This is a genomic window from Natrinema soli, assembly GCF_028618695.1.
In genome coordinates, this window is sequence record NZ_JAQIVI010000132.1 from 1 (window position 1) to 57,671 (window position 57,671).

General features: G+C 58.2%; 44 protein-coding genes and 12 pseudogenes (1 of these 56 running past the window's edge). 27 read left to right on the forward strand and 29 right to left on the reverse strand.

Annotation, left to right across the window (positions count from 1 at the left end; genetic code table 11):
• Window positions 1–166 precede the first annotated feature (166 nt).
• Together PGX04_RS08660 and PGX04_RS08665 are read right to left on the reverse strand one after the other, a co-directional pair.
• Window positions 167–1,021: an IclR family transcriptional regulator gene (locus PGX04_RS08660; RefSeq protein ID WP_273738134.1), complete on the reverse strand. Its 855-nt coding sequence runs from the start codon at window positions 1,019–1,021 to the stop codon at window positions 167–169.
• Window positions 1,022–2,153: 1,132 nt separating this feature from the next.
• Window positions 2,154–3,656, reverse strand: coding sequence for an aldehyde dehydrogenase family protein (locus PGX04_RS08665; protein ID WP_273738135.1), 1,503 nt, complete (start codon window positions 3,654–3,656; stop codon window positions 2,154–2,156).
• A gap of 225 nt (window positions 3,657–3,881) precedes the next feature.
• Between PGX04_RS08665 and PGX04_RS08670 the strand changes: the two genes are divergently transcribed.
• The 5 genes and pseudogenes from PGX04_RS08670 to PGX04_RS08690 form a co-directional block, all read left to right on the forward strand.
• Window positions 3,882–4,682, forward strand: coding sequence for an IclR family transcriptional regulator (locus PGX04_RS08670; protein ID WP_273738136.1), 801 nt, complete (start codon window positions 3,882–3,884; stop codon window positions 4,680–4,682).
• Window positions 4,683–4,952: 270 nt separating this feature from the next.
• Window positions 4,953–6,056: an amidohydrolase family protein gene (locus tag PGX04_RS08675; protein WP_273738137.1), complete on the forward strand. Its 1,104-nt coding sequence runs from the start codon at window positions 4,953–4,955 to the stop codon at window positions 6,054–6,056.
• Window positions 6,053–6,427, forward strand: a complete 375-nt coding sequence (locus PGX04_RS08680; RefSeq protein WP_273738138.1) for a Rieske (2Fe-2S) protein — start codon at window positions 6,053–6,055, stop codon at window positions 6,425–6,427. Before PGX04_RS08675 ends, PGX04_RS08680 begins: the two co-directional genes overlap by 4 nt.
• A gap of 144 nt (window positions 6,428–6,571) precedes the next feature.
• Window positions 6,572–8,032 (forward strand): YjiH family protein, encoded by a 1,461-nt coding sequence (locus PGX04_RS08685; RefSeq protein WP_273738139.1) that lies wholly within the window; start codon window positions 6,572–6,574, stop codon window positions 8,030–8,032.
• Window positions 8,033–8,226: 194 nt separating this feature from the next.
• Window positions 8,227–8,512: pseudogene (locus PGX04_RS08690) on the forward strand (transposase); the annotation flags it as partial.
• Here PGX04_RS08690 and PGX04_RS08695 read toward each other — a convergent pair.
• Window positions 8,484–9,093 (reverse strand): annotated as a pseudogene (locus tag PGX04_RS08695) (hypothetical protein). The pseudogenes PGX04_RS08690 and PGX04_RS08695 overlap by 29 nt on opposite strands.
• Before the next feature lie 488 nt (window positions 9,094–9,581).
• Between PGX04_RS08695 and PGX04_RS08700 the strand changes: the two are divergent.
• From PGX04_RS08700 to PGX04_RS08715, 5 genes and pseudogenes are all read left to right on the forward strand, one after another.
• Window positions 9,582–10,490, forward strand: coding sequence for a VOC family protein (locus tag PGX04_RS08700; RefSeq protein ID WP_273738140.1), 909 nt, complete (start codon window positions 9,582–9,584; stop codon window positions 10,488–10,490).
• Between the two features lie 997 nt (window positions 10,491–11,487).
• Window positions 11,488–11,670, forward strand: a pseudogene (locus PGX04_RS34555) (helix-turn-helix domain-containing protein); the annotation flags it as partial.
• A gap of 39 nt (window positions 11,671–11,709) precedes the next feature.
• Complete coding sequence (locus tag PGX04_RS08705; protein ID WP_273738141.1) at window positions 11,710–12,258, forward strand: IclR family transcriptional regulator domain-containing protein; 549 nt, start codon at window positions 11,710–11,712, stop codon at window positions 12,256–12,258.
• Between the two features lie 97 nt (window positions 12,259–12,355).
• Window positions 12,356–14,059: a flavin-containing monooxygenase gene (locus PGX04_RS08710; protein ID WP_273738142.1), complete on the forward strand. Its 1,704-nt coding sequence runs from the start codon at window positions 12,356–12,358 to the stop codon at window positions 14,057–14,059.
• A gap of 681 nt (window positions 14,060–14,740) precedes the next feature.
• Window positions 14,741–15,709: an alpha/beta hydrolase gene (locus PGX04_RS08715; RefSeq protein WP_273738143.1), complete on the forward strand. Its 969-nt coding sequence runs from the start codon at window positions 14,741–14,743 to the stop codon at window positions 15,707–15,709.
• Window positions 15,710–15,948: 239 nt separating this feature from the next.
• Here PGX04_RS08715 and PGX04_RS08720 read toward each other — a convergent pair.
• The 3 genes and pseudogenes from PGX04_RS08720 to PGX04_RS08730 form a co-directional block, all read right to left on the reverse strand.
• Window positions 15,949–16,280, reverse strand: a pseudogene (locus PGX04_RS08720) (transposase domain-containing protein); the annotation flags it as partial.
• Window positions 16,281–16,308: 28 nt separating this feature from the next.
• On the reverse strand, window positions 16,309–17,307 hold the full coding sequence (locus PGX04_RS08725; protein ID WP_273738144.1) for a succinylglutamate desuccinylase/aspartoacylase family protein: 999 nt from the start codon (window positions 17,305–17,307) through the stop codon (window positions 16,309–16,311).
• Window positions 17,308–17,513: 206 nt separating this feature from the next.
• Window positions 17,514–17,585: pseudogene (locus tag PGX04_RS08730) on the reverse strand (IS6 family transposase); the annotation flags it as partial.
• Between the two features lie 828 nt (window positions 17,586–18,413).
• Between PGX04_RS08730 and PGX04_RS08735 the strand changes: the two are divergent.
• A complete protein-coding gene (locus PGX04_RS08735) occupies window positions 18,414–19,619 on the forward strand; it encodes a CaiB/BaiF CoA transferase family protein (protein ID WP_273738145.1) in 1,206 nt (401 codons plus the stop codon).
• 82 nt (window positions 19,620–19,701) lie between these two features.
• On the opposite strand, the gene PGX04_RS08740 is transcribed toward PGX04_RS08735, so the two are convergent.
• Both PGX04_RS08740 and PGX04_RS08745 read right to left on the reverse strand, forming a co-directional pair.
• Window positions 19,702–20,895 (reverse strand): CaiB/BaiF CoA transferase family protein, encoded by a 1,194-nt coding sequence (locus tag PGX04_RS08740; protein ID WP_273738146.1) that lies wholly within the window; start codon window positions 20,893–20,895, stop codon window positions 19,702–19,704.
• Window positions 20,896–21,120: 225 nt separating this feature from the next.
• A pseudogene (locus PGX04_RS08745) lies at window positions 21,121–22,281 on the reverse strand (3-hydroxyacyl-CoA dehydrogenase); the annotation flags it as partial.
• A gap of 147 nt (window positions 22,282–22,428) precedes the next feature.
• On the opposite strand from PGX04_RS08745, the gene PGX04_RS08750 reads away from it, so the two are divergent.
• The gene (locus PGX04_RS08750) at window positions 22,429–23,094 is read left to right on the forward strand and encodes an enoyl-CoA hydratase/isomerase family protein (RefSeq protein ID WP_273738147.1); all 666 of its coding nucleotides are present in this window, start codon (window positions 22,429–22,431) and stop codon (window positions 23,092–23,094) included.
• A complete protein-coding gene (locus PGX04_RS08755; RefSeq protein WP_273738148.1) occupies window positions 23,091–24,809 on the forward strand; it encodes an AMP-binding protein in 1,719 nt (572 codons plus the stop codon). The genes PGX04_RS08750 and PGX04_RS08755 overlap by 4 nt, the downstream gene beginning before the upstream one ends.
• A gap of 6 nt (window positions 24,810–24,815) precedes the next feature.
• Here PGX04_RS08755 and PGX04_RS08760 read toward each other — a convergent pair whose 3' ends face one another.
• The 6 genes from PGX04_RS08760 to PGX04_RS08785 form a co-directional block, all read right to left on the reverse strand.
• Window positions 24,816–24,986 (reverse strand): hypothetical protein, encoded by a 171-nt coding sequence (locus PGX04_RS08760; protein ID WP_273738149.1) that lies wholly within the window; start codon window positions 24,984–24,986, stop codon window positions 24,816–24,818.
• A gap of 125 nt (window positions 24,987–25,111) precedes the next feature.
• Complete coding sequence (locus PGX04_RS08765; protein ID WP_273738150.1) at window positions 25,112–25,528, reverse strand: Zn-ribbon domain-containing OB-fold protein; 417 nt, start codon at window positions 25,526–25,528, stop codon at window positions 25,112–25,114.
• Complete coding sequence (locus tag PGX04_RS08770) at window positions 25,525–26,691, reverse strand: thiolase domain-containing protein (RefSeq protein WP_273738151.1); 1,167 nt, start codon at window positions 26,689–26,691, stop codon at window positions 25,525–25,527. Before PGX04_RS08770 ends, PGX04_RS08765 begins: the two co-directional genes overlap by 4 nt.
• A 176-nt stretch (window positions 26,692–26,867) precedes the next feature.
• Window positions 26,868–27,893 carry a TAXI family TRAP transporter solute-binding subunit gene (locus PGX04_RS08775; RefSeq protein ID WP_273738152.1) on the reverse strand — a complete coding sequence of 342 codons (1,026 nt, stop codon included), beginning with the start codon at window positions 27,891–27,893 and terminating at the stop codon, window positions 26,868–26,870.
• A 216-nt stretch (window positions 27,894–28,109) separates the two neighbouring features.
• Window positions 28,110–28,880 carry an SDR family NAD(P)-dependent oxidoreductase gene (locus tag PGX04_RS08780; protein WP_273738153.1) on the reverse strand — a complete coding sequence of 257 codons (771 nt, stop codon included), beginning with the start codon at window positions 28,878–28,880 and terminating at the stop codon, window positions 28,110–28,112.
• A gap of 148 nt (window positions 28,881–29,028) precedes the next feature.
• Window positions 29,029–31,065 carry a TRAP transporter permease gene (locus PGX04_RS08785; protein WP_273738154.1) on the reverse strand — a complete coding sequence of 679 codons (2,037 nt, stop codon included), beginning with the start codon at window positions 31,063–31,065 and terminating at the stop codon, window positions 29,029–29,031.
• 242 nt (window positions 31,066–31,307) lie between these two features.
• Here PGX04_RS08785 and PGX04_RS08790 point away from each other — a divergent pair, with 242 nt between their 5' ends.
• Window positions 31,308–32,105 carry an enoyl-CoA hydratase/isomerase family protein gene (locus PGX04_RS08790; protein ID WP_273738155.1) on the forward strand — a complete coding sequence of 266 codons (798 nt, stop codon included), beginning with the start codon at window positions 31,308–31,310 and terminating at the stop codon, window positions 32,103–32,105.
• Window positions 32,106–32,672: 567 nt separating this feature from the next.
• Window positions 32,673–32,846 (forward strand): hypothetical protein, encoded by a 174-nt coding sequence (locus PGX04_RS08795; protein WP_273738156.1) that lies wholly within the window; start codon window positions 32,673–32,675, stop codon window positions 32,844–32,846.
• Window positions 32,847–33,405: 559 nt separating this feature from the next.
• Here the strand turns inward: PGX04_RS08795 and PGX04_RS08800 are convergent.
• Window positions 33,406–34,479, reverse strand: a complete 1,074-nt coding sequence (locus tag PGX04_RS08800) for a phosphotransferase family protein (protein ID WP_273738157.1) — start codon at window positions 34,477–34,479, stop codon at window positions 33,406–33,408.
• A gap of 136 nt (window positions 34,480–34,615) precedes the next feature.
• On the opposite strand from PGX04_RS08800, the gene PGX04_RS08805 reads away from it, so the two are divergent.
• A complete protein-coding gene (locus tag PGX04_RS08805; RefSeq protein ID WP_417582480.1) occupies window positions 34,616–34,825 on the forward strand; it encodes a hypothetical protein in 210 nt (69 codons plus the stop codon).
• Window positions 34,826–35,573: 748 nt separating this feature from the next.
• Window positions 35,574–36,119, forward strand: coding sequence for a Rossmann-fold NAD(P)-binding domain-containing protein (locus PGX04_RS34560; RefSeq protein ID WP_377042440.1), 546 nt, complete (start codon window positions 35,574–35,576; stop codon window positions 36,117–36,119).
• Here PGX04_RS34560 and PGX04_RS34100 read toward each other — a convergent pair.
• The 4 genes and pseudogenes from PGX04_RS34100 to PGX04_RS34570 form a co-directional block, all read right to left on the reverse strand.
• Complete coding sequence (locus PGX04_RS34100; RefSeq protein ID WP_337959454.1) at window positions 36,037–36,477, reverse strand: MaoC family dehydratase; 441 nt, start codon at window positions 36,475–36,477, stop codon at window positions 36,037–36,039. The two genes, PGX04_RS34560 and PGX04_RS34100, sit on opposite strands and share 83 nt — an antisense overlap.
• A gap of 155 nt (window positions 36,478–36,632) precedes the next feature.
• Window positions 36,633–36,974 (reverse strand): FAS1-like dehydratase domain-containing protein, encoded by a 342-nt coding sequence (locus tag PGX04_RS34105; RefSeq protein ID WP_337959455.1) that lies wholly within the window; start codon window positions 36,972–36,974, stop codon window positions 36,633–36,635.
• A gap of 214 nt (window positions 36,975–37,188) precedes the next feature.
• Window positions 37,189–37,392 (reverse strand): annotated as a pseudogene (locus PGX04_RS34565) (SDR family oxidoreductase); the annotation flags it as partial.
• Window positions 37,393–37,405: 13 nt separating this feature from the next.
• Window positions 37,406–37,630 (reverse strand): annotated as a pseudogene (locus PGX04_RS34570) (KR domain-containing protein); the annotation flags it as partial.
• 417 nt (window positions 37,631–38,047) lie between these two features.
• Between PGX04_RS34570 and PGX04_RS08820 the strand changes: the two are divergent.
• Window positions 38,048–38,683 (forward strand): IS6 family transposase, encoded by a 636-nt coding sequence (locus tag PGX04_RS08820; RefSeq protein WP_273738159.1) that lies wholly within the window; start codon window positions 38,048–38,050, stop codon window positions 38,681–38,683.
• Window positions 38,684–38,739: 56 nt separating this feature from the next.
• Complete coding sequence (locus PGX04_RS08825; protein WP_273738160.1) at window positions 38,740–39,507, forward strand: IclR family transcriptional regulator; 768 nt, start codon at window positions 38,740–38,742, stop codon at window positions 39,505–39,507.
• A 296-nt stretch (window positions 39,508–39,803) separates the two neighbouring features.
• Here the strand turns inward: PGX04_RS08825 and PGX04_RS08830 are convergent.
• Together PGX04_RS08830 and PGX04_RS08835 are read right to left on the reverse strand one after the other, a co-directional pair.
• Window positions 39,804–40,763, reverse strand: a pseudogene (locus tag PGX04_RS08830) (IS630 family transposase); the annotation flags it as partial.
• Between the two features lie 249 nt (window positions 40,764–41,012).
• Window positions 41,013–41,396, reverse strand: a pseudogene (locus tag PGX04_RS08835) (transposase domain-containing protein); the annotation flags it as partial.
• A 179-nt stretch (window positions 41,397–41,575) separates the two neighbouring features.
• Between PGX04_RS08835 and PGX04_RS08840 the strand changes: the two are divergent.
• A pseudogene (locus tag PGX04_RS08840) lies at window positions 41,576–41,923 on the forward strand (transposase domain-containing protein); the annotation flags it as partial.
• A gap of 266 nt (window positions 41,924–42,189) precedes the next feature.
• Here PGX04_RS08840 and PGX04_RS08845 read toward each other — a convergent pair.
• Window positions 42,190–42,354, reverse strand: a complete 165-nt coding sequence (locus PGX04_RS08845; RefSeq protein ID WP_377042442.1) for a 30S ribosomal protein S17e — start codon at window positions 42,352–42,354, stop codon at window positions 42,190–42,192.
• Window positions 42,355–42,992: 638 nt separating this feature from the next.
• Here PGX04_RS08845 and PGX04_RS08850 point away from each other — a divergent pair.
• On the forward strand, window positions 42,993–43,175 hold the full coding sequence (locus PGX04_RS08850) for a 30S ribosomal protein S17e (protein WP_273738162.1): 183 nt from the start codon (window positions 42,993–42,995) through the stop codon (window positions 43,173–43,175).
• A 455-nt stretch (window positions 43,176–43,630) separates the two neighbouring features.
• Window positions 43,631–44,959: a 5'-deoxyadenosine deaminase gene (locus PGX04_RS08855; protein ID WP_273738163.1), complete on the forward strand. Its 1,329-nt coding sequence runs from the start codon at window positions 43,631–43,633 to the stop codon at window positions 44,957–44,959.
• Between the two features lie 145 nt (window positions 44,960–45,104).
• Here PGX04_RS08855 and PGX04_RS08860 read toward each other — a convergent pair whose 3' ends face one another.
• A complete protein-coding gene (locus PGX04_RS08860) occupies window positions 45,105–45,935 on the reverse strand; it encodes a phosphonate ABC transporter ATP-binding protein (RefSeq protein WP_273738164.1) in 831 nt (276 codons plus the stop codon).
• Complete coding sequence (gene phnD / locus PGX04_RS08865) at window positions 45,922–46,812, reverse strand: phosphate/phosphite/phosphonate ABC transporter substrate-binding protein (protein ID WP_273738165.1); 891 nt, start codon at window positions 46,810–46,812, stop codon at window positions 45,922–45,924. Before phnD ends, PGX04_RS08860 begins: the two co-directional genes overlap by 14 nt.
• 143 nt (window positions 46,813–46,955) lie before the next feature.
• Here phnD and PGX04_RS08870 point away from each other — a divergent pair, with 143 nt between their 5' ends.
• Window positions 46,956–47,192 (forward strand): sulfurtransferase TusA family protein, encoded by a 237-nt coding sequence (locus PGX04_RS08870; protein ID WP_273738166.1) that lies wholly within the window; start codon window positions 46,956–46,958, stop codon window positions 47,190–47,192.
• A 73-nt stretch (window positions 47,193–47,265) separates the two neighbouring features.
• Here the strand turns inward: PGX04_RS08870 and PGX04_RS08875 are convergent, their stop codons facing one another.
• Window positions 47,266–47,646, reverse strand: a complete 381-nt coding sequence (locus PGX04_RS08875) for a Rid family detoxifying hydrolase (protein WP_273738167.1) — start codon at window positions 47,644–47,646, stop codon at window positions 47,266–47,268.
• A gap of 25 nt (window positions 47,647–47,671) precedes the next feature.
• Window positions 47,672–48,320 (reverse strand): annotated as a pseudogene (cofC, locus tag PGX04_RS34575) (2-phospho-L-lactate guanylyltransferase).
• Window positions 48,321–48,524: 204 nt separating this feature from the next.
• Between cofC and PGX04_RS08885 the strand changes: the two are divergent.
• Both PGX04_RS08885 and PGX04_RS08890 read left to right on the forward strand, forming a co-directional pair.
• Window positions 48,525–49,916, forward strand: coding sequence for an NCS2 family permease (locus tag PGX04_RS08885; RefSeq protein WP_273738169.1), 1,392 nt, complete (start codon window positions 48,525–48,527; stop codon window positions 49,914–49,916).
• 134 nt (window positions 49,917–50,050) lie between these two features.
• Complete coding sequence (locus tag PGX04_RS08890; protein WP_273738170.1) at window positions 50,051–51,250, forward strand: MFS transporter; 1,200 nt, start codon at window positions 50,051–50,053, stop codon at window positions 51,248–51,250.
• A gap of 44 nt (window positions 51,251–51,294) precedes the next feature.
• On the opposite strand, the gene PGX04_RS08895 is transcribed toward PGX04_RS08890, so the two are convergent.
• A complete protein-coding gene (locus PGX04_RS08895) occupies window positions 51,295–52,515 on the reverse strand; it encodes a molybdopterin molybdotransferase MoeA (protein WP_273738171.1) in 1,221 nt (406 codons plus the stop codon).
• Between the two features lie 289 nt (window positions 52,516–52,804).
• Here PGX04_RS08895 and PGX04_RS08900 point away from each other — a divergent pair, with 289 nt between their 5' ends.
• Together PGX04_RS08900 and ade are read left to right on the forward strand one after the other, a co-directional pair.
• Window positions 52,805–54,190 carry a uracil-xanthine permease family protein gene (locus PGX04_RS08900; protein WP_273738172.1) on the forward strand — a complete coding sequence of 462 codons (1,386 nt, stop codon included), beginning with the start codon at window positions 52,805–52,807 and terminating at the stop codon, window positions 54,188–54,190.
• A gap of 234 nt (window positions 54,191–54,424) precedes the next feature.
• Window positions 54,425–56,191, forward strand: coding sequence for an adenine deaminase (gene ade, locus PGX04_RS08905; RefSeq protein ID WP_377042399.1), 1,767 nt, complete (start codon window positions 54,425–54,427; stop codon window positions 56,189–56,191).
• An 11-nt stretch (window positions 56,192–56,202) separates the two neighbouring features.
• On the opposite strand, the gene PGX04_RS08910 is transcribed toward ade, so the two are convergent.
• Together PGX04_RS08910 and PGX04_RS08915 are read right to left on the reverse strand one after the other, a co-directional pair.
• On the reverse strand, window positions 56,203–56,997 hold the full coding sequence (locus tag PGX04_RS08910; protein WP_273738174.1) for a GNAT family N-acetyltransferase: 795 nt from the start codon (window positions 56,995–56,997) through the stop codon (window positions 56,203–56,205).
• Window positions 56,998–57,245: 248 nt separating this feature from the next.
• Window positions 57,246–57,671: the 3' portion of a nucleotidyltransferase family protein gene (locus tag PGX04_RS08915; RefSeq protein ID WP_273738175.1), read on the reverse strand. Its footprint extends 219 nt past the window's final position; 426 of the gene's 645 nt are visible here — the last part of the coding sequence; its start codon lies off the right edge, out of view; the stop codon is at window positions 57,246–57,248.

Consider the following 57,671-nt stretch of genomic DNA (forward strand, 5'->3'; position numbering starts at 1 on the left):
ACGTGACCGAACGCGACGTCGCCTTCGAGGACGTCGACGTCGAGAAAAGCCAACTCAACGAGTAACGCCTGTCGTCCGGTCGTTATGTTTCTAGTCAGTACGTTCCAGTATCTCGTTCTGCTCGCAGTCAGATCGTATCCCTGAATCCAGTGACGGAAACCGTCTTCTACCCATACACGAGACGGAGTTCGATATCGTTGACTGCCTCGAGTAACGGTTCTGTGAGATCCGTCTCGATACGAGCTTCCGTAAGGCGGTTTGCGGCACCGGCTATCGTCACGCCGGCGACTGGTCGTCCATCGTTGATAACCGGTGTCGAGATCGCGTGAAGTCCCTGCAGATCCTCCTGAAAATTCATCGCGTATCCTCTGTCCCTGATCACCTCAAGTTCGTCGAACAGCGTTTCACGGTCGGTAATCGAGTTCTCTGTTTGCGCTGGGAGCCCGTGATGGTCGATGATATCTACGACTTCGTTTTCGGGAAGGTGTGCAAGGATCGCTTTCCCAGCGGAGTTCGCGTGAAGATTGACGCGCGTACCGATCGTTGAATCGAACGTGAACGAGTTGTTGTGTGCGACACCGTACACGAACACCCCCATTCCATTCTCGTGAACAATGAGCCACACAGCCTCGTCGATATCAAACGCTAACTTGTCGATTCGCTCCTTTGCAGCGTGATAGACGTCATACTGGTTTCGAACGTGAATTCCCGTACTGAAAAACTGGAGTCCGAGACGATACTGCCCGCCTTCATTAACGACGTAATCGTTGTGCTCGAGGCTTACAAGATGTTTATGTACCGTACTCTTTGCCAGATCGAGGCGGTCTCCAAGTTCCGTTACCCCTGCACCGTTGGTCTGTTTGAGTGATTCGATGATAGTGAACAGCGTTTCGTCCGATTTGATAGAGCGTCCATCATTGGGGGGAGTTTTCATACAATTTCTACAGTGGAGTTCATTATAAGTGCTTTCCACGCTATCTCGAAGCACCGTATGGAAATAAACTGGCTGTCGTTCCCTCACATGAAACGCAGTCTGGCTATTTCGATTCGCCAATAGAACTGGGGATAGACAACCGTAGGGATGAAAATGCGCAGTATCATACATACTTACCACATAATGTCGAATATATCGTATTATCGCTCAAATTCTACTCAAGGGTTAAAAATACTAGACTCGCGTGACAACTATTATCGCGACGGCCCGTGTTTCATATCATCGAACGGAACTCAATGTGCTATACAACCCAATTACCGGCGAAAGAATTTGCTCAGATGAACGACTCGCGTCTGGAACGGTATACCGAAGTGGGATGTCGGGGTGGTCCGAGAGGTTTACTGTGATATTGGTTGGAATTCGTGCAGCGACGAATTTGACGGGTAGATCGTCGCTTACGTTCCGTTCGACGCGTGCGACGAATGGTGGGACAGACACGAGGTCACCGAGGCCCAAATCGACAGTCTTCTCGTATCGATCACCGTAGCAAATTCGAGTCTCTCCGCTCAAGATGTAGTCAGCGGTCACCGTTTTACGTGGTGATGGGGTTCGGAGTTCTCTCCCGGTTCGCCAGTGACTCGTCCCAGCCAGCTCTCGTCTGACCCGGTTGTTTCGGAACCACTGCCTGCTACGCGGGGTACCCCATCGGTCTGTGCGATATCGCCAGTAGTCTCGTCAGCGTGGATTGCTGTTAGTTCGTCAGATAGTAATCGTCGTATTGTACTTCCGTTGCTTACACTGGGCTGGTTGAAGCATAGGTGATCATCAAATCCGTCCTTTTTCCGAGTTCAGCCCGAATTGCGGTCCTTCGGACAGCTCGGTTCGACACGTTCTGGACCTGTTGGTAGGTCTCTTGGAACCGACGTAAGCTGTACTCGAACTGCACATATTTGACTGAGTCATACTCGGAGTCGACGGTTACTGTTATCTGTCTCGTCCAACGTCGTTCCATGATCGCGGCCCTATTGATGTGAGAGAACTCGTGAACAACCCTTCAAATGAATCACCCACCGAGTTACCAGAACCAGGTGAGGATAGACGGACAAGAGGCGCTTGTAGAGTACTTCGCGAGTTCACGTGGCGAACAGGATCTCGAGCACGAAATAGAACGGGCAGTTGGGTCAAGGAACCAGGTCGCCTTCATCGGCCACCAAACCCGTTAGAACGGGTACTCTCGTGACTCGTGCTGGAGCGAGATCCACTTCTTCTCGGTGACTGCCTCGAGAAAGTCCTCGCTGTTGTAGCCGCCGACGCCGGACGCGCCAGTGCCGCCGAAGGGCACGTGAGCCTCGTCGTTGATCGGCTGGTCGTTGACGTGGACCATCCCGGTGTCCAGACGTTCCGCGATGGTCTTCCCAGTGCCGACGTCGCCGGCGTGAACCGAGCCCGAGAGTCCGTATTCGGTCTCGTTGGCCAACTCGACGGCCTCGTCGATGTCGGAGAACGGGATGACAGGCGCGATCGGTCCAAAGTGTTCGAAGCAGGCCGCGGACATGTCGTTAGTAACGTCGGACAGTACCGTTGGTGCAACGACCAGCGACTCCTCGACACCGTCGATCGGAACGGTCTCGCCGCCGGTTTCGAGGATGGCACCCGCATCGATCGTCTCCTCGACGTACTCGAGCATCTCCTTGAGCTGAGAGTCGTCGATGATAGGCCCGACGACAGTCTCGGCGTCGTGAGCGGAGCCGACAGGGAGGGACTCGGCGCGTTCAGTGAGCCGTTCGACGTACTCATCGTAGACGTCCTCGTGGACGAGATGACGGTTGATCGAGATACAGACCTGGCCTTGGTGGACGAAGCTGCCGAAGGTGGCGGCGTCGATGGCCGCCTTGAGGTCTGCGTCGTCCGTGACGATGTGGGCATTGTTGCCGCCGAGTTCCATCGCCGCCTCGGCGAGATTCTCGCCGGCTGCAGCAGCGACCTGGCGGCCGATAGGCGTCGAGCCGGTAAAGGAAACGACGTCGCTCTCGGGGTGACTGGCGACAGCGTCGCCGATTTCGGAGCCGCGACCAGTGACGACGTTGAGGACACCGTCGGGGAAGCCAGCCTCCTCGAAGAGCCGGGCGAGGAGGAGTCCCCCGACGACCGGCGTGTTCGTCGACGGTTTGAGCACAACGGTATTACCGGCGGCGACCGCGGGTGCGACCGCGCGCATCGAAAGGTTCAGCGGGAAGTTCCACGGTGAGATGACCGTGACGACCCCTTTCGGCTCGCATTCGACGATGTTTTCTTTTCCGGGAATGTTCGAGTGGCTGTGTTCGCCTTTCATGCGCCGCGGGAGCGTCGTGGCTTCAGCGATCTGATCCTCCGAGAGGTGGACCGAGGTTCCAGCCATGATTTCAGAACCGCCGGCCTCAATCGTCAACAACTCCATGATCTCCTCATTATGGCGCTCGTGGACCTCGAGGAGTTCCTGAACGAGCCCTTCGCGGCGGGCCAGCGGGGTAGCCGCCCACTCGTCCTGTGCGTCGGCTGCGGCCTCGTAGGCGGCATTGACGTCATCTTCGACGCCCGCGGGAACACGCGTGACGGTCTCGCGTGTCGACGGATCTTCGACGGCGATGGTCTCCCCGCCAGCAGAGTCGATCCACTCGCCCCCCACGTATAGTCGGTCCCAGTTTCCGTCGATACTGTACGATGACTGACGCTGTTGTGCCATATGTGCGCATTCGGCGTATCGATAATCAATCTTTGGAAACGTTAACTGCAGCGTGTGCCGTTCGAACCGTCAGTGGAGCTGTCGCCGACACGCCGCTATCGGTCCGACTCCGATCGGAGAGGAACGATGCGAGAACGACCGTCGCGATAGCGTACATCTATGGTTCATTGAAACGGATTTTATTTTATCAAAAGAATATTAGATCTCGAGGGACAAGAGAACGGTATGAGTTCAAATGACGGTTCGCGACGGATTCAGTCCGCCGACCGGGTGTGTGACATATTCGAGCAACTTCGATCAGACGGCGATTCGACGGTTTCGGAACTGGCGTCGTCTGTCGACCTCAGTCCCGGGACGACCCACACCTACCTGGCGACCCTTGAGTCACGGGGGCTTATTCGAAAACGTGAGGGTAAGTATCGACTCGGGCTCGAACTGCTCCCGTACGGAGAGCACGTTCGGCACCAGAACGCCCTGTACAAGGCGGCGACGGAGGAGATCCACCGGTTGGCTCACGACAGCGGCGCTTGCGCCCACCTGATGACGGAGTACCAAAACCAACTGCTGGTCCTGCAGGAGGTCTACGGTGAGAAGGCGATCGGCACGACGTTCCACTCACAGAAGCTTGAACAGCCGCAGAAATCCTTCCACTGTACCGCGGCCGGGAAGTCGATCCTCGCACACTTACCGGACGACCGCCGTCAGGAGGTCGTCCAGGAGCACGGACTCAAAGAGTTCTCCTCCACAACGATCACCGACGAACCTGTGCTCATCGAGGAACTCGAGACGATCGAGGAACGGGGGTTCGCACTCAATGATCAGGAACACATGCAGGGCATCCGCGCCGTCGGCGCCCCCATCCAGTACGATGACGAGAGGATCATCGGTGCAATCAGCCTCTCCGGTTCCGCGAGCAACTGGAGCGGCGACCGGTTCCGTCGAGACCTCCCTGAGGAAGTGATGCGAGTCGCCAACGCGATCGAAGTAAATCTCCACTCTGCAGGGCATTCCGCGGCCCGAGGATGATTTGACCCTTTCAAAAGACTGCTCGCCGTTCGCGGGCAGCGTCGGGGACGCGGCAGTTTGAGCGGAGGACTGCGCGAAGCTATTACAAACGTATACATGTAATATTCATTCGCCGTCTCGGGTATGGTTGACAACGCTACTGTATTTGACCATATCAAATAGAGGGGCGCCAGCCCCGGATATATTAGTATCCTTTTCCGGAAATATTCTCTCTAACACATGGATATATATTCTTCTGCCGGGCTCTCTTGAGACGAAATGGCATCAGAGATGAGTCAGCCGAGACAGGAGGATCTAGAACAGTATCACGTCATTGACGGTGACTGCCACTACATGGAGTCGTTCGAGGACGTCGCGGAGTACATGGAGGAGCCTTGGAAGACGAAGTACGAGAAGAGCAACTTCGACGAGAAGGGGGCGAAACAGAACCTCAGTTCGTTCTTCCCGTTCTCAACTGGCGACCGGCAAGCGTACGGAAAGATCGAGCGCGAACACTCGTCGTACCCCGATGCGCCCGAAACGCCCGAACGAATTCGGGAAGGAATGGAGTCGATCGGCGTCGACGAAACGCTGCTGATCTCTCACCTGATCCTCTCCGGCGCCGCAACGACTGCCGATGACACCCGTCAGAGCGCCTTCGCAAAGGCGTACGTCGAGTACATGCTCGAGGAGGTACTCGACCCCGACGAGGGAATCCATGGGCTCGCACCTGTCCCCTATAGTGACCTAGACGCCTCCATGGAGATCCTCGACCGGATCGAAGACGAGGAAGCGTACGCCGGCGTGTGCTTCGTCACCGCCGGTGCGACGCCGCCGCTCGGCAATCGAAAGTACGATCCGCTCTACGAGCGCTGTGAGGAACTCGGCCTCCCCGCGGTGTTCCACACCGGCGGCGCCGGCCTCGACGAGTACGTCCGCGCCGGCTACCAGGAGATGATCGAGACCCACACGCTGGGCTTCCTCGAGTCGAACATGTCCCAGATCGTCAGCCTGGTCTGTCAGGGCGTTCCAGAGAAATTTTCCGACCTCGACATCGTGTTCATGGAATCGGGCGTCACGTACCTCCCCGGCCTGATGACACGTCTCGACGAGGAGTACCTCAAGCGGCCCGAAGAGGCGCCCTTGCTCGAGAAGAAGCCCGGTGAGTACATTTCCGATTTCTACTACGGTACTCAGCCCCTCGAGGTGTCGGCCGAACCGAGCTACCTCGAGGACTGTTTCGACATGATCGGGACGGACAGTCTGATGTATGCCTCCGATTACCCTCACTGGGACTACGATCGACCGACAACGGTCATCGACCTGCCCTTCCTCTCGGAGGACGAAAAGACGCAGATCCTTTCGGAGAACGCCAAGGAGGTATTTGACCTATGAGCGGCACGGAACTAATCGAAGTAGGGGCCGACGCCGAGTTCGACGACGGCGATCGCGAACTCGTTGAGGCAAACGGCATCGAGGTAGGCGTTATCCGAGCCGACGGGGAGTACTACGCAGTCCAGAACCGGTGTCTCCACGACTGCGGGCCGGTTGCCGAGGGGAACGTCGGGGAGAAATTGGTCGGCGAGTTCGTCGAACCCGGAAAACGCGTCGACAAGAGCTTCGACGAGGACGAGCTCATTATCTCCTGTCCATGGCATGGGTGGTCCTACGACCTCGAGACGGGTGAGCAGCTCGCCGACGATAATATCGTCCTCCCAACCTACGACGTCGTCGTCGAAGAGGGGATCGTCTACGTCAACGTATAAAGAGTGCTATCGCCGCTGAATTGCGGGAGATACTGCAAGTGGTAGCTGACCATCCGTACCGATCTCGCCGACCGCGCTTCCTGATAACGGAAAATAGCACCATTAACCGTTATCTTTATACTTGATAGAAGCTACCATGTAGCTATGTTTGGAGGTCAGAGCTGGGAGAACGATGAGCACGCTTCCGGTGAATCGGTTACTCCGGAGACGAAGTCGATCGAAGACATAACTTTTGTCGATACGGGAGTGGGACCGACACTGAAGTTTCTCATCGCGTTCGTAACCGGTGCGTTCGTCTTCCTATTCCCGATTCAGTGGGAGGGACAGACGACGATTCCACTCGACGTCATGATGACGCTTTTGCAGGAGTTCTCAATGCCGCTCGTCGAGGCGTACACGCTACTGTTGTTATTACTGGGCGGGGTCCTAACGACGCTCTCTGAACTACACTACCGCGGGATACAGACTGTAAGCGAACGAACCGAAACGTTGCTCGAGCTCGACTACTGGCGAACCTCTATCCTGTTCTGGGCGCTTCGCCTCGTCGGGTCCGCGCTTGGCGTGGCGATCTTCTTTGGCATCGGTCCCGAGTGGATATTCGCCGATCCAATCGTGGAAACCGCGTGGGGTGCGCTCGCGATTACGGTCGCGCTCGTGATTTCGCTGGGCGCAATCTTCGTCAACCTGCTCGCCGAGCTCGGTGGGCTCCAGTTCATCGGGACGCTGGCCCAGCCAGTCATGCGGCCGCTCTTCAACCTTCCCGGCCGATCAGCGCTGGACAGCGCGGCATCGTGGCTCGGCTCGTTCAGCGTTGGCTACTACCTCACGCGTAACGTGTTCGATCGCGGCGGCTACAACAAACGCGAGGTGTTTGTGATCTGTACCTGCTTCGCAACGGCGAACCTGGGAACGGTCGGAGCGGTTTCAGCTGTGCTCGGAATTCTGCATCTCTTTCCGATTGTCGTCTTCCTGTACCTCGTCGCGACCCTCATCGTCGCTGTGATCCTCGTCCGGCTCCCGCCACTCTCGACGGTGCCCGAGGAGTACATCGCGGAACCTGATCCCGAACCGCAGTTTACCGGGAGCGTCGGCGAATATTTCCGATTCGCATTCAACGAGGGGGTCAAAACCGCCGAGAAGGGCGATTCGATCATCCGAACCTCGATTGTAGGGTTCGTTGACGGTACGAAACTGGCTGGAATGATCATTGGGACGATCGTAACGGTTGCGATGGTCGTGCTTCACCTCGAGCAGAACACCGAGTTCTTCGTGTATATTTCGGCTCCATTCGTACCACTCATGAATATTCTGGGGATCCCGGACCCACAGCTGGCCGCAACAGGGATCATCGTCGGCGGTGCGGAGTACTTCATCGGCGCGACAATGGTCGTTGAAGCCGACACCGTTACGCAGGTGTTCGTTGTGATTGTTACGAGCGGGCAGGCGATATTCTTCGCTGCTACGGCCCCGATGATGGTCGATATGTTCGACGACATTCCCATGCGGTTCCGTGACCTGTTCGTCCTGTTAGTCCTCCGCACTGCTCTTCTCATCCCTATCGCCGCAGTTCTCACTCATGTCGCCGTACTTATCGGAGCGATCTAGTCCTCGAGAACGGTATCTCTCTCAATCGATATTCAGGATACAGTCCATCAGCGCGGTCAGAGCCACGAGGGAAGAGCAGGAGAGCAGTGCGATCGTCAACCCAACTTCTGAATTCGGGTTAGTAGGGATGGGTGGACTTGCTATATTAGATGTTAGAATATTCTACTCATGGGCTGTTCCTAAACGCAGTAGGTCATCTCATTCTTGCATTATGGAAAGAGTTCGAAGATAACTTGATCGTGGTTCTGAACGGGGCGCCGTACTTTCAGGCGTCGGCCGTCACGGACCTGGCAGCCCGTGACGACCTCACCTTCGTCACATTACCAGCATATTCTCTTGGACTAAATCCGGTCGAAGAATGCTGGAGACAGTTCCAATCAGACTTCGGAATCGGTTCTTTGGCTCACTTTCCAAACTCACAACCGGATTGATACTGCTCTTGATCAGCTCTCTATACCAGAAGCAAGCAATTATCTCTAATGCGTACTATAGTTTCGAATGTTCCGTCTGGGGTAAGAACCAGCCCCGTGCGGATCTCGAGGTCGACACACCGAAGATGCTTACAGCCGTCGTCTGGCTGACGTTGCTCGAAATCCGGACAAGCTACACGTCTTTCCCTCGACGTCGACGTTGTAGGTGTTTCTGCTCTCACTGATAACCTCGTAGAGGGAACCCACCGTGGCGAAGCGGATGTCCATCTCCTCGCTCAGTGCACGGCGGGTTCGCGGCTCGTCGATCGAGAAGCCACCGGCCTCGAGTGGAGCCGGTGGTGCTGGTGTCTCGCACTGATCGTTGAACGCATCACGGCGATTTCGCTCTTGGCCACAGTTTTGACAGCGCCAGTATCGTGTCCGGTACTTGGAGCAGTCGGTAAGATCGATTTCGGATGGTGTCGGTTCTGTTCCTGGTAACCACTCATCGATCACGATCAGTTCGTGTCCGTTCAGTCGAGCGACGTCACCGGAATACCTCTGCTCTCGGTCACTGGTCTCTCTGTGCTCGTGATGGATCGGTCGATCTGTCTCATAGGTACTCTCGAGGCACTTGTCGTCGCGTCTCACCCGTCAGGCGCGAAAAACAAGCTTTCAGGTACTTGGTGGTGGAGAGATTTGCTGTATGGGGATCTCAGTCCCGGTTTGTTCGAAGCAGCACCCCGAGACCGTTCAGTACCTCACAGAAATGGTCCTGTCCCTCGCTGAGGGATATTCTTAAGCGGGACGATAGCAAAGATTGGAAGTACAGAGTCGAGCAGTTTACTGAAACACTGGAGACGATTTTCTGTTTCACGGTAGCTGTGGTCGTTTTCAAGGCGATACCAGTGGATGACGACGTGTTTCCAGCGGGCGAGTCTGTTGGTGGACTCGCTCGCGTTCGTTCCCAATGCTTGTTTGACCAGACGCTTACACGTCCTCATGAAGCCGAGGAGATCTACTTCGACCATATTTGTCTTCCTCAGCTTTGTCCTTACCGATGTGACGGTCTATCCCGCCGCTGCACCTGTCTTCAACAAAGCAGGAAAGACTAAGGGTTGGGACAAAGATACGCAAGTATGACAGACATCCATCGGATCGAACATGCTCGAATCGGTGTTGAGGATTTAGAGGCTGCGGTTTCTTTCTATACGGACGGACTCGGTTTAGTAGAATTCGAACAGAAAGACGGAGTTGTCTACCTCGGTTGCGGGCGGGATGACAACTACGACGTGGGACTTATTGAAGGAGAGACGGGGATCGAACACTTTGCTGTTCGTGCAACGGATGCCTCCGTGGTTGAAGAATATGAACAACGACTCGAAGGTGCTGATGTCTCTACTGAACGAACAGATGGGAACGAACCTGGGCAGGAAGCTGGGGTTCGTTTTTCACTTCCGAGCGGAGTTGCGATGGAAGTTGTCGCAGTCTCCGACGACAAGTACCAGCATTTCGAGGAACCGAAAGTTTCCCGTGGTGGCCAAGCTCCAGCAGATGTGAACCACATCCAGTTTTTGACTCCCGATGTCGTCGCCGATATGGAGTTCCTGCGTGACTCTGTTGGGCTGAAAATCTCCGAGATCGCGGGCTCACCCGATGATCCTGAAATCGCGTTTGCACGATGCAAGACCTTTCATCACGACGTGGCATTGAAGTCCTCACAGGCTTTGGGCGAGACGGACAATACGAGCCTTCACCATCTCGCCTTCGGCTTTGATTCGGCAGACCATCTCGTGAATTTCATCGATAGCGCAGTGAATGCGGGTTGCGAGTTCGAGCGGGGAATCGGACGGCATCACGGTGGGAACAACATCTACGCCTACATCTGGACACCTGGGGGAAATCGTCTCGAACTCAACACACAGATGGCGACACTCACCCGAGAGGAACCAGAAATCTCTGAGGACTACGAAAGCGCCACAGTTGCATGGGGACCTGACGCACCAGAATCATTTACGAAGGGTTCAGGATTGCTCCACAAGAAGTGACTCCTACTGATCGATACTTACGCACACCTACCTAACGACTGTTTCAGCGGGAAAGGTAGCGAGCCAATAGAATTTCAACGAGCCATATTTCATCGTCTCCACGAAAATCGTCCTCGTGAAGACCGATGTGGAACAGACAACCTTCATTTCCGTGTAGTCCGAAGAATCACGTCAGCTATGGATTTTATTAATAGGGAAGGAAGGAATAATTCAATTCGGCAGTCATTATATGACACTCTCGTTGAGTTTTAATACGGTCTCCATATAGCTACTGGCCCACACATCGACCAATTCGAGTTGCTTCGGGCGATACGCAGGTTTCAGTTCGCTTCGAGTGGAATAATATCGTGCTCTCATGCTGTAGCTATCACTAATTTGACCAGGATATCCATCTACGGAATGTATAAATATCGACTGTTTCTCAATTATACCTGATTAGAATCATTCCTCGGATTGAAGGTAGTTTACGAAAGATCTGTAGACTAGCGCTTGAGAGTGCTATTTGGAGAGGGTACTACGAAGAAAACGAATCCAATTTTGAGTGCTATTCTATCTAGCAATAATCTTTTAAAGAGCTTTATATGGATCTTAAGTCATTTCCTAGCCGGTATTCTTGAGAAATACATTTTAAAAACAGTAATATCCTTCACTATATAATATAACTCTCATATATGCTAATGTACATCTTTGAGTAGCGTTCGCCAACTGATCCCACCGGTGCGGTCTCGAGCGGGCACCCCAACGGATTCGACCGCCGGACAAAAGTCACAGCACGGGCCATCAACGGCATATTTACAATCATATGGTTGTGATTATCTGGAGTCGATACTAGCGGCTTCGTGGTGGGTTTCACTTACCAGCTTCACGCCCCATTCCTCCGTTCTCATGCGAGCAAAGCGTCAGTAGTGTCGATTCCAGTATTGTACAAATACTGTGTCTCTGGAACGGATGGATGAGCCCCCTAAATTATATAGGGGAGAATATTGTATGGCATGTCATGTCAACACAGACAAGGAGTATTAAAACGGCACAAAATATTTTTGCTATTCTGGAATCGATAGCGGAGAGAAATCAGCCGACCTGTACGGAACTTTCCGAGGACATTGATCTGTCCGTTAGCTCTATCTATAACTACCTCAAAACGCTGGAAAACGAGGGCTACATCGTTGAGAACGATGGTAGATATCGACTCAGTTTAACGTTCCTCAAGTACGGTCGGATGGTTCGAAACTCGTACCCGGTCATGCACGCAGCGATCGAACCGGTAGACCTGCTGGCGAAGGCGATTGACGAGTACCTCTCCGTCTTTGTCAGAGAGAAACACAGCGCCGTGATGATCCACGAGGCGAATAGCTATTTCGCCGTGGAGACGCCAACGCGATTTCTCGGCGAACCGTTTCACCTAACGAGATCCCCGCAAGGGAAGGTCATCCTGGCCCATATGCCGGACGAATTTAGACGAAACATCCTCGAGATGGACGATCTCGATACGCAACGTCGGGACGAACTCGAGCAAGAACTCGAGGCGATCACGAATCAGCGACTCCTCGTCGACGACGGGCAGACACACGAAAATATCTGGGCGGTAGCGGCTCCCGTAAGGACGGGTAGCGAAATTTATGGCTCGCTGATGATCAGTACGATTCGCCACCGGCTGGTCGACCAGCAGGCGCGGACTGAACTGTCGGACCTGCTTGATCGGACCGTACAGGAAGTCGAGCACCGACTGGCGAAGTACGACTTCGATGATCTGTATACAACGTGGTAGTCGGGTCAGTCGAAGTGGCTTTTCGTGTGTCGTTCGGGTCCGAGTTCACCAGTAACTTTATTGCCAAGTACGTCGACAGACACTGGTGGACGATGCCATGAGTGAGAACAACACACATGAATCGGCAGTAACGGCAGAGACAGCAGAAACGGACTACGATGCGATCGTCGTTGGTGCCGGCTTCTCCGGCCTCTACCTGCTCCACCGCCTGCGAGACGAGTTCGGTCTCTCGGTTAAGGTAATCGAGAAAGCGGACGATGTCGGCGGCACCTGGTACTGGAACCGGTATCCCGGCGCTCGTTGCGACAGCGAGAGTCACGTCTACTGTTACTCCTTTAACGACGAGATCCTGGAGGAGTGGGACTGGAGCGAACGATATCCCGAACAACCTGAGGTCCTCGAGTACCTCAGATTCGTCGCGGATCACCTCGACTTGCGACGGGACATCGACTTCGAACGAGAGGTGACGTCGGCGGTCTTCGACGAAGCTGGCGGCCGATGGGAGATCACGACCGATGACGGCTCACAGGAGACCGCCCGGTACTTCGTGTCGGCGGTCGGCTGTCTCTCCAAGCCGTTCATCCCCGATTTCGGCGGCGTCGATTCCTTCGAAGGCGACTGGTACCACACCGGAAAATGGCCTCACGAGCCAGTCAGCTTCAGTGGCAAGCGGGTCGCAATAATTGGGACGGGCGCAACCGGCATCCAGGTCATTCCGGAAGTCGCACCGGAAGCGGGCGAGCTAACCGTCTTCCAGCGGACGCCAAACTATGCCGTTCCGGCACGGAATCGGCCGCTCGATGACAAGGATCGGGAGGAAATCAAACGAAACTACGACGAGATTCTCGAGAAAGCCCACAACTCCGGCTTCGGCCACCCCTTTGAGGCCGCACACGAAACTGCAGAAGGACTCTCTAATGAGGAGGTCGAAGAACTACTGCAACCCCGCTGGGAGGAAGGCGGCTTCCGGTACATGCTCACGTTCGGCGATCTCATCACTAATCCGGAGACAAACGAGTACGTCTCCGACTTCATTCGCGACAGGATCCGCGAGACGGTCAACGATCCGGAGCTCGGAGAGAAGCTCGTGCCAACGGATCACTACTACGCGACCAAACGCCCGCCGCTTCACACGAACTACTACGAGACGTTCAACCGCGACAACGTAGACCTGGTCGACGTCCGCGAAACACCGATAGAACGGATCACGCCGGAGGGGGTTCGGACGACCGATGCCGACTACGAGTTCGATACGATCATCTACGCGACCGGGTTCGACGCGATGACGGGAACGCTGCTACAAATGGATATCCGCGGCCGAGACGGATTGACGTTGGAGGAGAAGTGGAGCGACGGACCGAAGACCTACCTCGGCCTGTCTGTCCACAGCTTCCCCAACATGTTCACGATTACCGGCCCGCAGAGTCCGTCGGTGCTGAGCAACATGCCGGTCTCAATCGAACATCACGTCGAGTGGGTCTCCGAGACGATCAAGTCGCTCGTCGACCGGGATGTGCCTCTCATCGAACCGACGAAAACCGCAGAAGACGCTTGGACTGAACACAACCGACAGGTCGGCGAGTCGACGTTGTACACCGAAGCTGACTCGTGGTACATGGGCGACAACGTTCCCGGAAAACCCCGCGTCTTCACACCGTACGTCGGTGGTGTCGACGTCTATCACGATACGATTCTCGAGGCCGCCGAAAAGGACTACGAAGGTTTCGAACTGACCGAGTCCACCCAGGATCTCGGACGACAAGGAGAGCAACCTCGGTTGAGCGTGATGGAAGGCGATTAATCGGCGAACTCCCCCTACTGCCCGTTTTCTGGTCTCACTTCGAGTGGCAGTACCACTGGGTTCGAGTCAGTGTGTACAGTGGACGGTCACTGATCCGACGCATAGCACAGGGGTTCGAGAAACGTACCGACTACAGCAGTACCCATACCGAGTCGGATCGAAGATCGGGAGATTCTCGTTCGAGATAGCAGCCGGCTTGAGCAGTTCATTCCCGGTCAGACTGCTGGTATCGGCCCCCGATTGGCACTGGTGTAACAGTTCGTACTACTGTGTACCAACGCACACCTAGCCGCGACAGCGTTGACAGTGATCGGATCTCATCGCGATACCGAGCGATTTACACTCGGCACAGGTTACTTCGCCGCAATCTGCACATTCGAAGCCGTTTGTGGTTTCCGTAATCGGAGCGCCATTTTCGAGAACGGTACTGCTACAGATATGGCATACTGTCGCCATATATTGACATCATCATAGATCCATATATACCTTTCCCCGAGACTTGAACAGCCCGATGAACGCGTGACTCTGGCACTACGCCAGTAACCCGGATCGAACCAGTCAACATCAACAGTCTTCCTGCGGTCCAGCGGTGGTATCCGCCGACCGAGGAGACAGCGACGATTGGTATTTTATATGACGGATCAACACATTTATTGTGAGGGGTGTTGACACTCCACAGTGATGTCCTCGAAGACACCGGCAGAAGTGACGGCTGCGGACGAACCACATCAGGAAATTTCGGGGCTCCTTGAGCAGATGGGAGCAGCCCCGGCACCGACGTTTAACTCGCTTTCACCGGAGGGTGCGAGAGAAATGATCAACGCCATGTTCCCGACATCGGAGGAGCCAGAGCCCGTCGGAGACACGATGGATCTGAAGATCGGTGACGAGGGAATCCCGATCCGCGTATACATTCCGGAAGGAGAAGGCCCCTACCCAACGTTCCTGTATCTCCACGGTGGCGGCTGGGTCGTTGGCGATATCGACCTATACGATGCGACCTGTCGGGCGATCACCAACGAAGCTGACTGCATGGTCGTTTCAGTTGACTACCGACTCGCACCCGAGTACGAGTTCCCGACGCCGGTGGAAGACTGTTACACCGCCGCTGAGTGGGTGCTCGATACTGCGGAACCGATGCAGATCGATACGGACAACGTCGCAATCGGGGGCGATAGCGCGGGTGGGAATCTCGCCGCGGCCGTCACACTACTGGCTCGCGAACGCGGTGGGCCGTCGTTCGACCATCAGGTGCTCATCTACCCCGTCACGGACCACGAGTTCGACACCACGTCTTACCAAGAGAACGCTGAAGGATACCTCCTCACGAAAGCCGACATGGAGTGGTTCTGGGAACACTACCTCAGAGACGATATCGACGCGATGAGTCCGTACGCATCGCCGCTGAAAGCCGAGAGCCTTGAGGGGCTTCCGTCTGCGACCGTCGCTACCTGCGGGTTCGATCCCCTCTGTGACGAGGGTGCCGCGTACGCGGCCCGCCTCGAAGACGCCGGCGTGGACGTCACCCATCACCACTACGACGACGCGATCCACGGGATTGTCCAAATGCTGGTCGAACCGATGAACCTGACTCGAGGCCGCGAACTCATCGGCGACGTTGCGACCGATCTGCAGCGAGTGTTCGACTGAATTGCTGCCGATAACCGGCAGCCTTCGGTTATTTGGCCGTTCCAGTTAGCGGCACGTACGTTGAATCACCGTTGGAAACGAATAGTAGCGATACGATCCTATACGGGCACCGTCTATAGTAACTATAGAATTTCTCACTCACAGATTATTGCTGAACATAGTGGATAATCTCGACGAGGCACTGTCTCGTTCTGCACCTCCTCAATCGGCGTCTTTCCACCGAGAGCTTGGTGCGGTCTCTAACGGTTCTAGTAGTGCATAACCTGTTCAAGCCACTTGCGGACACTTGACCGCCTGCCCACCCACGAGTTAGGGAAGCGTCCGATCCGCATTTTGATGGTGTGAAACCACTTTTCGGTCAGGTTTCGCTCGGTATAGTTGACCTGACCGCTCAGTTCGACTCGAGAGAGTACAGTCCAATAGCCGAATTGTCGACGAGAAACGTAGCCTCTGAAAGATCGTATTTCTCCTCGAGTTGATGCAGAAACGTAGCCGCCGGATCGGTGCCATGCCGATCAAACAGCGCGACATCGAGAATCATCTTCGTCTCGATGTCTGTTGCAGCGTATAATCAAGACTAGATAGTGCCCGGGTACAAACTATATCAGACTTCTAATCAACCTCGCCCACGTAGTATCTTCGTACTCGTTAAGTAATTGCTCAAGTTGCCTCCGCTCATTCGACTCCTGTTCAGGAGCGGTTTCACTAGATGACTGTTCGTCTGAAGCACCGTTAGAGGCGTCAGTTGAGCGATCGTCTGAAGTATTCTCAGCGGTGCCGGTCGAAGTTCTAGTAATCGAGTACTGACTAAGCAGATGTTCGACGATCTGTAGTGTCCAGTTGATTCGTGTGTCTACTGAAGTGTCATACCGGGTCACTTCAACGATGAATCCCGGTTTCTGTAGGTCGTGGTCGGTTTTGTGGATCAACAATGGGCGGTCACCAGTAATTAGATTCCCTCGTTTGAAGCGGTGGTAATCTGGCTGGGAGTCGCCGAGGTGATTGGTATTCATGTATTCCACAGTCCTCGTCGCATTTTGGCGTGCACCACTTGCTGTAGTCGGATAGATTGCTTGCCCAACGCCAGACGGTCCAACGTCCTCTTGGTAGATTCCCTTTGAGCTGTGCAAATTGAACACGAGGTCGGCGTCATGGCTGGTAACGACATCCCAGATAGCGCGCGCGAGTGGTGTGGTTGGCGTTTCACCAGGTGGGAACTTTCGATTGAGATTCCCATTGTCATTCGAGAGGGTTCCCGATTCAATTGCGGTGGGATTTGATTCGGGGATAAGAACGAGTTTACCCTCGTCTATCGACCACTCTCGCATCTTCTGTGCCGCCCGATATCCTGCTGCTTCATCACCGTGAATTCCACCGACAACAACGGCTGTTGAACCTCCCACTCCTGAGTCGATGACAACGACCTCCGTTTCATCAGCAGTTCCTTCCCGAATCTTGTACCATTCCTCTGTGCTCGCCTGTGCGACTTCGACAGCTGTAGATCCGACAGCAGTCGTACCGAGAGCAGCGGTTCCAACCTGGAGAAACCGCCGCCGGTTTGTATACGTCCTCATCTTCGTAGGGCCGGATTCCTTCATGATACATCTTTTGAGGAATATAAACTGTTACTTCGTTATAGATTACCTGTCAAGAAGAGCCAGAAAGAACCGGAATCTTACAATGTAGAAGGCGTCTTCATAATCACGTAGACAGAGGCTAGATATGAGCGTGTCACAGAAAGCGTCACGTATGAGGTTGCGGGACGTGGGAATTGTGTCCAGCACAACCCAAGCCCTGACGCGATCGCCGTCCGTTCACGCTCCCAACAGTCATCAAATTCCACCGCGTAGCTTTCGCTGAGCAGGTCAGCGAGCATTGATCCAACCTCGTTCTACGACCCGCTCGTTTCTCAAACTGGCCGACTAGACGCTGCCATTCTACCGGAGCCATCTGTGTATAATGAATCCACCCCGATCGCGACTCGGTTGGCGCGACTCCTCGATTGATCGGATTACGACCCCCTTCCCTACGCAGGAACGGAGAAGAGGGCCGAACGACTTCGTCTTGACCGTCGCACCGAGATCCGTGCGAATCATCGAGTGATGGTCTTAATGATCGCGAATTGTTCCGTATCGCGGAATCCAAGATAGCGGCTAATAACCCGGAATCGATGCATACTATAGTGTTGCGGCTCGAACCGGTATCGGTCTCAGCAGTGGTTGGCCGATCGAGAACGGACGAGCAATATATTTACAGTGGTGTCTCTGTAAATCTACGATAAGAGCGAGAATGGTGATCTATTGTGCTATATTTCATATGTTCGCAATCGCGGAACGGAATCTGCACGAATCTTTCACGGAAGCGGGTTGCCGTATCTGTCTATCACGGATTGAGGTGATGGCTTAAACCCGTTCCGTAAAACGGAACCACAAGGATTCGCTGAGCCGTCATCGTAATGGGGCTCGCTGGAGACACCGACCGAGTCGGCGCCGCTTCCTAACGGTGGGACACTTTCACTCGCGTAGCCGCCGGTCGAACTCGTGGTTCGGCCCCGCCACCGTCACCATTTGTTCGCTACGCGATATCGACGCCTGCTATCGATCACAGCCGCTCTCGGAAAACAGTGTTCGCCTCGGAGCGATGGGATGGTCGAGGTACCGTCTGAGTCGATAACTACATGACATACCGTGCTAATCGTATACACGTGCCACTATCAGATGTTTCTGTCATCGACTGCGGACAGGTGATCGCAGGACCGCTGTGTGCAACCTTTCTCGCCGATCTAGGCGCGGACGTCGTCAAAATCGAACCGCCGAACGGCGAGATGTATCGCAGCTACAGGCGGACCCTCAACGGCGAGCCGTACAACCCGGGGTTCGAGCTGTTCAACCGGAACAAGCGGGCGCTTTCGCTCGATCTGAAGTCCGACGAGGGCGGTGAAATCGTCCACGACCTCGTCGAGGAGACCGATGTCTTCGTCCAAAACTGGCCGCCGGGCGTTGCCGAGCGCCTCGACGTCGATTACGAGACGCTGCGCGATATCAACGAGGACCTCATCTACGTCCACGTCACGGGATACGGACAGTCCGGACCGATGGCGGACTTGCCCGGAATGGACGCGATGACCCAGCACGTATCGGGCTTCACGAGCCTGCTCGGCTACGACGACGACCGCCCGCCGATCCGGTCGCAGTCGTCGCTCGCCGACTACTTCGCGGCGTACAGCGCGACGATCAGTGTGCTCGGAGCGCTCATCGACCGCGACTCGACGGGCGGACAGAAAGTGGAAATTTCGCTGCTCGAGGCGCTCGCGCATAACCTCGACGCAGCCTACGAGTTCTACAACAACCTCGGCGAGGAGTTGGAACGGGGCGGACGGAACCTTTACTATCAGCCGGACATGCTCTACGGGGCGGCCGAAGCGGCCGACGGCTACGTCTCCGTTGCGTTGCTGTTGTACTCCGACCGGATCTGGCGAGCGTACTGCGAACTCCTCGACCGGCCGGACCTGCTCGAAGCGGAGCGCTATCGGACCGTCGAGGGTCGGGTCGAAGACGTCGAGCACCTCCGATCGAAGTTCGAGGACTGGCTCGGGGAGCAATCGGTCGAAGACGCGGTCGATACGCTCAACGAGATGGGAATTCCCGCCGCTCCGTACCAGACGATCGCCGAAGCGGCGGAGATGGAACACATGGAACATCTTGGAGTCTTCGAGGAGATCGACCACCCGCGGTACGAGGAACTGACGCTGACGTCGACGCCGCTCTCGCTCTCCGAGTCCGACGTCTCCCTCCGCAGCCGGGCGCCGTTTCTCGGCGAGCACAACCGCGACGTGCTCCGCGAGCGGGGCTACGACGAGGACGAGATTGAGCGACTAGTCGAACGCGGCATCCTCGTCGAGACCGAGTGACGAGGCGATCGCCGTTCCCCGCGAAGTTCGGTCGCGTCGATTCGAGCCGACTTCCTCCGAGATCACTCCCTCGGACCGACGGTTACTGACTGCCCTCGCTCGGCCCCGCGGCACCGGCCTCGATCATTCGCTCGATCTGTTCGTCGGAGTAGCCGAGCTCCTCGAGGACCGCGCGCGTGTGTTCGCCCTGGTCCGGCGGGCGTTCGCCGAGATCGGGGCGCCCGTCGGTCGTCGAGAACGGCGGGTTTGCAGTTTTGACCGGCGTGTCCGTGTAGAGGTTGTGCGAGTCAGTGAGCATGTTCCGCGCCTCGAGGTGGGGGTCCTCGGTGACCTCGTCGACGTGCTGGAGCGGTCCGGCCGGAACTCCAGCGGAGGCCAGTTGCTCGCAGAGATCCTTCCGATCGCAGTCGCTGAACTCGTCGTTCAGTATCTCACGGAGATCGGCCCGGTTTTCCCATCGCTGCTCGTTCGTATGGAACCGATCGTCGGTGATCAGGTCCTCCCGATCGATGGTCTCGCACAACCGCTCGAAGAAGTGATCGTTAACCACGCTGAGATAGAAGGGGTCGTCGTCCGCCGCGTGGAATACTTCGTTCGGCGCCAATCCGGCGAATCCCGTCCCGGACCGCTCCGCGATCTCGCCGCTACCGGTGTAGTGTGCGATCCAGTATCCCATCCAGGCGGTCGCGACTTCGAACAGGTTCACGTCGATGTACTCGCCGGCGCCTGTCTGTTCGCGCTCGAGAAGCGCCGACGCGAGGAGGAACGCAGCGGTCGTGCCGGTCCCCCAGTCGATCACGCTCGCGCCGATCCGGACCGGCGGACGGTCCTCGTACCCGATGGTGGACATCAGCCCGCTCATGGCCTGAATGATCGGATCGTACGCCGGCCATTCGGTGTACGGGCCTTCCTGTCCGAACCCGGTAAGCGAGAGGTAGACGACGTCCTCGTTGGTCTCCGAGACCGAATCGTAGTCGAGTCCGAACTTCTCGACGACGCCCGGTCGGAAGCTCTCGACGACGACGTCGGCCTGGTCGGCGAGCTCTCTCGCCGCCGCCTGCCCCTCGTCCGTCTTCATGTCGAGACAGACGCTCCGCTTCCCGGCAAGGTTGACGGACGCGAACATCGCCCCGCCGAGTAGGCCGCGGAACGTATCGCCCTCCGGTGGTTCTACTTTAACGACGTTAGCCCCGAGCATCGCGAGGAACTGCGTCGAGACGGGGCCAGCGATCGATTGGGTCAGGTCTAGGACGTCGATCTCTTCGAACGGCTGCATGTAACTATCCCATCGAGTGGGGAGCCCAAAACAGTTTTCCCGAGTTCGCTCCGTTTCGGTCGGGTCGGTGGGTGTGACTCGCCTATCGGCATGTCTCCGTTCCGGCTCGGCTGTGCCCTCCGAACGGCCGTGCTCCGAGGGGGGGTCCGCGTGACGCATCCGCGTCAGCGGTGATTCCGGTTCGGTCGACGGACCGATCGGCCGTGGTCGACGACGTCGTCAGTCCTCGTAGAACCCCGTACCGACGTCCTCGCCGGTCCGGCCCTCCGAAACGAGTTCGCGGAGGTACGGCGCTGGCTCGTACCTGTCCGCGCCGTACTGCTCGTGTAGGGACTCGAGTTTCTCGAGAATCACGTCGAGCCCGGTCTCGTCGGCGTACGTACACGGTCCCTCGGGGAACCCCGTCCCGAGTCGCATCCCGGTGTCGACCGCGTCGGCGGTCGCGACGCCGTCACCGATGAGGCGCGCGGCCTCGTTGACGATCATCGCGTCGACGCGCAGCGTGTCGAAGTCCTCGCCGTCCTCGTAGTCGGGGCCGTCGCTGTTCTCGTACTCGTAGTGACCTTTCCCGGTCTTCCGGCCGAGTTCGTTGTTTTCCACTTTCTCCTCCATCAGGGGTGGGACCTCGACGTCGCCCGCTCGTCGAACGTGATATGAGACATCGATACCGGTCAGGTCGACGAGTTCGAACGGCCCCATCGGGTACCCGCGCTGGTGGACCATGGCCGCGTCGGCCTCGCGGACGGTCGCCTCGCCCCGTGACACCATCCAGTGAGGTTCGTCGATGAACGGGCCGAGAACATTGTTGACGACGAACCGGTGGACGTCTTTTCGCACGTAGATCGGCGTCTTGCCGATGTCTTCAACGAACTCGTACGCTCGTTCGGCCGTCTCGTCACTCGTCTCCTCACCGTAGATGACTTCGACGAGGTCCATCTTCACCGGCGGGTTGAAGAAGTGAAGACCGACGACGTCGGCCGGGCGATCCGTCGCACCGGCGATCTCCGTGATCGAAAGCGACGAGGTATTCGACGCGAGAATCGCCCCCTCAGGCGCATACTGATCGACCGCAGAGAAGACCTCCCGTTTCAGATCCATCTGCTCGGGAACGGCCTCGATGACGACGTCGGCGTCCGTGACGCTCTCCTCGAGGTCGACTGCCGTGTCTATCCGAGCCGTGATTTCGTCGACGGATCCCTCAAGCGCGTCGCTCTCGGCGAGTTTCTCGAGCGACCACTCGATGCTCCGATACCCCTCCTCGACGATCTCCTCCTCGATGTCCCGCATCGTGACGTCGTAGCCGGCCAAGGCGACGACTTCCGTGATTCCGTGGCCCATACTCCCCGAACCGAGCACCGTGACGTGTTGGATATCCTCACGCAGCATTGGTAGATACCCTCACGCCACAGTACTTAATGACACCGAACTGGATGGCAGTTACCCCACAGATCGGCTCCGGTTGCTTCGGGCGCTCCCGATGATCGGCGGATCGCACCAAAAGAGGTAATTGGCCGCCCGACAAACGCCAGTTTCATGGTAACTGTTGACACTGGTCTCGTCAAACTGGACCGTTCGGCGGACCACCTCGAGATACGGTTGAACCGACCGGACAGTCTCAACGCATTGGTGCCCGAGATGATCGACGGACTTCACGACGTGTTCACCCAGATATCTGACGAAGCCGGCCTCGGAGTCCTGATCACGGGATCGGGACGCGTGACGTCCGCGGGGATGGACACCGAAATCGTCGCGGGCGACTACCACGAGGAGTATCCGGAGCTCGACGCCACCTTGCAGGACGTGTATCGATTGATCGAGACCCATCCTGGCCCGGTCGCGATCGCCGGTAAGGGTGCGCTGGTTGGCGCGGCAGCGATCGTCTCGCTCTCCTGCGAGTTCGTCGTCCTCAGCGACGACGCGACGTTCGTCATTCCTGAGGTGAAATACGGGATCGCCTCGTGCCGCGCCGCCGACCAGTTACTCGACCTCGTTGGTCGGAAGCCGGCGGCCGAGCTGCTGTTGACCGGCGAGGAGATCGACGCCCGACGGGTGCGGTCGCTCGAGCTCGCGACCGACGTCGTCCCCGCCGATTCGGTCGAAGGCCGCGCTCGAGAGCTGCTCGCGACCGTCGGTGAAAACGACGACGAGACCGTCACACAGCTGATCGAACTATTGAATCGGCGGGGGGACGAGGCATGAGCGACGTCCCGCCGCCGGACGAAACGTTCGAGGTGACCCGGGACGGCTGGCCCGACGATCTCCCGCGGACGCTGTCGTTTCCCGCCGGCCGACGGCCGATCCACGAGTACGTTCGCGTCCACGCCCAGGACCGTCCCGAGGAACCGGCCGTGACGTTCTACGGTCGGACGCTCTCGTGGCGCGAGGTGGATTCCCTTGCCGGAGCGTTCGCAGAATCGATGCGCACACGCGGCTACGGCCGGGGAGACGTCTGCGGGATCTTCCTCCAGAACTCGCCGCAGTTTCTCGTCGCCTACTACGGCGCTCAGCGGGCCGGGATGACCGTCACACCGATCAATCCGCAGTTCAAGTCGCCCGCGGTCGCCAGACAGCTCGACGACAGCGGCACCGACGTGCTGGTGACCCACACCGATTCGCTCGGCATCGCACGTGAGTCGAGCTCTGAGGCGGATGTCTCCGATATCGTCGCGACGGCGTACGGCGAATTCACCGGGAACACCGCCGCGTCGCTCCTACCGTCGGTCGTCGCCAACGAGTCGTCGGTCGACGCGGCGGTCAGCGACGAAACGCCCCTCCGGGAATTGCTCGAGGAAGCGCACTCGGTCGACTTGCCCGATATCGCGCTCGACGAGACGGCCCTGCTCCAGTACACGGGCGGCACGACCGGGCTGCCGAAGGGGTGTGTCCACACCCACTGGAATCTGCTGTTCAAAGCGACGACGACCGCGCAGGTCCGCGGGTACGGGTCGCCGGACGTACTTCTCGGGACGATGCCGCTGTTCCACGTCGCGGGGAAACAACGGTACTGCGACGCCCTGGCAGTGACGGGCTGTCACGTAGTCCTCCTCGCCCGGTACGATCCCGAAGCAGTGATGGCGGCGATCGACGAACGCGAGGTCACCTCAACGTGGCTCGCGGTGCCGTCGATACAGGAGATCGTCGACCATCCCGATGTCGAGCGGTACGACCTCACCTCGCTGTCGGAGCGACGCGAGTTCACCAACTGTTCGAGCTTCGGGACGACGCTGACGCGGGAGCTGAGCGACGCGTGGGAGGGGCTGACCGGTGCCTACGTCCAGGAGTCGGGCTACGGCCTCACGGAAACGCATACGACGGACACGCACACGTGCGGCGACTCCCGGATCGAACCCGGGTTCGTCGGCCAGCCGTGTTACGGGGTCGAGATCGAAATCCGTGACTTCGAGACGAACGAACCGCTCCCGGCCGGTGAACCGGGGGAGATCGTCCTCCGATCGCCCTCGACGATGGACGGCTACCTGAATCGAGCGGACGCGACGGACGACGTCCTCGAATCGGACGGCTTCCTCCACACCGGCGACGTCGGGCGACTGACCGACGGCGGATACCTATACTTTCTCGGGCGGCGGAAAGACACGCTCAAGGTGTCCGGCCACACCGTCTCGCCCCGCGAGGTCGAGGTCGTGCTCGCGGAACACGACGCCGTCGACGACGTCATCGTCGTCGGCGCGCCCCACGAGCGACGCGGCTCGGTGCTCGAGGCCCACGTCATCCCGACCAACGAGACGATAACGGAGACGCGACTCGAGGAAGCGATCCTCGAGTTCGCCAAGCGGAACCTCGCGGAGTATAAGGTTCCGAAGCGGGTCGTTCGTCGCGACTCGTTCCCCCGGACCGATGTCGGGAAGATCGACCGCGTCGCTTATCGAAAGAAGCTTCCGGACGGCTATCAGTAGCCGTCCTCACCGCATCAGTTCTCCGCCGGTAACCGTGCGCGTCTCGACGGTGACGAACCGCGCATCGCGGAGATACGCGACCGCGTTCGCGACGTCGTAGCCGTCTCGAGCGTACTTGCAACCGATGTCTCGACCGATGCCTCTGGACCAACCGGTGACGAGTGCTGCGGGTATCACTCCGATATCGGCCGCCTCGATAGTAACCCTTCCGCCGCGGGGACCGTCCGGTTCCCGCGTGGATCGCACCGCGTCGACCGTTCGTGTTCGCCGGGTCGCGATACCGGGTGGACGCTCCCCGTCGGCTACGGCTCTGTCGGGACGAAAACGGGGACGCCGATTCCGCCCTCGTCGGTCGGGACGAACCGGGCCTCCACCGGTATGCCAACTTCGACGTCCTCGGGGCGACAGCCGACGACGTTCGTGACCATTCGGGGGCCCTCCTTGAGTTCCACGTACGCGAAGACGACCGGCAGATCGTCCTCCGGCCAGTAGCCGAGGTGTCGCTGGACCGCAAACGAGTACACTGTGCCGGCACCCGACGCCTCTCGCCACTCCGCGTCGGCGAAGCAGTCCGGACAGAGGGCGCTCGGGTAGTGGTAGACGAGCCCACAATCGGGACACTCGCGCACGAGCAACCGTCCGTCTGCGGCGGCCGACCAGAACGGCTCGGTCTCGGGGGTCACCGATGGTACCGGCCGCGGCTCCCAGGCGTCCATCATCGGTCTTCCCTCCCGAGGACCGCGGTGATCGAGCCGTGTCTCGTTCCGAGGCTGCCGCCGGTCCCGTGTGCGAGGGCGATGTCAGCGTCGATCTGGACCTCCTCGTTGGCCTCGCCGCGAAGCTGTCGTACCGCTTCGATTACCTTCGTCATTCCGCCTCTGTTTCCGGGGTGGTTCGAACAGAGCCCGCCGCCGTCCGTATTGAAGGGAAGTTCACCGTCCGGCGCCTGTAAGGTGCCCCCCTCAACGAACTTCCCGCCCTCGCCCTTCTCGCAGAAGCCCAAGTCCTCGAGGGTCTGGAGGACGGTGATCGTGAAGGAGTCGTAGATCGATGCGTAATCGACGTGCTCCGGGCCGATCCCCGCCTCCTCGAACGCGCGCGGTCCCGACTCCCGAGCGGCGGTGTGGGTCAGGTCGATGCGGCCGCCATCGAAGTGGCCGATCGACTCGCCGTGGCCAAGGATCTTGACGCACTCTCGCTCGAGGTCGCTGCGAACGTCCTCAGAGACGACGATTAGCGCCCCGCCCCCGTCGGTGACGACACAGCAGTCGAGCAGGTGCAGCGGGTCCGCCACCGGTCGCGAGTTGATCACGTTCTCGACCGTCACCGGCTCTCGAAAGAGCGCGTGTTCATTGTACTGCGCGTGCCGGGACGCCGCGACCCGGATCTCGGCGAGTTGCTCCCGCGTCGTTCCGTACTCGTGCATGTGACGCCGGGCGGCAACAGCGTACTTCGAGAGGGTCGTTGCGCCGTAGGTCACCTCGAACCCGTCCTGATAGGTGTTGAACTCGGCGCCGCCGTCGTTCGAGCCCGTCCGCGGCCGCCCGGCGAGGGTGATGAGTGCGACGTCGCACCGATCCCTGCGGATCGCATCCATCGCGTGTCCGACGTGGCCGACGTAAGAGGAGCCGCCCCAGTCAGTCGTCTCCGCGTAACTCACGTCGAGTCCCAGGTAGTCGGCCATGATCAGCGGCGTGAGCCCGCGGTCGTACCACGGCATTCCGGCGGTAAAGTAGCCGTCAACGTCGTCCTTCTCGAGGCCGGCGTCGTCGATCGCGCCGCGAGCGACCTCGGCATGTAACTGCATCGTCGACTTGTCGGGCGCCTCTCTCGTCGGGTGTTCGTACGCACCCGCTATGTACACTGATTCCGAATCGGCCATGCGCCGAACCACTCGGCGCTGGTACGCAAATATTGTTATGAGACATCACGTGACGCACCGTTATGATACCCGGTCGACGTCGTGAAACGTCGGTCGAATACCGAGACGACTCGACGCGACGTCTCCGATGAAAAACGGCTACGTCGATCGGACTCGGTTTCGAAAACCGTCCGCCCTCAAAGCGCGCCCTGATCCTCGAAGAACGACTGCGCACCCGGGTGCATATCGACATCGGGAATGTCCGCCGCCGGTTCGGCGAGCGCTTCGACGTCTTCCCAGTCTTCAGCGAGAGCGTGGTATTCGGTTACTTCGTCAAGGTTGTCGACAATCAACTCGAGGAGGTCGTGGACGACGTCTTCGTCCATGTCAGCCTTGACGAACGTGTTGTAGACGGTGAAGGTCCAGTACTCCTCATCGCGGTCGCCGTAGTTCGGTCCCGGGGCGTCCTCCGCGCTGATGTAGCCGCCCGTCAGCGGGCGCTCGTCGCCTTCGATCGATTCGATGACCTCGTCCGGCCAAGTGAGCAGCCACGCGTCGTCGTTGATCGAGTACTGCTCCTCGACGTAGCTCGGCGTCAGCGACGCATTGATCCGGATGTCGCTCACCACGTCGGCCGTCCCCTCGCTGAGCGCGGAGCCCTCCTCGCCGTAGCTGAGCGCGAGCTCGTCATAGTCGCCGAGGCTGATCGCATGTTCGAGCTGCGCTTCCATCTGGGTCCGCATCGCCGTCCCCACCGGGTTCGGATTCACTGCCAGTCCGGGGAGGTCAGTCACCGACTCGGCGGTATCTCGGTCGCGGGCAGTGAGACCGCCCTGGATGTCGTAGTACCAGAACACCGATTGGATCTCGTTCTCGAGCGGGTTCTCCTCGTACTCGCCGACCTCGTTGACGATCTCCCAGGCGTTGAGGGAGTCAGTGTACGCGATATCGGCGGTGCCGTTGTCCAGTAGCCGCATGCTCTGTAACGCGCCGTCCGACGGTCGCGCGTCGACGTTGAAATCGCCGTGTTCGTCGGCGACGGCAGCGATCCCCTGTGAGAGCTGATAGGCGGCTGTATCCTCCGTTGAGGTCCGCATCTGGATCGTGTCGCTACCGCCGCCCCCCAGTTCGTCGAGCGAATCTAGACAGCCCGCCAGTCCGAACGTACTGGCAGCTCCGATCGCTGTCAGTGCCTTCCGGCGGGTTGAATTTCGGTAACCCATACCACAGTAAAGAGAATTATCATACATAGCTGTATCGGTGAACGGTTCCGTTACGGCGCGATCGCGCGCTATGGTGCGGCCCGCGGCCCGCTTGCGCTATGGTGCGGCCCGCGGCCCGCTTGCGGAACGATCTCAGATGAGTAATAAATACACTCGAGTGGGCCGGCGATCGCTCAGCGCGGCCGGCACGACGGGCTGACACGACGGATCCGTCCGTCAGTCCTGTCGTGCTCCCGAATCGATGTTGATGTCCTGTGCGGTGATGTTCCGCGCATGCTCGCTCGCCAGGAACGCCACGAGCGCGCCGATATCGCAGGGATCGACGATGCTGTCGAGGGGCAGTCTGTCCGTGATCCGCTGTCGCTTGGCCTCCTCGAACGAGACGCCGCGTTTCTCCGCCTGCTTCTCGATCATTCGCTCGATACGTTCGCCCTCGACCGCGCCCGGACAGATCGTGTTCACGGTGATGTCGTGTTCTCCCCACTCGTAGGCGAGATCGCGTGCGAATCCTATCATCCCCGCTTTCGACGCCGAGTACGGCGACCGGGTCGGATATGGGTCCTTCGCGGCGGTCGATGAGATGTTGACGAGACTCGCCCGGTCGCTTTCCTTGAGGTACGGCAGCGCGTGCTTGCAGACGAGAAACGCGCCGGTCAGGTTGACGCGCAGCGTGTGCTCCCACTCCTCGAGGGGCAACTCCTCGACGGTCTTGTGTGGACCACCGATGCCGGCGTTGTTGACCACGCAGTCGATCCCGCCGAACTCCTCCGCCGTTCGCTCGAGCGAGCGGTCGATCGAATCGGCCTCCGTGACGTCGGTCTCCACGGCGAGCGCTCGGGCGTCGCCGATCTCCGCCGCAGTGTCGTAGATGCTGTCGCTCCGCGCCGCAACGCCGACCGATGCGCCGCGCTCCGCGAGTTCGATCGCGATTCGGCGACCGATTCCCTGACTGGCGCCGGTGACGTACGCGGTCCATCCGTCTAACATATGCCATTCGATCACAATGATCGCTAAATGTGTTCCGGTCTCTCATCGTCGCGGCGAGGAGAACGAGGACGCTGGTACGTGCGGAACCGAAATCGCCTCGAGGGGAACGCGTATCGAACCGGACCGCGAGGAGAGGGGGGCAACCGCGTCAGCGAGACGTCCTGACAGTCTCGAGGGTTGGGGCGCTCCCGTTCACGACGACGATCAGCCACACGACCAGCACGGCGCTGAGACTGAGCGTGACCATCGTGTTCGGCAGGAAGCAAATTCCCAGTCCGAGGGCCATGTACGCCCCTCGCGCGGGATAGCCTAGATTCGCCCGGAAGTCATAGCCGACCAACGAGATGACTACCGAGATGATCCCGACCGATGCGGTCACGAACATGAGGGCGGTCATCATGCCGTCCCAGTAGATCAGCGACTCGTTGAACACGAAGATCCACGGGATCAGGAACGCGAACAGTCCGAGTCGTATGGTCTCCTTGCAGACGTCCCAGAAGGTCGCACCCGCGATACCGCACGCCACGGCACAGGACAGCGCGACGGGCGGCGTGATCGTCGAGAGCAGCGCGTAGTAGAACACGAACATGTGGGCGGTGATGTCCCCGAGACCGAGACGCACGAGGCCAGGGGCAGTCAGCACGGCCACGACGACGTACGCGGCCGGCGTCGGCATCCCGAGGCCGAACAGGACGCTCGCGAGCATCGCGAGTGCGAGCACTGCGAGGAACACGCCGCCCGCCAGCGAGATCATCCGAAGCGAGAAACTCAACGCGAAGCCGGTCTGTGTGATGATCCGAATGACGATGCCGAGCGAGGCGAGCACGGCCGTCAGCGGAGCCATATTCACGACGCCGATCTTGCAGCCTTCGATGGTCCGTCGGCCCCAGATTCGGATCGTCTCCGTCGACGATCCATCGAGGATGAAGTCGCGAAGCAACGCGGCCGGAACGACGGTGAGGATCGCGTACATCCCTGCGCTCATCGGATCCCACCGGAGGACGACGAGCGTGTAGATCAACACGACGAGCGGTAACGTGTACGGGGTGGTGCTGATCAGCGTCTCCACGACGCCGACCTTCTCTTCCTCCGAAACGTCGCGGATATCGTCCCCTCGTAGCAGCCATCCGTGCCGGTTCGCCGAGAGGTGAACGGTAAACGCCATCCCTATGTAGAACAGTAGCGCCGGAATGATCGCCGCCTGAATGATGTCGACGAAGGAGACGCCGATGATGTCTGCCATCAGAAACGCGGCCGAGCCCATGACCGGCGGCAGGATCTGGCCGCCGGTACTCGCGATGGACTCGATCGACGCCGCGTACTTATCGCTGATCTTGTTGTTCTGCATCAGCGGAATGGTGAACGAGCCGGTCGTCGCGACGTTGGCGGCCGAACTCCCGGTGATCGACCCCATCAGCATGCTCGCGATGACTGCGGTCTGCGGAATGCCGGAACTGACGCGACTGCCGACGGATTTCCCGATCTTGATCACGTACTCCATACCCCCGTAGGACTCGACGATGCCGGCGAAGAAGATGAAGATCACCACCCACGTCGCACCGACGCCGAGCAGGAACCCGTAGACGCCGTTCAGCGCCACCGAATTGCTGTAGACGATCGTCTCGAGGGAGAAGCCGCCGTGGTTGAGAATTCCGGGAAAGAGCGGACCCGCGTAGCCGTAGAAAATTGCGAAGACGGTGACGAGACCAAGCAGTTTTCCGTACGCTTTCCACGTCGCGTGGATGGTGATCAGAATGAGTATCGCGCCAACGAGTAGGTCAGTGTTCGTGTAGAGCAACTGCTCCCGTGCCTCTCTGAGCCATCGCCAGTAATTGACGTGTACGTACGCTGTCGTAACAGCGATCGTAACAAGCAATCCGGCGGAAACGGCGTTGTTCAAGTGTCCGCGTACGCCCTCCCGGGAGAAGTCCAGATCGGCAAGGTAAAAGGCCGATAGCAGCAACCCCAAATGGATGTTTGAGTGCTGTGATCGCGGCATCCGGCCACTGTAGGCGTAGTACAGGTGCCAGAGGACGGTTACGATGCCCAGCGTATATAGGAGGATGCGAACACCCCGTTCGAGAGAGAGATCGGATCGTGACCGAGGGAGAATTTCGGGAAGATCATCTATGCTATCCAGAGTGTCTTCATCACCATCTGTCGGCGCCGCTCCTGTTCCAGCCATACTCTTTCCGATTTGCTACGGCCTAATAATACTTGTGCGAATCAGTACCGCACGGGATTCAGTCACCTGCACACATACGGATCATGATGGACTCGGGGGAACGTTCCCACGATCAGCGTTCTCGGGGAAAGAACAGGTCGGTAGCTGCGTGTCACAGTCTCCGAAGCGGGACTGTCGCGTTCCGCTCGGTGCAAAACTGCACGGGCATAATGTATTTCACGTTCTGGGGTCATCTACGTGGTATGTCAGACGATGCAGTATCAGCGAACTTTGAAGACGGAGTCGCGACGATCACACTCAATCGACCCGAACGAATGAACGCGCTGTCGGATGGCATCAAACGTGGAATCGAGAGCGCACTGGACGCCGTCAACGAGCGAGACGATGTTCGATGCATCGTGTTCGAAGGATCCGGAAACGCGTTTTGCGCCGGTGGCGACGTCAGCGGGATGGAAGACCGAGACGAGTCCGAACGGGGGCCTCGAGACCGCGTCCGCGACCTCATCGAATCTTGCGAGCAGATCCCGATCCGGATCTACAACTGCGACGTTCCAACGGTCGCCAAGATCGACGGCTACTGCCTCGGTGCCGGCGTCGGTTTCGCTCTCGCCTGTGATATCCAGCTGGCGAGCGACGAGGCGGCGTTTGGACTCGTGTTCAGAAACGTCGGCCTGTCGATGGACTTCGCGACATCGTTTCTCGTTCCCCGGGAAGTCGGCTGGAACGTCGCGAAGGAACTGGCCCTCACAGGAAAAATCGTCTCTGCCGAACGGGCCCACGAGCTGGGCCTGATAAATCACGTGTACGGAACGGACGATTTCGAGTCGGACGCGGCCGAATTGATTGATGAGATCGCGACTGGTCCGACGATCTCGCTCGGATTCTCCGCGCGGAACATTGATCGATCGTACGGCGGGACGATACGAGAAGCGGTCGAACGCGAAGCAGAAGCGCAGAACGTCGCCTACGGGACCGCTGATCACGACGAAGGCGTCGCCGCATTTCGAGCGGACCGCGAACCAGGCTTCAGCGGTCGCTGAACCATCGCTCAGCCCGCTCGCAGTCGATTCGGCCGATTTTGACCCAAAACTGGATTGATCCCCAACCATTCCACACCGACGAGGAAGCCGCGAAGGAATCGATGTACTCACTCTCATTCAACACGTTCTCGGTCTCGTATACGTCGGGATTGAGGAGTCGCCCGTCGATAACGACGTGTGTGACGTGGAGTCCAACGGGGCCATCCTTGAACCGAGAGGGGCGAAAGAGTCTAAGCCCGTTCGCTTCGAACTGACGAATTGCCTCCTCCCACCAGTCCGGGAGCGCAGAGGCATCGTCGTCCTCGTACGGATCCTCGGACTAGTGACCTGGCGGCCGTAATCGCAGCGACTCGACACCGAGCTCGTCCGGGCCAGAGTCGCGTTCCATACCAACTGGTTACGGCTGCAGCGCAAAATAACCGACGCCGCGTCCACAAGCCTCGACGATTGCCGAATGCCGTGAACGACGCCACCTCACCGTTCAGAGGTCCTGCCGCTCGACTAATTATCAAGTCGCGTCTCACCCTTACTACTAAATACGCTATCATAGCATAGACTCGTCAACGAATGGCACAGACTCAAGGCAAATCCGAGTTGGTTCGCTCTCTGGACGACCTAACGATCGTCGACACGGATTCGCACGTAACCGAGACGCTAGATGACCTCGTTCCGTATGTCGAACACCGGAACCCGGGCGTCGTTCGGGAACACGCGTTCACGTTCCCCGTCGAGTCGATGTAGCACCTAATCTCGATGATTGACCAGGGCGTCTCCGAACGGTTACCGGAGCTGGATTTTGTTCTTCAGAAGTGTGTCGTTGAGTGATTCCCGTGGATGAGGTGGCACTTCGACGACCACTAAATCATGCGGGTTCGATATTAAAAGCTTCAAGGTCCGTTTTCGCTGTCCAGGGGCGCCGGTGATAGCGTATGGGGTCGCGCCAGAATAAAGAAAATATTACTGGTATCAGTCGTTATACCTTGACCTGTGGTGCCACACAACGTGAGGTGGTTCCCCAAAGCACCGACAGGACCGATTGATAGATCCCTGGTGACTATCCAGCCAGTCGCACCTGAAGCTCTTGGACACAGCCGAGGCATCCACCGTTCCTGCAGAAATATCTGCCTTCTCTCCGCTTCTTTCACTTCTCGATGTCGACCGGTGGGTATCGAGCAGCCCGGCTCTCCAATGAGATCACCGCCGCTGTGAGGTTCGGAGAGGCCACGGTCGGCGGACTTCAGACCGCCGCTATCGAATCAGATGATGCGGGCATATGAGACGATAGAGGAGCGCCGTGCCATCACTCGAGTTCCTCGCCGTTCACGATACGGCGGGCCCAGTCTACGAGGGCCACCGTCCGCTCTTCCATCCGTGGATACGTCTCGTTGTCCGCGTTCCCCTCGAGGTACCGCCGGTAGAACATCTCGCTGAGCGCACCGATCTTGTAGATTGCCAGTGCGCGATAGAACCGTTCGTTCCGGAACGTGTAGCCGGTCTGGGACTCGTAGTACTCGACGAGCTCGTCGCGCGATGGATAACCCTCTGCCAGCTGGAACTCCCTGCCCCCCGGAGAGCCGAAGATATCGGTCTCCGTTTTCGTTTCGGGCCAGAACATGAGGAGCCAGCCGAGATCCGTGAATGGATCGCCGAGCGTCGATAGCTCCCAGTCGAGAACGGCAGCGATCTCCGGTGGCGTCTCGCGGGCGAACATGACGTTGTCGAGTTTGTAATCCCCGTGAACGAGCGTGTGGGGGTACTCCTCGGGAACGTTCGCCTGGAGCCACGACGTCACCTCGTCGATGTGGGGCACCGGCCGATCGTCTTCGGTCACCTCGAAGGCCCACTCGTACTGCGATTCCCACCGATCGATCTGCCGTTGGGTGAAGCCGGCGGGCGATCCGAACTCGCCGAGTCCGGTGGCTTCGTAGTCGACGTTGTGGATCTCGGTGAGCATGTCGATCAGTTGGCGTCCGATCGCCTCGCGGTGTCGTGGTTCGGCGAACCGCGTCGGCTCTTCGTCCCTGATAACGACGCCGTTCTCGCGTTCCATCAGGTAACACTCGGAACCGATGACGTCCTCGTCTTCGACGGCCAGCACCGTCGTCGGCACCCGGACGGACGTCTCCTGTAGCGCTTCCATCACCGTGTATTCCCTGAGGACATCGTGTGCCGTGTCGGCGGTCTCTCCCGGCGGCGGCCGTCGGAGCACGAGGTCGCGATCGCCCCACGTGACGAACAGCGTTTCGTTGGACTGTCCATCGAGGTGGCGCTCTACCTCGAACTCGTCCACCGGACCGAGCGCGGACTCGAGGTAAGTCCGCAGCCGGTCCCGATCGACAAGTCGGTCGAAGAACTCGTCGTGGCCGTCGCTCATCGCCTGCCGCCACCTCTTTCGAGGGTGCCGGGAACTCGGTTACCCATGTCACGACGTGCGATCCGGAGCGTCAAATAACTCACGGATCGCTTATATATCCGATCGTTCGGATCCCTGGCCGTTCGGAGGATTCACAGTGGTATATGATATCACCAAATTCATGGGGAACCACGACTCCGAGACGGTCACCGAGGTCGGACGGGTCGAATCGTTCATGGACGAGGCCGTCATCCCGCGAGAGCGGAAAGCGCTTGCCTCGGATGACGTGATTCCGATGTCCGATATCGAGGCGACGTGGGAGCTAGCGAAGGATCGTACTCTCTTCGCCCCACAGATGCCCGAGTGAGCGGGATTGCCGCCTATCGAGGGCGTTCCCGAACACTTGCGGCTCACGCTTCGCGAGGTGCGCGGGCCCCCTCTCTGACATCTTGCGCGAGCGGCGGACGTGGGTCACCGGTTCGATGCTGTTCTCCATCGGCGGCGTCAACCGCACGCTATTCGGCCTCTGGGGAATTTCAGACGTCGTGCAACCTGCACGACGTCTCCGTGACGGTCGTCTCGACGTTCACATACCGACCTTGGTCAGCGGGACAGCGAACAATGTCTGTTCGCTACAACGGAACTCGGCCTAAACGGATTGTTCTTGAAAAATATGATGAAATATACTATACTACGTTATATATTGATGGATTATTAATCGGGGGCGGGTGTGCGGATCGGCCGGCAACCTGCTTTCCAACAGTATGTTTGTAAAATACAACTGCCTGGACGTGTACGGGTAGCGGTAACGCGGATCCTGAAATTCTGTATTAAGGAACGATAGTTTCGAGCGAGAGGTATTCGTGTACCGACCGTATGAGTGGTTCAACGCGAATGACCGATGGGAAACACCGGAACATACCGTTCGGTAATTCGAAATCGGTGCAGTTCGTCGAATCGAAATCACGCCGGGCGGAGCCGCGATCTGAAGCTCTCCCGGACGTTGTCCGAAAGGGAAGCGTTACGAGCGCCGGGAAACTCTTGGTGTGTGATGGGGCACGAACCAGCCTCCATAGCCCGGGCCTTCGAGCGTCCGATTCGGTGAGTTTGGTCGTCTGGACCACCTCGTGACCAGCGCCGGCGGACCCACGCCGATGCGCCCGCTCGAGCCGGACGATGACGAGTGGTACGGGGCGTTCGATCTGCTGACGATGAGCGTCGTTCGGCTCGTCGGCGAAGCGGCGGACCTCCGTGCCGACGGCGGCGATTTCGTCGTCGCCATCACTTCGATAGCGACCAAGCGATCCGACGGCGGGAACGTGCTCTCGAACTCGGTGCAGACGAGCGTCAGCGGCTTCGGGAAAGCGCTGCCGAAGGACCTCGGTCCGGCGGTTCGCGCGAACGCTACCGGGAGTCCACGAGACGCCCCACCTGCAGGAGGTATTCGAGGTACCGATCGAGTATGGCGAATACGGCTCCTACGAGGAGAAGGCGGCCAGAGTAGAATCGATTCCAGTCGACCGGATCGGCGATCCCGATCGACGGCGGCGAGAGCGATTCGGTCTTTCAGCTATCCGATCACTCCGACGGCAGTCTCGCGACGGTTTCGCCGCTCAAGACGACATCCCCGTCGTCCGTTTTCGCTTCGAGGTCGGCAGTGACGATTACGTCCGCGTCACCGTCGGCCACGTCAGTGATCTCGCCGGTCACCGTGATCGTATCGCCCGGAAACACCCGTTCCTGAAACCGGACGGTGAACCGCTCGATCCGGTCGAGTCCGAACCAATCGGTGAGCATATGCGAGGTGAACCCCGCCGTGAGCATTCCCTGTGCGAAGACGCTCTCGTTGCCGGCGTCGCGAGCGTAGGGCTCGTCGTAGTGGATCGGATTGAAGTCACCGCTCGCACCGGCGTACCGGACGAAGTCCCCCTGTTCCAGATCCTCGACCACGACTTCCGGGCCCGTGTCGCCGACCGAGACGTCGCCGGCGGTGAGCCGTGGTTCGGAGGCGTCAGTCATCGCCATCACCCGGTTCCGCCGCGTGCTCGATCCGCGTCAACCGTTCCGCGAGAACGAGCTCGCTGTCGGCGCCCCGGTACTCGGTCTCGAGGACAGCGAAGGTCATCGTCCCGCCCCGGGAGCCGGTCCGCTGGTAGACGTCCGCGAGCGTCGTTTCACCGGAGAGAACGTCCCGGTGTAGACCGGTCGCTCGTAGACGTACTCCTGTTCGCCGTGGACGACTCGAGACTGGTCGAACCCGAGGTCGAATCCGTGATCGAGGCCGACGCCGTCGGACGGTTTCGCGGGAAATAGGCCGTCCGGGTGAACGTCAGCGGAGCCGGAACCGTCTCGTAGCCCTGTTTGCGAGCGGCCTCCTCGTCTCGGAACGCCGGATTGTCGTCCTCGATCGCTCGCGCGAATTCTTCGACCTTTCCGGGTTCGACGACGAGGTCCTCGACCGTCGTCACCGTCCACCCGACTTGCTCCTCGAGCGCGTCGAGTAATTTCGACGGCACGGCTCAGAACGCGTCCTCGGACTTGTCGAGGGACAGTCCTTGTCCGATCTCGTCGGTGAACCGCTCGGCGATGTCCTCGGGGGTCCAACCGCCGTTCTGATAGCCGAGACGGACGACCTCCGGGTCCGAAACGAAGCCGACCGCGTCGCTGGCCGTCCGGAATGTCCTCGATCATCCGCGTATACGCTGTCGGAACGAGGGCGTTCACTCGAACATTGTACCGGCCGAGCTCCTTCGCCGCGGCCCTCGTGAGACCGAGCACGCCCGCCTTCGCCGCCGAGTAGTTGGACTGGCCGACGTTCCCGAGCGCCGAGCGGCTCGAGACGGAGAGAAACGACCGGCCGTCCTCGAGATGTCCGATTCGCGCGCGACTTCCCGCCATTTCGGAGTAAGGCGAAGTGGCCTCGCAGATGGACATCGATCACGCTGTCCCACTCCTCGTCGGTCATCCGATACAGAATCAAGTCGTTGAGGATCCCGGCAAAGTTGACGGCGCCGTCGACCCGGCCGTACTCGTCGACGGTGTCGGCGACCAGTCGCTCGGTGTACTCGGTCGAACTGATGTCACCGAAGTGGTCCATTCTGTCCCCGCCGGCCTCTTCGACCGCGTCGACGGCTCCTCGGCCGGTTCCGTGCTTTCGCCTTCCCGTGAACATCGGATCCGAGACCGTTGACGACGACGGTCGCACCAGCAGCGCCGAGTTCGATCGCTGTATACTCTCCGAACCCGTGGCCGCCACCGGCCACGATGATCACCTTGTCAGATAACATCAGTACAATACTCCCCGTAATATCCAATAAATCCCCCAGAAAACGGGTATTACCGGCTGGTTCCGTATCGTAGGATCCGGAGGAAACGGCGCCCAGCCGCTCGAGGGTGGCGGCATCCGCCGAAACCCGCAACTCGGTCCACGGAGTCCGGTAGGACAGCCGTTCGTCGGACGCGGTCTTCCGGACGGAAGATTGGTACGATCATCCGATATCGGGTGAGGACACCGGGACCTGCGTTGCCGTTCGAGCGGTGCTGTTCAGATAAGGTCTGAAAAGAGAGGCGGTCAGAATTCTAGGTGTCCATGCCCGAATCCAGCCGCCTCAACGGCTCTAGTAGCGGCGTTCAATTAGATTTTGTGGAGCGAGAGGCGACACCGCGTGAGCTGATGCGATTGAGTATCCAGCTCCATTTATCGGAGTTATCAATTTCGAATACTGTTTCTGTCTTAGAGAGATTAGGTATCAAACGGGCGAGATCGACGATCCATAATTGGGTACAGAAAGCCAATCTACAGCCGACAACGGGAAGTCAGCCGGATCACGTTGCGCTCGACGAAACTGTGATTCAACTTGACGATCAGCGCTACTGGCTGTATGCTGCTGTCGATCCCGAAACGAACAAATTTCTCCACGTCAAGTTTTATCCAACGCGTACAACCGCACTTACTGAGATGTTTCTGAGTGAGCTGAGAGAGAAACACGATGTCCAAGACGCCGTGTTTCTCGTCGATTCAGCTCCGTGGCTTAAAGCTGCACTCCATCACCTTGGGCTCCGATTTCGATACGAAAAACATGGAAATCGGAATGCCGTCGAACGTCTATTCAAAGAGATAAAACGACGTACTACCCAGTTCGGAAACTGCTTCAGAAACGCCGATCCAGCAACCGCTGAAACATGGTTGCAGAGCTACGCATACTGCTGGAATCAGCTAATCTGAACAATGCCGTTCGAGCATACGGAATATTTATCAATTAAGATGGGGTATCGCTTGCCATGTCAACGTACACCGACCCAGGGACGGTGAAGGCGACAGGGACGGCGTTCGAGATCATCGAAACGTTGGCCCGTGAGGATGGTGGTCGAGTCACCAAAATCGCGGCTAAACTCGGCCTCGCGAAGAGCACCGTTCATCGGCATCTTGCCACGCTTGAGGAGCTTGAGTACGTCGTTAAGGAGGAGGGCGAGTACCGAATCAGTTTTCGGTTCCTGAAGTTAGGGGAACAGACGAGAAAGCAAACCGATACCTACGAGATGGCGAGACAGAAGGTCGGCAAGATCGCCGAGCAGACCGACGAGCGAGCGCAGTTCGTCGTCGAGGAACACGGGAAAGCCGTATACGTGTTCGGGGAAGCAGGCGAGCACGCCGTCCAGACTAACTCCGAGATCGGCAAGTATCGGCCACTTCAGTCGATGGCCGCAGGGAAGGCAATCCTTGCCCACCTCCCCGAAGCACGCGTCGGGGAAATCGTCCGCCGCCACGGACTGCCAGCGCTGACCGAGAACACGATCACCGACGAGGACGAGCTCTATGCGGGGCTCGAGGAGATCCGAGAACGCGGGTACAGCATCAACGATCAGGAAACGATCCCCGGTCTCCGAGCGGTCGGCGTCCCGATCGAGTGTCCGGACGGCGGCGTCTTCGGCGCGCTCAGCGTTTCGGGCCCCACCCACCGAGTGCAGGGAGAGCGCCTCGAGGAGACGATCCCAAACATCCTCCTCGGCACGGCGAACGAACTCGAACTGGACATGAAGTACTCGTAATCCCGCGTCTCGACGCGCCGACGCGGTGAATCGCCTTGGAGATCGTCCCCGAGGAACTCAGCCTGTCCCACCCGTAAACCTCTGATCCGTTTCGAACGGACGATCGCAGTCGCTCTCCTCGTCAATATAACATTCGTTCTCTACGTCGTTGATCGTCGCGATTCCCTCATCAATGAGACGGGGATTCGGTGGTTCGAGACGTTGTTGCGGCGTCAGCGGCTCGTTAGTGCGGTTATGCTCTGACATCGTAGAATCCTCTCACCCCCGAGGAGAGAATCAATGTCACAAGACGGTGCTTCTGGCACAGAAAGTTGCTCGAGAGCGGTATCGATCGCTATTGTGAATTCGCCAAGTGAGTCGAAGAACCGGTTACTGAGAGGCGTTTGCAGCTGTCGCCAGCACTCTTCGACCGGATTTGGTTCCAGCGAATACGCCGGCAATGTGATGGATCCGAGGTCGTCACGGGCTGTCAGGTCCGTGACGGCCGACGCCTGAAAGTACGACGCTCAATCTCACACAACGAGTAGATCATCTTCGAACTCTTTGCATAATGTGAGAATGAAATGTTTCGCGTGATCGGCAGTAACGTACCCTTCGAATCGAGTGAAAAAGCGATCACCGAGAACGGTGATCGCGTCCAAGAGGCCCGTCCAGTCGCGTTGGCCGGATAATTCGACAGACAGCCGTGTGCCGCACGGAAACCACGTGGCTCAATTTGCACAGATTTCTTGGTTTGATCGATACAGACTACTGTGGTGTCCATTTCTCGCCGCTTTTTTGAGTTCCTCGCAGAACGGTTCTTGCTCGTCGGACTCAGACTCGGCGGCTGTACGGCGTGGTTTTTGATAGCTCAATCCCGCTTCTTTGAGCAGCCGCCCGCAATTCGGGATTGCGTACTCGACATCGTACGTCTCGTCGAGATACTACTGACGAGCGACGGCGCGTCAAAGCTAACTTCCGCAGATGATTCGTGGACAGTTCTTCGAACGCTTTTTAATCATCTTTTGTGATCTTTTGTTTTCTTCCAGATCGGTGAGCATTAGTAACAGCCTGCTCAAGCGACTCGTCTGTCGAGTCGCTTGAGCCAGCTACAGATTGTCCATCGCTGAACGCCGTACCACTCGGCTAGTTCAGTCTGCATAAACGCCGTTTTTGTATGCTATCTCTGCTAAGATCCGTTGTGTCAGCTTCTTTCCCTCCACGTTATCGAGGGCATCTTGCAATTCCTCGACAGAGATCTCGTCGAGATTATCCACTCCGTTTAGCAACCCTCCGAGTAGAAAATTCTAACGGACACTATAGGTACCGATACCTGATGAGCACGCATATGGGCTGCAATCTCGACGTTTCTGTCAAACGATTCGCCACAGACATCACGGGTGAATTCATCTTCGACTTCCATCGTGCTAGCACGAGCGCTGGTACGCTCGCACCCCTCGTGGGGTCGGACAGACTTGCTCGTGTCGAAATCGGAGGTCATGTCGGTTGAGTGCAACTTTCAGCTATGGTCCTGAATCGACGAAAAACATGGTGTTGTCGACGTCGAGATTTTCAGAGAGTTCTTGTAGGAACCGATCTGTCAACGCAGTCGTAGTCGTCGAATATAGCCGTATCTGGAGAATATTGTTCGCTTTTGGATCGACAACAGTGTACAGCCAATAGCGATATTTGTTAAGTTGAACTACCGTTTCGTCCACCGCAACGTGATTCGACTTCTCATCATCTGCCGGCTGTAGATCACACTTGTGATCCCAGTCATGGACTGCCTTGCAACTGTGTTCAACACCAAATTCCTCCAATTCTCGAACGGTATTCGAAAGCGAGAGACCAGCAAGATGGAGTCGAATACCGAACTCTATCAGCTGACGTGGTGTCCGCTTCCGTTCCATAAGAACGATCTGGAATTGGGAATCGGCTGGCTGACAGCGGTTGCGATCCGCCGATGTCTACGAGAGCAACGCTCTCGTACGGCCTCTTGGAGAACTCTGCTCTCCAACGGTCGGCGAATCGTTGATTCGCCTCGACATCAGAACGCGAACCGTTCTGAGGACGGCGAAGCCGTCAAGGGTCGCGGTTGTACGCTGCAATAGACATCGAGACGAAGTTGATTCTCGAGGACGCGCTGTTTGGTCGGCACGGCACCGATCCGGCTGCATTTCTCCAGAAATTCCGAGAGAAATACGGTCTCTCCGAGGCTGAGTTTCTCGTCGATCGATTCGGCTATCGGACTGCCCTCTTACGAGTAGGATTGAGTGGTCGGATCAACTATACCGACCGTAACCTCATCGAAAAGTAGTTTCACACCCCCAAAATGTGCATTGACCGCTTTCATAACTCGTGGGTGGGCAGTCGGGCGAGCGTCTGCGAGTGCCTTGAACAGTCTGTACATTACTGCAACCAGCAAAGAACGAGTTAAAATTCCGATAGAAAAACACCAGTTGAGGTTCAGAACTAGACAGTGCCACCTACGCGTTAGAATCGTAGATCTAACCGATCTTGATGTGGGACTAGGACTCCTCCCAGTTCGCTTTCAGACTCTCTCTCTCTGAGCACGCCGATTGCTGGACTAGAGCTACGCCCGCGGATGAACTATCTTGAAAGAAAGGGTGACCTGAAACGATTCTGGAAATGGTTTTCCTCTGGATGTCTGAACCCTATTGAGAGGGACCAGCGGCGATCGTACTATATGTTACGCTCTTTCTTCTTTCTAGTAATGTAACCAGCTATACGATTTCTCACCCGCTTGGCTTCTACGTTGGTTAATTGTTCGACATGAACCTTGTTTTCCTCGAAGTCGTCGGTGAAAGTGCTTGGATGCTGTTCAATTAGCGAATCACCGATAGACATAATTTCGTTGCCATTCGAGGGCATAGTGATAGCACGATAGCATAGTCAATAGTTCTTTGGCAAACTTTGTGTTGGTAATTGATAACAATTTGACTTTGCGAGCGGACGCGATTGTGATGCCGATTGTGGAATCGAACTCTCTGCAGGCAGTGATGGTCGGTCTTCAAGGTGCCATGTGTCGCCGGTATACTAATTATCCTCTAGCCAGAAAGTGGGGTGAGAGCGATGACCATGACACAGGCCGTCACGATAACTAGCAGAGAAACACCCGCCAAACAGACTCGCGTTTGCCACTTCGACGAACTGACGGAACGAGCAAAAGACTGTCTCCTACGGACGATCGAGAATGAGATCACGGCCGGGGTTGAACCCGAAATTGCTACAGAGCTCATACAGTATGACCTGATAAAATTCGTCGAATACTACGACGTTCGTCTCACTGATCACAGAGCCAGCGACTCGGTTTCCGCTTAACGATTGTGTTGATAACTATAATGCTGCATATGAATGTCGCCAACGGTAGTAGCCATACGTAAGCTATTGAAAGCAACTGAGATGTGTCGATTTTCGTTGAAAGAACCGATAAGAGATTGTTCAACCAAAGCACTTAAGGATAAAATGATCGAAGGCAGTAACTGATGACGGCAGAACCAGAAGATATTATCAGCATCGGTGACCGGTTGTTACGTCAACATCCCGAATCCTTCACGAACGATTTCAGTACGAATAATCAGGTAGTGGGGAAGATGACCAACGTCGGGTCGACACGGATTCGAAACCGGATCGCTGGGTACATAACCCGGAAGCGGGCCGAAAACTAATGAGATGGCATTCGTTTTCGCGGGTCGATTTTGTGATCTAGCTTTCGTCTAGCCCACGTCCAGTGCCGTTTTTGTGCACGTATTCGTGCACTGCTCCAACCTTCAGCAGTAGCGCAGTTGTGTATATAACGATACTGTTCACCATCAGTCTCGCTCGTTCGAGAGAAATTGCGCTGACGGACGATTGCGTATCAGCGTCTGATCGAGAACGGAACATTCAGTCGTGGTCCGGATACGGCGGCCCTTTTTAACACACTAAGCGTGTTAACCTTGGTATTCGGGAACTGTTCCTACAGTTCACGAGTACACGACGGCAAAGCCACATATTCGATACGAAACAGCTACACATTCTATACGCTCGATTCCAAGGGAGCCGACAGCGTCATCGAGACCCGACCGTCTCGAAGAGAAAAAGAAGAAAGCTTTTTGGAGATATATGTGGTAAATGCTAACAGATGTTGATTGCTGGCACGGTAATCGTCGACTCGAGTACCGTCATCCGTGACGGTGCCGTCGTCGTAGATGATTCGGTTATTGAGAGCGTTGGAAACCGAGATGATCTCGTTGATCGGTATCCCGATCACGAGCAACAGGAATACGACGTTCTTCTGCCTGGCCTCGTAGGGGGGCACATTCACTCCGTACAGAGTCTCGGACGTGGAATCGCCGACGATACGGAACTCCTCGACTGGTTGTTCGAGTATATTCTACCGATGGAAGCATCGCTTTCGGCCGAGGAGATGGAAGTGGCTGCGAAGCTCGGATACCTCGAGATGATCGAAAGCGGAACGACAACGTGTGTCGACCACCTCTCCGTTGACCACGCGGACAAGGCGTTCGAGGCCGCGGGGGAAATCGGCATTCGGGGGGTCCTCGGCAAAGTAATGATGGATCGCCGCTCACCGAAGGGACTTTTGGAAGAGACGACGGCTGCACTGGCAGAGTCGGAACGCCTCATCGAGAAGTACCATGGTTCGTTCGACGACCGCATTCGGTATGCCGTCACCCCGCGGTTCGCCGTCTCCTGTACCGAGGAGTGTCTGCGCGGTGCTCGCGAGCTCGCCGACGAGTACGAGGGAGTCAGAATACATACGCACGCGAGCGAGAACCAGAGTGAAATCGAAACCGTCAAAGAAGATACCGGGATGCGAAACATTCATTGGCTAGATGAGGTCGGTCTCACCGGCGACGATGTCGTCCTCGCCCACTGTGTCTGGACAGATGAAAGCGAGCGACGGGTTCTCGAAGAAACGGGGACTCACGTCACCCACTGTCCGTCCTCGAACATGAAACTCGCAAGCGGCATCGCCCCCATCTGGGACTACCTCGACCGAGATATCAACGTCGCGCTCGGCAACGATGGGCCACCCTGTAACAACACTCTCGATCCGTTCACGGAAATGCGACAGGCGAGCCTCCTGCAGAAAGTGGATCGGCTCGATCCGACCGTAACTCCTGCCAGCGAGATATTCGAAATGGCCACGATAAACGGCGCGAAAGCGGCCGGTTTCGACCGTCTGGGAGCAATTCGTGAAGGATGGCGCGCCGACATCGTGGGCATTCGGACGGACATCACGCGTGCGACGCCGTTACACGATGTTCTCTCTCACCTCGTGTTCGGCGCTCACGGGGAGGACGTGATGTTCACGATGGTCGATGGCAACGTTCTCGTCGAAAACGGCGAAGTAACGACCGTCGATGCAGAAACCATTCGCCAGCAGGCAGACGATGTTGGGCTCTCGCTCGAGTCTAACCGCGAGGCGGCGAAGGAAGTGAAACCGTGACTCCGGACGACTGTTTCTGCTGTGGTGTCGCTCTCAATAGCGACTAAACTAGTCTACTGAGCAAGTACGTGACTCGTGACAGCCGGCCGCAAATTAGGGATCGTCGAGGGTCGCGACGACGAACGCACCGCATCGCCCCTAGCCGTTATTTCCAGTATCGCGCTGGGACGTACCATTTCTCCGTACCCTGTTTCGGCGTATCTGCGTCTGCGAACGACTGATTTTCGGTAACGTGACCTGCAGGAGTGTTCGCATCGTCTCGGGCGGACAACTCCTTCAACTCGGCGGCTGTGGTGCTCTCTGTCGGTCGATTGAATCGAACCGAACCATCGACGATTCCGACAATCCGGTCGTAGTGAGCGACTGCGAGGTCCATGTCGTGGAGGACGGTAAGCAAGGTCCGGCTCCCCGCAACATCGTCGAGGACGTCGAGGACGGTGGTGCTCGACGATGGGTCGAGGTTGGCCGTCGGCTCGTCCGCGACGATGACGGGTGCCTCCTGCATCAGCGCTCGAGCGAATGCTACTCGCTGGCGTTCACCCGCGCTAAGCGTATCAGTTCGCGCGTCTGCCTTCTCGCCGATCCCAACGCGGTCGAGCAACTCGAGTGCCGGGGCCGGATCTCGCGGCGCGAGCGGTTCGAACAACCCGCGCCACCAGGAGCGAGACGAACTACTGCCGACGAGCACGTTGGCCAGCGCAGTCCGCCGGTCGACGAGCGTGTGACCGGGATAGACGTGTGCGACGTCTGCGGAACGGAGATGGTCGTCGTCGAGTCGGATGGTGCCACTGTCCGGAGTCACTGCACCGCTCGCAAGCCGAAGCAGTGTCGTCTTTCCGGCGCCCGAGGGACCGACGATGGCGACCCGCTCTCCGGCAGTGACGCTAAGCGTCACGTCCTCGACGCCGACGTCCCCGTCGAATGTTTTGGTTACCCCGTCGAATCGCAACTCGCGGTATTGCTCAGTTCTTGTCATCGTTCAGCAGCCCCATCATCCTGACAGCGTCACCTAACGCTTCGAAATCCTCATGCCCGGTCGTAACGTACTTGTCGACGTTCTGCTGGCCTAAGATGCCATCTCTCCCATTCTCATCGAGACTGATGAAGGCGTCACTGATTCCCGAAACGGTCCCCTCGCCCAGGCTGTCATTGACTGCCCAAGGGTAGTCGGCGAACCCGGGCGTTCGCCACACTTCAGTGATCGTTCCGTCGTCGGAACTCGTCTCGACGAGCCGGTCGTAAATACGGGCATTGAGTTCGCCAATATCGCTATTACCGCCGGTCACCGTTTCCGCGACGGCATCGTGGGCCCCGACGTGGGTGAGCGATTTGAACGCCCGATCAGGAAGGAGGTCGTGACGCCGACGCAGATAATAGGTTGGCATCACCGTTCCGCTAGTACTGAGGGGATCGCCGAAAACCAGGTCTAACGAATCGGCGGTCCGCTTCACGTCTTCCATCGAGGTGACGGCCGTCGACTCATGTGCGATTAACACGGAGTGCCAGTCGATCGTCCCGCTTTTGCTACCCACGACGATCGGTGTCGCGTTCGCCCGATGGTGAGCGAGAATATAGGAGACGCCCCCGAAGTAGCCGAGGTCGACCTGTTCAGCCGTCATCGCCTGGACGAGGCCGGCGTAATCCGTCGTTGTGCGAAGGTCGACTGTCATGTCCAATTCGGACTCGAGATACGTCGCGAGTTCGGTATTTTGCTCGATAGCCGTGTCGGGGTCGACGTCCGGAATGACTCCCATAGTGAGCGTCGGGGAACGCTGCCCGCTCTGGAGGCAGCCGCCGACGAGGCCAGACCCAACTGATCCGAGAACCGCCCGTCTCGTTCTAGCAGTGGTCACAGGTTCTGTCTATCTCGAGAGGTGTATAATAGCTTGTCGTGACAGCAATCTTCCGGAGGCGGACTCCGGTAGATAGCCGGGTGCCGCTTCGTGCTGTTTGGTGCTGGGACAACGTTATGGGTGTGTGTGCGTTGTCGTGTTATATGGAGATCGACGTGAGTGGCACAGTGTGCCCCCAGACGGTGTTAATCGTGAAACGATGTCTGGAGGCGCTCGAACCCGGTGATGAACTCACCGTTGTCGGGGATTATCCGCCGGCAGAGCGGACCATCCGACGCTCGTGTCACAAACACGGGTATGGCGTATCGACAGCGGCCACGACGGACTCCGAGTCAGAGTTTGCGCTGCGAATTCGCGTAACCAGCGCAGCAAAATCGTAACGACCCGGCACAGAATTAGTGCGGGACCTTGAGTCGGAAGCGGGGTTCGGTGAGCAGTTCCCTGGCCGTCAACTCACTCGCTCGACGCGATCGCTTCGATTTCGACACTGACTCCTTTCGGGAGATTTGCGACCTCGACGGCACTACGGGCGGGGGACTCATCGTCGAAAAATTCGCTATAGGTGTCGTTCATCTCCTCGAAATCGTCGATATCGTCCAAGAACACGGTTACTTTCAGGATATCGCTCATATCCAGCCCTTCAGCCGACAGAACTCCCTGAATGTTGGAGAGAGATTGTTCGGCCTGCGTGGCGATCGGTTCGTCGGAGAGCAACTCACCGTCGGGCGTCATCGGAATCTGACCGGCGGTAAACACGAGTTCGCCATCGGTCGTCGCCTGACTGTACGCACCGACTGCCTCTGGAGCATCGTTCGAACTGATAACTCGCTTCATACAGATAGAGACCCAGGCTTCCCTCTTAATAGTATTCTCTGACAAGAGAGACGACTACTGGGATGGCTCGTGTGTGACGTCTGTGGCCGGTTCCCCATGCGAGCCGAAGGCCTTGATTGCGCAGCCATTGGGTCGCATGCCCTTCTCCGTGAAGCAGTACTTCTGCGAGATCGTCCGGTTCATCGACGTCGGTTGTGAGACGGTACGAATCGATCTCCGCCAGCGCGACTCCTATTTCGCGCGCTATGGACCGATGGGCGAGATAGGAGTTGCCGTGATAATGACTTCAAAGCCGGTCGTGCGGGAAACGAGCGTGTTCGTTCCGCCCCCGCTGCCGCGCGCGAGCACGACGTCCTCCTCCCTAGTGCACAGTCGCTCGAGTGCTGTGTCCGTAATTAACGGCAGATCGGCCATGACGACCGCTACTGCCGTCGAAGCGGCCTGAAGTTGTTCGTTGACGGCACGCGAAAGCGACCGTTCATCGACGGATATGGGACAGTCCCCGATCTCGAGCGGCGTCGAAGAGACGACGAGCGGATCCTTTCCAGTGTTCTGAACGACGGAGACGACATCTCGCAACATTGCCCGCGCGAACTCGTTCCGATCGCCGCGATTGAGGAGTGTCGAAAGCCTCGTTTTCGGGTCCAACCGTCGAATGGCACGATGACTCGCATGGCGATTCTCTCTCGTGGTTACCGGTACGGCATCATCAATCTCCGCGTTCTGGTATCGGATCGCTCCCGACACAATCTGTGACTGTGGCTCGTATCTAGCACACAAATCTGGCAAACCGCGATCACTGGAGTGATGCCGATTGTCCGTTGTTGCTATTTATGTTATCCGGAAGTACTATCAGGTCATGCCACACCACACCACGTGTGACAGAGTCTAACGAGCAACAGTCGAAGGTGGCGTCCTTCTTCGGCTACGAAGAATACGGTACCAATACGAAAACAGAGGTGATCGCCGGGATAACGACGTTTCTGACGATGTCGTATATTATTGTCATTAACCCTGCTATCCTCTCCGCGGCCATCAATATCGACGGCTACTCTGACGGGCAGGTGTTCCAGATGATCGCGATCACGACGATTCTCGCAGCGGTCGTGGGCACCGCTGTGATGGCCCTTTATGCCAATCGACCGTTCGGACTCGCACCCGGAATGGGGCTCAACGCGTACTTCGCGTTCACCGTCGTAATCACGCTCGGTGTCCCGTGGCAGACCGCGCTTGCGGCAGTGTTCGTCGAGGGACTCATCTTCATGGCAATGTCCTCGGTCGGCGCGCGCCGGTACATCATCGAGTTCTTCCCGAAACCGGTCAAGTTCGCCGTCGGGGCCGGTATCGGCCTGTTCCTTCTCCTGTTAGGACTTATCGAGATGAATATAGCGACCGCACACGATTCAACGTTGGTCACTCTCGGGAACGTCGCCTCTGACCCGGTCGCGATTCTCTCCCTCGTCGGTCTGGCGTTTACGCTCATACTCTATTCGCGCGACGTGACCGGTTCGATCATCATCGGCATCCTCACAACGGCCCTTGCGGGCTGGGGGTTGACGGCAGCAGGTGTAGTCAACGGTGGTCTCCTCACCCCCGGCGCGATCCCCGAACCACACTACGATATCACGCCGCTCGTCGGCGCATTCCTGCAAGGGTTCCAGGATATCGAACCGGTGACGTTCATGATCGTCGTGTTCACGTTCTTCTTCGTGGACTTCTTCGACACAGCCGGAACGCTCATCGGCGTCTCTCAGTTCGGCGGGTTTCTGGACGACGACGGGAACCTGCCCGAGATGGAGAAACCGCTGATGGCGGACGCGATCGCAACGACGTTCGGGGCGATAGTCGGAACGACGACTGTCACGACCTACGTCGAGAGTTCCACGGGAATCGAAGAGGGAGGCCGGACCGGAATGACCGCTCTCGTCATCAGCCTCCTGTTCCTGCTTTCGCTCGTCGCGATTCCGATCGTCGCTGCCATTCCGACGTACGCGTCATACTTAGCGTTGGTCGTCGTCGGTCTGATCATGCTCGAGGGCATCACCGAAGTGAACTGGGAACAGTCCGATTGGCTGATCCCGGGTGGTCTGACGATGGTGATGATGCCGCTGACGGCGTCGATCGCCAACGGTATCGCGGCGGGGATCATCAGTTATCCGATCGTCAAAACGGCCCAAGGGGACCACCAAGACATCCACACTGCACAGTGGGTGCTTGCGGGAGCGTTCGTCCTCTATTTCTACGTGACCTCCGGGGGTGTGATGGGATAGCGACCGCTTCTCATTCCGAGTGTCGGGCGGTACTGCGACCCAAGTAGTCTGGGAGGGTAGTATCGCTATCGGAAAGACGAGACACAATTGGCGTCGGCTCGCGATCACGGCTGTACCACCGGTTCACGTTATCAATGACATCCCACCGAGTACGCGGAGACGTTCCCTGGTCGTCCACCAGCTTGCAGACGGTGCTGGCGTGTTCGCTCATCGGGGTGATGGGCGTGCCATTGATCAGCCCTATTTTACCGGACCTCCGCACCGTGTTCGGGATCAGCGACTCGCAAATTGCCCTCATAATCACGGCGTATACGGTCCCCGGTGTGTTCCTGACGCCGTTTATCGGGCTACTGTCCGACCGACTGGGACGCCGAACGGTCGTCCTTCCCCTGTTATTTCTCTTCGGTCTCGCTGGCGGCGGTATCGCCCTCGGCCCCTCGTTTCGCGGTGTACTGGCCCTTCGATTCGTGCAGGGAATCGGTGGAAGTGGGCTGATGATGCTGGCGATAACGCTTATCGGCGACTTCTACGGCGGCGAACAACGGAACAGAGTCATGGGCATAAACGGCAGTGCAATCGGCATTGGTGCCGCCACGTATCCACTACTCGGTGGCGTGTTAGCCACTGTCCGCTGGAACGTCCCGTTCGTATTCTTCGGACTCAGTCTCGTGGTCGGGAGTATCGCACTCTTTACGCTCGAGGAACCGTCGATAGACGATCCGCCTGCGATGAGAACGTACGTTTCACGAGTTCTCTCCGCGGTCCTTGTCCCACGAGCGCTCGGCCTCTGGGCCGTAGCCTTTCTCACGTTTTTCCTGTTCTACGGCGGCATTCTAACCGTGCTTTCGTTACTCTTGAGCGACGTTCACGATTTTTCCGCCGGACAGATCGGGATGCTATTCAGTATGGTTTCCATCGCCAACGCGGCCGTGGCGTCGCAGTACGGGCGCATCTCTCGTTCCCTCGACCCGAAGGAACTGATCCCCCTCGGGTTCGTCGGATTCGGCGTGAGCCTCCTCGGTGTCTGGGCCGCGTCCACGCCGGTACTGATCGGCGCGATGTTGCTCTGTTTCGGCCTGGGATTTGGGCTCGTGATGCCTTCTCTCGATACGTCCGCCGTCGGTCTCGTTTCGAGCCAATTCCGCGCGAGCATGCTTGGCATCCTGACGAGTATGCTCTGGCTCGGACAGACCGTTGGCCCGATCACGTTCACCGGTATCGCGACCGCCGCGTTCGACGAACCGGTGACCGGCTATCGCTTCTTGTTGTTGTGCTGCGGAATGGCGTCTTTCGTCGGCGGTGTACTCGTGTTACTGGCTCTCAGTCGTCGATAGCGATCCGATCGTTCCGCAGTCTTCCCCCTGTCGGTTACGGTCACCTATTCGAGCACCGAATACGGGATCACGCGGACCGACTCCTCCGCCGACAGGTCGGACTCCGTGAGGACGATGCCGTCAGCTCGCGTCGCACGCGTACTCGAGGAGAGGACACTAGGATCGAACGTTTCGTCGTAGACTTCAAGCGGAGAGTCAACGTGGCCCAAGGGGACGGCGTTCCCTTCGTCCAACGTAACCGGCACAGCGTACTCGAATCCACTCGTTCCGATACCGACGTCGCTCGTGAGGGACGCCTCAACCGTCGATATCGGCTCCGTCTCGCCGACGAAGAACGAACGCATGACGAGTGTCGCAATCGTGTGCGCACCGACTGGCTTTCCCGGAATCGCAAAGGCGACCGCATCGTGATCGGGGAGTCGCGCGACTGCGATCGGTTTGCCGGGACGAATCCGCACGCGATGGAACTCTACTTCGCCCAACGCCTCCAGGGCTCGGATAACGTAATCCTTCTTGCCGACGCTCGTTCCGCCAGTCGTGATGACCACATCGTGTTCGTCGGCCAGCTGCGCGATTCGGTCTCTCGTTTCCTCGTATTCGTCAGGAACCGTTCCCTCGATCGTGGCCCTATGCCCCCACGAACGGACGAGCGCGGCCAGCATCGGCGAGTCGAGATCGGCGGTCTTCTCCTCGTGAATCTCGGATCCAGTAGCCAGTAACCCGGCAGAGAAGGGTCCGTACACGGTGACGCGTTCGATACCGAGGTCTCTAAGCAGAATCAGATCTTTCGCAGACATCCGTTCACCGGACCGAAACAGCACCTCACCAGCCGAGACGTTGCTTCCCCGTTCGTAAGTATACGTACCCGGCTCGAGGCTACTCCCCCCAAGTTCACCTGCTTCGACGGATGCTTCCTCGATCTTGAGCACGGCGTTTGCACGCTCTGGAAGCGGCGCCCCCGTGGCGATACGGATGGCTTCTCCGGCCGCTAGCGATGGTGGCTCGTCCTCCGGGAATATCTCTCCCTCACTGACCGCGAGGGGATACGACTCGGTCGCGTCGACGGCGAATCCGTCCATAGTCGCGTGGTCGTGAGACGGAACGTCTCGGGGAGCAGTTATCGACTCTGCGAGAAACCGTTCGGCTACGCCGTCTCCGACGCTCAACTCTCTCGTCTCGCGGTTCGACAGCGCTCGGTCGAGGATGTCGAGAACCTCCCGTACGGCCTCGGAACGAGATAGCATCGATTCGTGGTCGTGAGCCATAACAATGAGTTGGGTATATTATCACAAACCCCTTTCGTCCGCTTTTCAGCCGAACGGGATCGCTCTCCGAACGGGAACCGCTCTTCGTAATGGGAAGAGAGGCCGTCAATATATCGTTCAGTTCCTGTTACTCTCGCGAGGTTCGATTCTAGTCAGCGTACCGATTTCGACCATTCGAACGATTTCGTCGTGCCAAACCGCAATCTAAAGACAGGGGTTGATTGTATAGAAAAATACATATTTAACAAGCTATTTATGCTAAACCCCTGTCTATGTGAATTGACAGCACATGTCAGAGAGAGACGGTTCCATCGAACTGGCGTACGGATTAGAAGACAAACCACCGGCGATCAAGGCGCTCTTTCTCGGTGTCCAGCACGTAGCGGCCATGATCGTTCCGGCGACGGCGGTAGCACTCATCGTCGGAGGAAGCATCGGTGTCGGCTCAGCTGACACGGCGTTCCTGGTTCAGATGGTGCTCGTATTCTCTGGACTCGCGACGCTCGTGCAGGTGTTCCCTATCGGTCCCGTCGGGTCCCGCTTACCCGTCGTGATGGGGACGAGCTTCGCGTTCGTCGGCGCGGCGATAGCCATCGGAAGCCAATACGGTCTCGACGCCGTCTTCGGCGCGATCGTCATCGCGGCGCTGGTAGAGGTACTGATCGGATGGCAGTTCAGACGGGTCAAACGCTTCTTCCCGCCGCTGGTATCCGGCCTTATCGTCATGATCATCGGCCTCTACTTGATCCCGGTGGGGATGGATTACCTCGCGGGTGGCGCTGGCGCCTCCGACTACGGCGCGTACCACAACCTCGGTCTGGGCTTGCTCGTCATAGTCGTAACCGTTGGACTGAATCTCTTCACGGACGGCGCCTTACGGACACTGAGCATCCTGGCCGGGCTCATGGTCGGGTACGTGGCTGCGATCGCGATTGGTATCGTCGACTTCTCGCCGGTCGCGGATGCGGGCTGGTTCGCCGTTCCCGTCCCGGGTCGGTTCGGATTCTCCTTCGAACCGGTGGCCATCCTGACGTTCACCGCCATTCACATCACCGCAGCGATCGAATCCGTCGGGGACATCTCCGGCATCACGGCCGCCGAAGGGCGCACCCCGACCGAAGACGAGGTGACGGGCGGACTCTTCGTCGACGGAATCGGCAGCTCGATCGGCGCATTGTTCGGCGCGTTCCCGCTAACGACGTTCTCTCAGAACGTCGGTCTCATCAACTTCACCGGTGTTATGAGTCGCTACGTCGTCGGTGTCAGCGGTGTCGTCCTACTGGTTCTCGGTTTCGTTCCGAAAATTAGTGCCGTCGTGACGACCATTCCGAGCGCGGTACTCGGTGGTGCCGTGCTGGTCATGTTCGGAATGGTGATGGCGAGCGGTCTTCGCCTTATCTTCTTGAACGAACGGTTGAACCGACGGAACATGGTCATCATGGCAACCTCGATCGGTGCCGGCCTCGGCGTCGAGGTCCGACCCGATGCGCTCAGCGCGTTGCCGGACCAGGCAACGATCTTCTTCGGAAACGCGATCATCATGACTGCCATCACGGCGGTCCTGCTCAACACGCTAGTCCCACGCGAGACGGAAGCCGATCTTCAAGACACAGCCACGACGGGTGATCTTGACGAAGGTCTCGGTACCGATGCAGTTGGACCGTCCGAAGATTAATACGACAATTTCGCTTCTTTGAAACAGAGTTCTTGGCCATCTACTGCCGTCTAGGTGGTATGTCGCTTACGTTCGCAATGGTCTGGTGTACTCATACGGAGTGTACTGCCAGTCGGTCAGTCATGCTACAACATGGCAATCTATTTCACGATCGAACTGGACATTCCGCTATGCAGTTCAACCGTGTCGCAGTCACCGAACGGTCTCATCGCCGATTCTGCGAAGACGCGGCGGATGAGAGGTTCTGGAACGTGGGGATGTATCGTGAACGAACGCGTTGACACCCTCGTCCGTGGGACGTTAGTCAACGTGAACACCGGAAACGTGGAGGATTGCGCCGTAGCGATCGACGACGGGATCATCGTCGCGCTGGAAGAGCGTCCCGCCGAACGTGAACTCCACGCGAACTACGTCACGCCCGGACTCATCGACGCTCACATGCACGTCGAATCGAGCATGGTGACGCTTCCACAGTACGCGGAAGCGGTCGTCCCGAACGGCGTGACGAGCGTCGTACACGACCCCCACGAAATAGCAAACGTGGTCGGCGCTGCAGGCGTCCGCGCCGTCATTCAAGACGCTGAACAGACGCCGTTGAAGGCTCGATTCACCGTCCCTTCCAGCGTCCCAGCGTCGGACCTCCAGGACTGTGGGGCGACACTCCCCGCCGAAATGGTGACCGATCTACTTGAGGAACCGAACGTCATCGCGCTCGGCGAAGTAATGGACGTCCCCGGGTTGGTCGCGGGAGACGAAGACGTCCACGCGAAGATTCGCGCCGCACGGGAGCGCGGATTGACTGTCGACGGTCACATGCCACAGGTCACGGGCGACGAGCTACAGGAGGCCGCACAGTATCTAGACAACGACCACGAGAGTATCACGCTCGCCGAGGCTCGCGAGAAAGCCGATGTCGGTCTCCGTGTCTACCTGCGCGAGGGGTCCTCCAGCAAGAACCTCGCCGAGCTCTTGCCGCTCACCGAGGAGGTCGATACTCGGCGACTCTCGTTCTGTACGGACGACCGTGAAGTCACTGACATTGTCGACGAAGGTGGCGTCGACTTCGCTGTTCGGAAAGCGATCCGGGAAGGCGCAGACCCGGTTGACGCCGTACAGATGGCGACGATAAACACGGCGGAGAGTTACGACCTCCCGTTCGGAAGAGTGGAGCCGGGTGCACCGGCGGATCTCGTGCTGCTCGATGATCTGGATACTTGGCGTGTCGACAACGTACTCATCGATGGTGAACTGAATCCGACGGAGGACGGGACCACCCCTTCCGCGACCAACCTTCCGACGGACACGGTCGAGTCCCCCTCAGTCTCGCCGTCCGACCTCGCGATCACGGCTCCTGACGGCCGCAGTCGCACCGCCCGCGTCCGTGTCATTGATGCCGTCGGTGGACTCCAGACCGAACCCATGATCGCCGAGGTCCCGGTACAGGAGGGCACGCTACTGCCGAATCCAGACGAAGACCTGCTCTCGCTCGCTGTCATCGAGCGACACGGTGGGAACGGAGGAGTCGGCCGCGGCTTCGTTCACGGGTTAGAACTCGACCGCGGTGCTGTCGGGTCAACGATCGCTCACGACGCGCACAACTGCGTCGTCGCCGGCGTCGATCACGCCTCCATGGCGGCGGTCGCAAACAAACTCGAGGAGTTAGGCGGCGGCGTCGTCGCGTACGATCCAGTCGACGATGAATTCGTTTCACTCGCGCTCCCGGTTGCTGGCCTGATGTCGAACGAGCCGATAGAAACCGTCTACGAGCAGTTCGAAACCGTAGAGGCCCACACTGCCGGGATCGGGATGGCGAAAACTGGACTGATGGAACTCTCCTTCCTCGCCCTCGAGGTGATTCCGACGTATCGACTCACGAACAACGGCCTCGTAGACGTCACGAACGGCCAGTACGTGGACGTGATGGTGTCAGAGCACGCCGGAGAACAGGGCTCCCCTGATGTCGACCGGTCGGCTCCCGACGATAGCGTCAGTGAGCCCTGACGCACTGTCGCTCACCAGTCGACCGTAGCGGACATGATCACGTCGTCGACGTCGGACCCATCCAGCAGGTAGTGATCGTTGCGCGTCGCTTCGATGGTCCAGCCGCGGTCGACGAGAAAATCGATTCCCCGCCGATTCGTGGCAGGAAGGTGCTGATACAGTTTCTCATAGCCACAGCGGTCGGCACACTGCCGAGCGTAAGCCAACAGTCTGGTCCCGATCCCCGCCTCGCGTCGCGATTCCACGACGCCACCGGTGACGGTCGCCGTGTGGGCGGTTTGCGACCGGGCCGTCGCGTCGACGTGAACCAACCCACAGATCGTGTCCTCGATGGTCGCCACATAGACCGCGCACTCACCCGCCGAATCGCGCCGGTGGAGTGTCCCGTCGTCCGTCGCCGTTGCCATGGTCGACGTCGTTTCGACAGACGGCTGTTCGCCGGCCATCGAACGGATGGCGGTGACCAGTTCCGCCCGATCGGCATCGGTTGCCGGCCGAAATTCGACGAGCGAATCGAAACGCGAGAGACCGACCGTTATCGACTCCGCCACGCGGTTCAGGTCGGTGGTCACACGGACTAGGTCGTCAGTCTCGACCAGCAATCCCTTTTGCGTGAGGAGCGCTAGATGGTGATCGATTGCGCGCCGGTCGTTGGGGTACAGTTCCTCCTGCAGGCGACGAGGACGAACTGGACCGTGTTGGACGACGTACTCGTAGACGGTCCGCCGTTCCTCGTTGGTGATCTCGTTTATTGACGCTGTACTCGACCGTATCACGCCACCAGTTGGACTCGAATTTTCACGCATAGTTTCTCCTGCACCACGGTTTGCAGTCCGGATGCTGCCTATAATCCGCGGCTATCGACAGTACCATCGGAATCGAGGTATATAGTTGCTCGAACGGACACGCCGCCAGACGCTCGTGGCAACACCTGACACATTCGGGCAATGGCCGCCCTGTCGGCGGTCGTTACCGTGGATCCGGACGTCTCACCGTCTGCTGCTGAGTCGTCTCCCCCGTTGGGTGCCGATTCGCTTTTCATCCCGAAGGGGCATCACTCGGTGGCCCACTCCAGATCCGTCTTGGAATCGATGTCCCTCGTCACGCCCGGATCGTCGACATCGACGAAGACGGTGTTTTCGTGGTTCTCGATGAGTTCTCGCCCGCCTCGGTCGCCGGAAACAGTCGACAGCGCGTCGTAGTGCTGTCGACCGAACAGGACGGGATTTCCACGCTGTCCCTCGTACGTGGGGGCGACGATGCTCCCGTCGCCGGTCACGTACACTGTTCGCAACGTGTCCACGGTCAGTGGACGAACGAACGGCATATCTCCGAGCATGAAAACGGTCGCGTCCCAGTCTGCGTCGCGTGCGGCGTCGACGCCGGTCCGGACTGACGCGCTCTGTCCCGCCGCGTAGTTCTCGTTGGAGCGGACCGAGAGATCGAGATCAGCGAGAACCGCCGCTACACGGTCTGCCTC

Coding starts and splice junctions, on each gene's coding strand:
- PGX04_RS08740 (WP_273738146.1), bottom strand. CDS start 20,895: ATGCAGCCGTTCGAAGAGATCGACGTCCTAGACCTGACCCAATCGATC.
- PGX04_RS08780 (WP_273738153.1), bottom strand. CDS start 28,880: ATGTTAGACGGATGGACCGCGTACGTCACCGGCGCCAGTCAGGGAATC.
- PGX04_RS08850 (WP_273738162.1), top strand. CDS start 42,993: ATGACGGCAGAACCAGAAGATATTATCAGCATCGGTGACCGGTTGTTA.
- PGX04_RS08680 (WP_273738138.1), top strand. CDS start 6,053: ATGAGCGGCACGGAACTAATCGAAGTAGGGGCCGACGCCGAGTTCGAC.
- PGX04_RS08770 (WP_273738151.1), bottom strand. CDS start 26,691: ATGGCCGATTCGGAATCAGTGTACATAGCGGGTGCGTACGAACACCCG.
- PGX04_RS08705 (WP_273738141.1), top strand. CDS start 11,710: ATGGTTCGAAACTCGTACCCGGTCATGCACGCAGCGATCGAACCGGTA.
- PGX04_RS08800 (WP_273738157.1), bottom strand. CDS start 34,479: ATGAGCGACGGCCACGACGAGTTCTTCGACCGACTTGTCGATCGGGAC.
- PGX04_RS08790 (WP_273738155.1), top strand. CDS start 31,308: ATGTCAGACGATGCAGTATCAGCGAACTTTGAAGACGGAGTCGCGACG.
- PGX04_RS08775 (WP_273738152.1), bottom strand. CDS start 27,893: ATGGGTTACCGAAATTCAACCCGCCGGAAGGCACTGACAGCGATCGGA.
- PGX04_RS08665 (WP_273738135.1), bottom strand. CDS start 3,656: ATGGCACAACAGCGTCAGTCATCGTACAGTATCGACGGAAACTGGGAC.
- PGX04_RS08910 (WP_273738174.1), bottom strand. CDS start 56,997: ATGCGTGAAAATTCGAGTCCAACTGGTGGCGTGATACGGTCGAGTACA.
- PGX04_RS08870 (WP_273738166.1), top strand. CDS start 46,956: ATGGAGATCGACGTGAGTGGCACAGTGTGCCCCCAGACGGTGTTAATC.
- PGX04_RS08795 (WP_273738156.1), top strand. CDS start 32,673: ATGGCACAGACTCAAGGCAAATCCGAGTTGGTTCGCTCTCTGGACGAC.
- PGX04_RS08855 (WP_273738163.1), top strand. CDS start 43,631: ATGTTGATTGCTGGCACGGTAATCGTCGACTCGAGTACCGTCATCCGT.
- ade (WP_377042399.1), top strand. CDS start 54,425: ATGAGAGGTTCTGGAACGTGGGGATGTATCGTGAACGAACGCGTTGAC.
- PGX04_RS08890 (WP_273738170.1), top strand. CDS start 50,051: ATGACATCCCACCGAGTACGCGGAGACGTTCCCTGGTCGTCCACCAGC.
- PGX04_RS08725 (WP_273738144.1), bottom strand. CDS start 17,307: ATGAAGGAATCCGGCCCTACGAAGATGAGGACGTATACAAACCGGCGG.
- PGX04_RS08715 (WP_273738143.1), top strand. CDS start 14,741: ATGTCCTCGAAGACACCGGCAGAAGTGACGGCTGCGGACGAACCACAT.
- PGX04_RS08895 (WP_273738171.1), bottom strand. CDS start 52,515: ATGGCTCACGACCACGAATCGATGCTATCTCGTTCCGAGGCCGTACGG.
- PGX04_RS08765 (WP_273738150.1), bottom strand. CDS start 25,528: ATGATGGACGCCTGGGAGCCGCGGCCGGTACCATCGGTGACCCCCGAG.
- PGX04_RS08670 (WP_273738136.1), top strand. CDS start 3,882: ATGAGTTCAAATGACGGTTCGCGACGGATTCAGTCCGCCGACCGGGTG.
- PGX04_RS08875 (WP_273738167.1), bottom strand. CDS start 47,646: ATGAAGCGAGTTATCAGTTCGAACGATGCTCCAGAGGCAGTCGGTGCG.
- PGX04_RS08755 (WP_273738148.1), top strand. CDS start 23,091: ATGAGCGACGTCCCGCCGCCGGACGAAACGTTCGAGGTGACCCGGGAC.
- PGX04_RS08675 (WP_273738137.1), top strand. CDS start 4,953: ATGAGTCAGCCGAGACAGGAGGATCTAGAACAGTATCACGTCATTGAC.
- PGX04_RS08710 (WP_273738142.1), top strand. CDS start 12,356: ATGAGTGAGAACAACACACATGAATCGGCAGTAACGGCAGAGACAGCA.
- PGX04_RS08860 (WP_273738164.1), bottom strand. CDS start 45,935: ATGACAAGAACTGAGCAATACCGCGAGTTGCGATTCGACGGGGTAACC.
- PGX04_RS08685 (WP_273738139.1), top strand. CDS start 6,572: ATGTTTGGAGGTCAGAGCTGGGAGAACGATGAGCACGCTTCCGGTGAA.
- PGX04_RS08700 (WP_273738140.1), top strand. CDS start 9,582: ATGACAGACATCCATCGGATCGAACATGCTCGAATCGGTGTTGAGGAT.
- PGX04_RS08750 (WP_273738147.1), top strand. CDS start 22,429: ATGGTAACTGTTGACACTGGTCTCGTCAAACTGGACCGTTCGGCGGAC.
- PGX04_RS08785 (WP_273738154.1), bottom strand. CDS start 31,065: ATGGCTGGAACAGGAGCGGCGCCGACAGATGGTGATGAAGACACTCTG.
- PGX04_RS34100 (WP_337959454.1), bottom strand. CDS start 36,477: ATGACTGACGCCTCCGAACCACGGCTCACCGCCGGCGACGTCTCGGTC.
- PGX04_RS08820 (WP_273738159.1), top strand. CDS start 38,048: ATGCCCGAATCCAGCCGCCTCAACGGCTCTAGTAGCGGCGTTCAATTA.
- PGX04_RS08900 (WP_273738172.1), top strand. CDS start 52,805: ATGTCAGAGAGAGACGGTTCCATCGAACTGGCGTACGGATTAGAAGAC.
- PGX04_RS08825 (WP_273738160.1), top strand. CDS start 38,740: ATGTCAACGTACACCGACCCAGGGACGGTGAAGGCGACAGGGACGGCG.
- PGX04_RS08845 (WP_377042442.1), bottom strand. CDS start 42,354: ATGTCTATCGGTGATTCGCTAATTGAACAGCATCCAAGCACTTTCACC.